The 55,842-nt window shown below is 67.4% G+C and carries 56 protein-coding genes and 1 pseudogene (2 of these 57 running past the window's edge); 35 read left to right on the top strand and 22 right to left on the bottom strand.

All coding sequences use genetic code 11. From position 1 onward, the window contains the following. On the top strand, positions 1-959 hold the 3' portion of the coding sequence (locus tag SLQ31_RS05285) for an MFS transporter (RefSeq protein WP_319430288.1). 382 nt of this gene lie to the left of the window's left edge; 959 of the gene's 1,341 nt are visible here — the last part of the coding sequence; the start codon falls outside the window, past its left edge; it ends in the stop codon at positions 957-959. A gap of 6 nt (positions 960-965) precedes the next feature. Here the strand turns inward: SLQ31_RS05285 and SLQ31_RS05290 are convergent, their stop codons facing one another. Then, complete coding sequence (locus SLQ31_RS05290; protein WP_319430290.1) at positions 966-2,090, bottom strand: citrate synthase 2; 1,125 nt, start codon at positions 2,088-2,090, stop codon at positions 966-968. 117 nt (positions 2,091-2,207) lie between these two features. On the opposite strand from SLQ31_RS05290, the gene pdxH reads away from it, so the two are divergent. The 7 genes from pdxH to SLQ31_RS05325 all read left to right on the top strand — a co-directional run bounded on the left by pdxH (position 2,208) and on the right by SLQ31_RS05325 (position 8,809). Then, entirely contained in the window at positions 2,208-2,834 is a 627-nt protein-coding gene (pdxH, locus tag SLQ31_RS05295) for a pyridoxamine 5'-phosphate oxidase (RefSeq protein WP_413641892.1), read from the top strand. After that, positions 2,835-4,109: an MFS transporter gene (locus SLQ31_RS05300; protein ID WP_319430294.1), complete on the top strand. Its 1,275-nt coding sequence runs from the start codon at positions 2,835-2,837 to the stop codon at positions 4,107-4,109. A gap of 29 nt (positions 4,110-4,138) precedes the next feature. Further along, positions 4,139-4,801: a TetR/AcrR family transcriptional regulator gene (locus SLQ31_RS05305; protein WP_319430296.1), complete on the top strand. Its 663-nt coding sequence runs from the start codon at positions 4,139-4,141 to the stop codon at positions 4,799-4,801. Positions 4,802-4,840: 39 nt separating this feature from the next. After that, entirely contained in the window at positions 4,841-5,482 is a 642-nt protein-coding gene (locus SLQ31_RS05310) for a TetR/AcrR family transcriptional regulator (RefSeq protein ID WP_319430298.1), read from the top strand. A gap of 103 nt (positions 5,483-5,585) precedes the next feature. Then, positions 5,586-6,884, top strand: a complete 1,299-nt coding sequence (locus SLQ31_RS05315) for a citrate synthase (RefSeq protein ID WP_319430300.1) — start codon at positions 5,586-5,588, stop codon at positions 6,882-6,884. Between the two features lie 67 nt (positions 6,885-6,951). Then, entirely contained in the window at positions 6,952-8,403 is a 1,452-nt protein-coding gene (locus tag SLQ31_RS05320) for an MFS transporter (protein ID WP_319430302.1), read from the top strand. Then, positions 8,393-8,809, top strand: coding sequence for a MarR family winged helix-turn-helix transcriptional regulator (locus SLQ31_RS05325; protein WP_319430304.1), 417 nt, complete (start codon positions 8,393-8,395; stop codon positions 8,807-8,809). Before SLQ31_RS05320 ends, SLQ31_RS05325 begins: the two co-directional genes overlap by 11 nt. Here the strand turns inward: SLQ31_RS05325 and SLQ31_RS05330 are convergent. The 3 genes from SLQ31_RS05330 to SLQ31_RS05340 are packed head-to-tail and all read right to left on the bottom strand — an operon-like array spanning position 8,802 to position 12,003. Beyond that, positions 8,802-9,050, bottom strand: a complete 249-nt coding sequence (locus tag SLQ31_RS05330) for a DUF2630 family protein (protein WP_319430306.1) — start codon at positions 9,048-9,050, stop codon at positions 8,802-8,804. The two genes, SLQ31_RS05325 and SLQ31_RS05330, sit on opposite strands and share 8 nt — an antisense overlap. A gap of 28 nt (positions 9,051-9,078) precedes the next feature. Next, the gene (locus tag SLQ31_RS05335) at positions 9,079-10,398 is read right to left on the bottom strand and encodes an aspartate aminotransferase family protein (protein ID WP_319430308.1); all 1,320 of its coding nucleotides are present in this window, start codon (positions 10,396-10,398) and stop codon (positions 9,079-9,081) included. Positions 10,399-10,443: 45 nt separating this feature from the next. Beyond that, entirely contained in the window at positions 10,444-12,003 is a 1,560-nt protein-coding gene (locus SLQ31_RS05340; protein ID WP_319430310.1) for an APC family permease, read from the bottom strand. A 295-nt stretch (positions 12,004-12,298) separates the two neighbouring features. On the opposite strand from SLQ31_RS05340, the gene SLQ31_RS05345 reads away from it, so the two are divergent. The 6 genes from SLQ31_RS05345 to SLQ31_RS05370 all read left to right on the top strand — a co-directional run bounded on the left by SLQ31_RS05345 (position 12,299) and on the right by SLQ31_RS05370 (position 16,996). Continuing rightward, a complete protein-coding gene (locus tag SLQ31_RS05345; protein WP_319430312.1) occupies positions 12,299-13,312 on the top strand; it encodes a phosphotransferase enzyme family protein in 1,014 nt (337 codons plus the stop codon). Positions 13,313-13,354: 42 nt separating this feature from the next. Further along, positions 13,355-14,131, top strand: a complete 777-nt coding sequence (gene fabG, locus SLQ31_RS05350) for a 3-oxoacyl-ACP reductase FabG (protein ID WP_319430314.1) — start codon at positions 13,355-13,357, stop codon at positions 14,129-14,131. 4 nt (positions 14,132-14,135) lie between these two features. Beyond that, positions 14,136-14,921, top strand: a complete 786-nt coding sequence (locus SLQ31_RS05355) for a GntR family transcriptional regulator (RefSeq protein ID WP_319430316.1) — start codon at positions 14,136-14,138, stop codon at positions 14,919-14,921. Between the two features lie 46 nt (positions 14,922-14,967). Further along, positions 14,968-15,327, top strand: a complete 360-nt coding sequence (locus tag SLQ31_RS05360) for an FKBP-type peptidyl-prolyl cis-trans isomerase (RefSeq protein ID WP_319430319.1) — start codon at positions 14,968-14,970, stop codon at positions 15,325-15,327. A 48-nt stretch (positions 15,328-15,375) separates the two neighbouring features. Continuing rightward, complete coding sequence (locus tag SLQ31_RS05365) at positions 15,376-16,122, top strand: SDR family oxidoreductase (RefSeq protein ID WP_319430321.1); 747 nt, start codon at positions 15,376-15,378, stop codon at positions 16,120-16,122. Between the two features lie 124 nt (positions 16,123-16,246). Beyond that, complete coding sequence (locus SLQ31_RS05370; protein ID WP_319430323.1) at positions 16,247-16,996, top strand: class II aldolase/adducin family protein; 750 nt, start codon at positions 16,247-16,249, stop codon at positions 16,994-16,996. A 235-nt stretch (positions 16,997-17,231) separates the two neighbouring features. Here SLQ31_RS05370 and speB (SLQ31_RS05375) read toward each other — a convergent pair whose 3' ends face one another. From speB (SLQ31_RS05375) to SLQ31_RS05390, 4 genes are read right to left on the bottom strand one after another with little or no spacing between them, the layout of a single operon-like run. Continuing rightward, positions 17,232-18,191, bottom strand: a complete 960-nt coding sequence (speB, locus tag SLQ31_RS05375) for an agmatinase (RefSeq protein ID WP_319430325.1) — start codon at positions 18,189-18,191, stop codon at positions 17,232-17,234. Next, a complete protein-coding gene (gene speB, locus SLQ31_RS05380; protein ID WP_319430327.1) occupies positions 18,191-19,285 on the bottom strand; it encodes an agmatinase in 1,095 nt (364 codons plus the stop codon). Before speB (SLQ31_RS05380) ends, speB (SLQ31_RS05375) begins: the two co-directional genes overlap by 1 nt. Before the next feature lie 28 nt (positions 19,286-19,313). Then, positions 19,314-19,955: a TetR/AcrR family transcriptional regulator gene (locus SLQ31_RS05385; protein WP_319430329.1), complete on the bottom strand. Its 642-nt coding sequence runs from the start codon at positions 19,953-19,955 to the stop codon at positions 19,314-19,316. Next, on the bottom strand, positions 19,955-21,514 hold the full coding sequence (locus SLQ31_RS05390) for an ABC transporter substrate-binding protein (RefSeq protein WP_319430331.1): 1,560 nt from the start codon (positions 21,512-21,514) through the stop codon (positions 19,955-19,957). Before SLQ31_RS05390 ends, SLQ31_RS05385 begins: the two co-directional genes overlap by 1 nt. A 151-nt stretch (positions 21,515-21,665) precedes the next feature. On the opposite strand from SLQ31_RS05390, the gene SLQ31_RS05395 reads away from it, so the two are divergent. Next, the gene (locus SLQ31_RS05395) at positions 21,666-22,463 is read left to right on the top strand and encodes an SDR family NAD(P)-dependent oxidoreductase (protein ID WP_319430333.1); all 798 of its coding nucleotides are present in this window, start codon (positions 21,666-21,668) and stop codon (positions 22,461-22,463) included. Here the strand turns inward: SLQ31_RS05395 and SLQ31_RS05400 are convergent. Further along, positions 22,460-23,797, bottom strand: a complete 1,338-nt coding sequence (locus tag SLQ31_RS05400; protein ID WP_413641514.1) for an ATP-binding protein — start codon at positions 23,795-23,797, stop codon at positions 22,460-22,462. The two genes, SLQ31_RS05395 and SLQ31_RS05400, sit on opposite strands and share 4 nt — an antisense overlap. A gap of 4 nt (positions 23,798-23,801) precedes the next feature. Then, positions 23,802-24,503 (bottom strand): two-component system response regulator PrrA, encoded by a 702-nt coding sequence (gene prrA, locus SLQ31_RS05405; RefSeq protein WP_094475739.1) that lies wholly within the window; start codon positions 24,501-24,503, stop codon positions 23,802-23,804. Between the two features lie 218 nt (positions 24,504-24,721). Here prrA and SLQ31_RS05410 point away from each other — a divergent pair, with 218 nt between their 5' ends. Next, complete coding sequence (locus SLQ31_RS05410; RefSeq protein WP_319432854.1) at positions 24,722-26,680, top strand: ABC transporter ATP-binding protein; 1,959 nt, start codon at positions 24,722-24,724, stop codon at positions 26,678-26,680. Further along, complete coding sequence (locus SLQ31_RS05415; protein ID WP_319430338.1) at positions 26,677-28,494, top strand: ABC transporter ATP-binding protein; 1,818 nt, start codon at positions 26,677-26,679, stop codon at positions 28,492-28,494. The genes SLQ31_RS05410 and SLQ31_RS05415 overlap by 4 nt, the downstream gene beginning before the upstream one ends. A gap of 9 nt (positions 28,495-28,503) precedes the next feature. Here the strand turns inward: SLQ31_RS05415 and SLQ31_RS05420 are convergent, their stop codons facing one another. Then, the gene (locus SLQ31_RS05420) at positions 28,504-28,764 is read right to left on the bottom strand and encodes a hypothetical protein (protein ID WP_319430340.1); all 261 of its coding nucleotides are present in this window, start codon (positions 28,762-28,764) and stop codon (positions 28,504-28,506) included. An 88-nt stretch (positions 28,765-28,852) separates the two neighbouring features. Here SLQ31_RS05420 and SLQ31_RS05425 point away from each other — a divergent pair, with 88 nt between their 5' ends. The 3 genes and pseudogenes from SLQ31_RS05425 (at position 28,853) to SLQ31_RS05435 (ending at position 30,681) form a co-directional block, all read left to right on the top strand. Continuing rightward, entirely contained in the window at positions 28,853-29,299 is a 447-nt protein-coding gene (locus tag SLQ31_RS05425) for a MarR family winged helix-turn-helix transcriptional regulator (RefSeq protein ID WP_319430342.1), read from the top strand. 82 nt (positions 29,300-29,381) lie between these two features. Next, positions 29,382-30,029, top strand: a pseudogene (locus SLQ31_RS05430) (phosphoribosyltransferase); the annotation flags it as partial. A gap of 58 nt (positions 30,030-30,087) precedes the next feature. Continuing rightward, the gene (locus SLQ31_RS05435; RefSeq protein ID WP_319430344.1) at positions 30,088-30,681 is read left to right on the top strand and encodes an NUDIX hydrolase; all 594 of its coding nucleotides are present in this window, start codon (positions 30,088-30,090) and stop codon (positions 30,679-30,681) included. Here SLQ31_RS05435 and SLQ31_RS05440 read toward each other — a convergent pair. Beyond that, the gene (locus tag SLQ31_RS05440) at positions 30,678-32,150 is read right to left on the bottom strand and encodes a carboxyl transferase domain-containing protein (protein WP_319430346.1); all 1,473 of its coding nucleotides are present in this window, start codon (positions 32,148-32,150) and stop codon (positions 30,678-30,680) included. The genes SLQ31_RS05435 and SLQ31_RS05440 overlap by 4 nt on opposite strands. Positions 32,151-32,182: 32 nt before the next feature. Between SLQ31_RS05440 and SLQ31_RS05445 the strand changes: the two genes are divergently transcribed. The 6 genes from SLQ31_RS05445 to SLQ31_RS05470 are packed head-to-tail and all read left to right on the top strand — an operon-like array spanning position 32,183 to position 38,729. After that, positions 32,183-32,914 carry an enoyl-CoA hydratase gene (locus tag SLQ31_RS05445; protein ID WP_319430347.1) on the top strand — a complete coding sequence of 244 codons (732 nt, stop codon included), beginning with the start codon at positions 32,183-32,185 and terminating at the stop codon, positions 32,912-32,914. 5 nt (positions 32,915-32,919) lie between these two features. Beyond that, entirely contained in the window at positions 32,920-34,029 is a 1,110-nt protein-coding gene (locus SLQ31_RS05450) for an MBL fold metallo-hydrolase (RefSeq protein WP_319430350.1), read from the top strand. An 18-nt stretch (positions 34,030-34,047) separates the two neighbouring features. Beyond that, positions 34,048-35,664 carry a serine hydrolase gene (locus SLQ31_RS05455; protein WP_319430352.1) on the top strand — a complete coding sequence of 539 codons (1,617 nt, stop codon included), beginning with the start codon at positions 34,048-34,050 and terminating at the stop codon, positions 35,662-35,664. After that, a complete protein-coding gene (locus SLQ31_RS05460) occupies positions 35,661-38,069 on the top strand; it encodes an HAD-IC family P-type ATPase (protein WP_319430354.1) in 2,409 nt (802 codons plus the stop codon). The genes SLQ31_RS05455 and SLQ31_RS05460 overlap by 4 nt, the downstream gene beginning before the upstream one ends. Before the next feature lie 3 nt (positions 38,070-38,072). Further along, positions 38,073-38,279: an antitoxin gene (locus tag SLQ31_RS05465; protein WP_319430355.1), complete on the top strand. Its 207-nt coding sequence runs from the start codon at positions 38,073-38,075 to the stop codon at positions 38,277-38,279. Positions 38,280-38,282: 3 nt separating this feature from the next. After that, positions 38,283-38,729, top strand: a complete 447-nt coding sequence (locus tag SLQ31_RS05470) for an SRPBCC family protein (protein ID WP_319430357.1) — start codon at positions 38,283-38,285, stop codon at positions 38,727-38,729. A gap of 4 nt (positions 38,730-38,733) precedes the next feature. On the opposite strand, the gene SLQ31_RS05475 is transcribed toward SLQ31_RS05470, so the two are convergent. Continuing rightward, a complete protein-coding gene (locus SLQ31_RS05475) occupies positions 38,734-39,117 on the bottom strand; it encodes a hypothetical protein (protein WP_319430359.1) in 384 nt (127 codons plus the stop codon). 143 nt (positions 39,118-39,260) lie between these two features. Between SLQ31_RS05475 and SLQ31_RS05480 the strand changes: the two genes are divergently transcribed. Further along, complete coding sequence (locus SLQ31_RS05480; protein WP_319430361.1) at positions 39,261-39,485, top strand: three-helix bundle dimerization domain-containing protein; 225 nt, start codon at positions 39,261-39,263, stop codon at positions 39,483-39,485. On the opposite strand, the gene SLQ31_RS05485 is transcribed toward SLQ31_RS05480, so the two are convergent. Both SLQ31_RS05485 and SLQ31_RS05490 read right to left on the bottom strand, forming a co-directional pair. Further along, a complete protein-coding gene (locus SLQ31_RS05485; RefSeq protein ID WP_319430363.1) occupies positions 39,482-41,041 on the bottom strand; it encodes a GAF domain-containing sensor histidine kinase in 1,560 nt (519 codons plus the stop codon). The genes SLQ31_RS05480 and SLQ31_RS05485 overlap by 4 nt on opposite strands. Further along, entirely contained in the window at positions 41,034-41,675 is a 642-nt protein-coding gene (locus tag SLQ31_RS05490) for a response regulator transcription factor (RefSeq protein WP_319430365.1), read from the bottom strand. Before SLQ31_RS05490 ends, SLQ31_RS05485 begins: the two co-directional genes overlap by 8 nt. Before the next feature lie 85 nt (positions 41,676-41,760). Here SLQ31_RS05490 and SLQ31_RS05495 point away from each other — a divergent pair, with 85 nt between their 5' ends. Further along, positions 41,761-42,657: an amidohydrolase family protein gene (locus SLQ31_RS05495; RefSeq protein WP_319430367.1), complete on the top strand. Its 897-nt coding sequence runs from the start codon at positions 41,761-41,763 to the stop codon at positions 42,655-42,657. A 1-nt stretch (position 42,658) separates the two neighbouring features. Here the strand turns inward: SLQ31_RS05495 and SLQ31_RS05500 are convergent, their stop codons facing one another. Beyond that, positions 42,659-43,546: a hypothetical protein gene (locus SLQ31_RS05500; RefSeq protein WP_319430368.1), complete on the bottom strand. Its 888-nt coding sequence runs from the start codon at positions 43,544-43,546 to the stop codon at positions 42,659-42,661. Positions 43,547-43,565: 19 nt separating this feature from the next. After that, positions 43,566-45,284, bottom strand: a complete 1,719-nt coding sequence (locus SLQ31_RS05505; RefSeq protein WP_319430369.1) for an NAD-binding protein — start codon at positions 45,282-45,284, stop codon at positions 43,566-43,568. Positions 45,285-45,334: 50 nt separating this feature from the next. Between SLQ31_RS05505 and SLQ31_RS05510 the strand changes: the two genes are divergently transcribed. After that, positions 45,335-46,066, top strand: a complete 732-nt coding sequence (locus SLQ31_RS05510; RefSeq protein ID WP_319430370.1) for a 3-keto-5-aminohexanoate cleavage protein — start codon at positions 45,335-45,337, stop codon at positions 46,064-46,066. On the opposite strand, the gene SLQ31_RS05515 is transcribed toward SLQ31_RS05510, so the two are convergent. Next, complete coding sequence (locus tag SLQ31_RS05515; protein ID WP_319430371.1) at positions 46,063-46,506, bottom strand: cupin domain-containing protein; 444 nt, start codon at positions 46,504-46,506, stop codon at positions 46,063-46,065. The genes SLQ31_RS05510 and SLQ31_RS05515 overlap by 4 nt on opposite strands. 149 nt (positions 46,507-46,655) lie before the next feature. Here SLQ31_RS05515 and SLQ31_RS05520 point away from each other — a divergent pair, with 149 nt between their 5' ends. From SLQ31_RS05520 to SLQ31_RS05535, 4 genes are read left to right on the top strand one after another with little or no spacing between them, the layout of a single operon-like run. Then, positions 46,656-48,224 carry an ABC-F family ATP-binding cassette domain-containing protein gene (locus SLQ31_RS05520; RefSeq protein WP_319430372.1) on the top strand — a complete coding sequence of 523 codons (1,569 nt, stop codon included), beginning with the start codon at positions 46,656-46,658 and terminating at the stop codon, positions 48,222-48,224. Positions 48,225-48,233: 9 nt separating this feature from the next. Beyond that, on the top strand, positions 48,234-48,656 hold the full coding sequence (locus SLQ31_RS05525; protein WP_319430373.1) for a hypothetical protein: 423 nt from the start codon (positions 48,234-48,236) through the stop codon (positions 48,654-48,656). After that, a complete protein-coding gene (locus SLQ31_RS05530; protein WP_319430374.1) occupies positions 48,653-49,246 on the top strand; it encodes a GNAT family protein in 594 nt (197 codons plus the stop codon). The genes SLQ31_RS05525 and SLQ31_RS05530 overlap by 4 nt, the downstream gene beginning before the upstream one ends. A gap of 53 nt (positions 49,247-49,299) precedes the next feature. Next, entirely contained in the window at positions 49,300-49,887 is a 588-nt protein-coding gene (locus SLQ31_RS05535) for an LpqN/LpqT family lipoprotein (protein ID WP_319430375.1), read from the top strand. A 7-nt stretch (positions 49,888-49,894) separates the two neighbouring features. Here SLQ31_RS05535 and SLQ31_RS05540 read toward each other — a convergent pair whose 3' ends face one another. The 3 genes from SLQ31_RS05540 to SLQ31_RS05550 all read right to left on the bottom strand — a co-directional run bounded on the left by SLQ31_RS05540 (position 49,895) and on the right by SLQ31_RS05550 (position 53,584). Then, positions 49,895-50,782 (bottom strand): helix-turn-helix domain-containing protein, encoded by an 888-nt coding sequence (locus SLQ31_RS05540; RefSeq protein ID WP_319430376.1) that lies wholly within the window; start codon positions 50,780-50,782, stop codon positions 49,895-49,897. Positions 50,783-50,850: 68 nt separating this feature from the next. Further along, positions 50,851-52,365 (bottom strand): carotenoid oxygenase family protein, encoded by a 1,515-nt coding sequence (locus SLQ31_RS05545; protein WP_319430377.1) that lies wholly within the window; start codon positions 52,363-52,365, stop codon positions 50,851-50,853. After that, positions 52,355-53,584, bottom strand: a complete 1,230-nt coding sequence (locus tag SLQ31_RS05550) for an acetyl-CoA acetyltransferase (protein ID WP_319430378.1) — start codon at positions 53,582-53,584, stop codon at positions 52,355-52,357. Before SLQ31_RS05550 ends, SLQ31_RS05545 begins: the two co-directional genes overlap by 11 nt. Before the next feature lie 208 nt (positions 53,585-53,792). Between SLQ31_RS05550 and SLQ31_RS05555 the strand changes: the two genes are divergently transcribed. Both SLQ31_RS05555 and SLQ31_RS05560 read left to right on the top strand, forming a co-directional pair. After that, a complete protein-coding gene (locus SLQ31_RS05555) occupies positions 53,793-54,476 on the top strand; it encodes a GAF and ANTAR domain-containing protein (protein WP_319430379.1) in 684 nt (227 codons plus the stop codon). A gap of 64 nt (positions 54,477-54,540) precedes the next feature. Continuing rightward, complete coding sequence (locus tag SLQ31_RS05560) at positions 54,541-55,668, top strand: GGDEF domain-containing protein (protein WP_319430380.1); 1,128 nt, start codon at positions 54,541-54,543, stop codon at positions 55,666-55,668. On the opposite strand, the gene SLQ31_RS05565 is transcribed toward SLQ31_RS05560, so the two are convergent. Next, positions 55,665-55,842: the 3' portion of a phosphoribosylanthranilate isomerase gene (locus SLQ31_RS05565; protein ID WP_319430381.1), read on the bottom strand. It continues 470 nt past the right edge of the window; the window shows 178 of its 648 coding nt (coding positions 471-648); the start codon falls outside the window, past its right edge; the stop codon is at positions 55,665-55,667. The genes SLQ31_RS05560 and SLQ31_RS05565 overlap by 4 nt on opposite strands.

Genomic DNA, 55,842 nt, shown 5'->3' on the forward strand with positions numbered 1-55,842 from the left:
TGGTGCAGGGCTTCGCGACCGGCGGTGAGTACGGCACGTCGGCGACGTACATGTCGGAGGCTGCGACACGGGAGCGGCGCGGGTTCTTCTCGTCGTTCCAGTACGTGACGCTGATCGGTGGGCACGTGCTGGCGCAGTTCACGCTGCTGATCCTGCAGTCGACGCTCAGCGATGGCCAGATGCGCGAGTTCGGTTGGCGCATCGCGTTCGCCGTGGGTGGCGTCGCGGCGGTGGTGGTGTTCTGGTTGCGTCGCACCATGGACGAGTCGCTGTCCGAGGACGTCATCGAGGCGGCCAAGGCGGGGCAGGACTCCGGCGCCGGTTCCATGCGGGCACTGTTGACGCAGTACTGGCGGCCGTTGCTGCTGTGCTTCCTCATCACACTTGGCGGCACGGTGGCGTTCTACACCTACAGCGTCAACGCGCCGGCGATCGTCAAGACCGCGTTCAAGGGCGAGGGGCTGACGGGGACATGGGTGAACCTGTCCGGGCTGATCTTCTTGATGTTGCTCCAGCCGGTGGGCGGGATCATCAGCGACCGGATCGGGCGCAAGCCGATGTTGGTGTTCTTCGGGGTCGGCGGGGTGTTCTACACCTATGTCCTCATCACGTACCTGCCCCAGACACGCTCGCCGCTGGCGTCTTTCGCGCTGGTCGCGGTGGGTTATGTGATCCTCACGGGGTACACCTCGATCAACGCGCTGGTGAAGTCGGAGCTGTTTCCGGCGCAGGTGCGGGCCCTCGGGGTGGGGGTCGGCTATGCGCTCGCGAACTCCATCTTCGGCGGGACGGCGCCGCTGATCTACCAGGCAGCCAAGGAGCACGGTCAGGTACCGCTGTTCATCGGCTACGTCACGGTCTGCATCGCCGTGTCGCTGGTGGTGTACGTGTTCTTCCTGCGCAATAAGGCCGAGACGTATCTGGATCGGGAACGGGGTTCCGCGTTTGCGGCTCGCTAGACGCGATCAAACGGTCGCGTGACTGATCTCGTTCCAGCCGTCGACCGCCTCGACCGAGCGCGGCGCCGGGCCGATGTAAATGGCTGACGGGCGCACCAGCTTGCCGAGCCGCTTCTGCTCGAGGATGTGGGCGCACCAGCCCGCGGTGCGGCCACAGGTGAACATCGCGGGCATCATCTTCGCCGGGACCTGGGCGAAGTCGAGGATGACCGCCGCCCAGAACTCGACGTTGGTCTCGATGGCCCGATCCGGGCGTCGCTCGTGCAGTTCCGCCAGCGCCGCCTGCTCGAGCGCGACGGCTACCTCGTACCGCGGCGCCGCCAACCGCTTGGCCGTTGCGCGCAGCACCCGCGCGCGGGGATCCTCGGCCCGGTAGACCCGGTGGCCGAAGCCCATGAGCTTTTCATTGCGGTCGAGAACACCCTTGACCACCGCGCGGGCATCCCCGGCGCGCTCGACTTCTTCGAGCATCGGCAGCACCCGGGCGGGCGCACCGCCGTGCAGGGGGCCGCTCATCGCGCCGATCGCACCCGAGAGGGCGGCCGCGACGTCGGCCCCGGTGGAGGCGATCACCCGCGCGGTGAACGTCGAGGCGTTCATCCCGTGTTCGGCCGCCGAGACCCAGTAGGCGTCGATCGCTTCGACGTGCCGCGGATCCGGGTCGCCCTGCCATCGCGTCATGAAACGCTCTGTGACAGTGGAGCATTCGTCGATGATGCGCTGCGGCACCGCCGGCTGATAGATCCCGCGAGCGGACTGGGCGACATAGGACAACGCCATCACCGACGCGCGGGCGAGGTGATCACGGGCGGTCTCGCCGTCGATGTCCAGCAGCGGCTTGTAGCCCCAGATCGGCGCCAGCATCGCCAGGCCGGCCTGGACGTCGACCCGCACATCGCCGGTGTGGATGGGTAGCGGGAACGGCTCGGCAGGCGGCAGGCCGTCGCCGAATCGGCCGTCGACCAACAACGCCCAGGCGTCACCGAACGTGACCCGATTGCCGACCAGATCCTCGATATCGACACCGCGATACCGCAGCGCACCACCGTCTTTATCAGGCTCGGCGATCTCGGTGGTGAAGGCCACCACACCTTCCAGGCCGGGCACGAAATCGTCGGGTACCACAGTCATGATTTGGATTCTCCCACTCGCCGATCGGCCGCCCGATACCGGTCGGTAACAGCCGGCCGCAGGCTTCCGGCGTACCGTGACCCCGTGGAAAATCCCGATGTCGATCATCTGGCGGCGATGCGCGTGGAGTATGGCTCGGTCGAAAAGGACGGCAGCACCGACCTCGACGTCGACTGGCTGGCGCAGGGCTGGCTTGCCTTGTTGCACAGGTGGATCGCCGACGCGGAGGCGGCCGGGATCGCCGAACCCAACGCCATGGTGCTGGCCACCGTCGATTCGGGAAGACCGGTCAGCCGCACGGTGTTGTGCAAAAGCGTGGACGAGACCGGCATCACCTTCTACACCAATTACGACTCCGCCAAGGGCACCGAACTCGCGGCGACGCCGTACGCCGCGGTGACCTTCCCCTGGTACGGACTGGGCCGGCAGGTACACCTCCGCGGCGCGGTGTCGAAGGTGACCGCCGAGGAGACCGCCCAGTACTGGTCATGGCGCCCGCGCGGTTCGCAGCTGGGCGCGTGGGCATCGGCGCAGTCGCGCCCGATCGGCTCCCGTGCCGAACTGCTGGGTCAGCTCGCCGAGGTGACCGAACGCTTCGCCGGTGACGAGCAGGTTCCGGTGCCCCCGCACTGGGGCGGCTACCGGATCGCACCCGAGGTCGTCGAGTTCTGGCAGGGCCGAGAAAACCGGGTCCACAACAGGATTCGGGTGAGCGGAAGCCGCATCGAGCGGCTGCAGCCCTAGGTGGCGCGGCTCTTCGCCGACACCACCCCACTGAGAACGCCGGACTTCCGCCGGCTGTGGGTGGCCGGCATCGTCACGGTCATCGGGGCCAACCTCACCATCTTCGCTGTCCCCGTGCAGTTGTACGCACTCACCCAGAATTCGGCCTACGTGGGCCTGTCCGGAGTGTTCGCCCTGGTTCCGCTGATCGTGTTCGGGCTGCTGGGCGGGGCGTGGGCCGACGCCATGGACCGGCGCCTGCTGCTGATCATCACCTCCTGCGGGCTGGGGGTGTCCTCGGTCCTGTTGTGGCTGCAGGCCGCGCTCGGGATGAACAACGTGTGGTTGGTGCTGTGTCTGTTGTCGGTTCAGCAGGCCTTCTATGCCGTGGACAGCCCGACCCGTTCGGCAGCCATACCGCGGATGATCCCCGGTGACCAGCTCCCGGCGGCCAACTCGCTGAACTTCACGGTGTTCCAGTTCGGTGCCATCGTCGGCCCGCTGATGGCCGGTGTGATGCTGCGTTGGGTCGACCTGTCCACGCTCTATCTGATCGACGCGCTCACCTGTGTGGTGCCCATCTGGGTGGCCTGCCGACTCGCACCGATACCCCCCACAGTCCGCGGGCGGGGTATGGGATTCGACGCCATTCGCTCGGTGCTTGACGGTTTCCGCTTCCTGTCCGGCAACAAGGTCGTGCTGATGTCGTTCGTGGTGGACCTGATCGCGATGATCGCGGGAATGCCGCGGGCCCTGTTCCCCGAGATGGCGCACCAGAGTTTCGGCGGGCCGATCGTGGGCGGCACAACCATGGCGCTCCTGGCGGCCGCAATGTCGATCGGAGCTGTCGCGGGTGGCGTGTTCTCCGGCTGGTTTCCTCGCATCCAGCGCCAGGGCTTGGCCGTGGTGATCTCGATCGTGGTGTGGGGTGCGGCCATGATCGGTTTCGGTGTGGCGGGCGGGCTTGCGCATGGCCGCGCCGGCACGATGCTGTGGATTGCGGTGGTGTTCTTGGCGATTGGCGGTGCCGCGGACATGGTGTCGGCGGCGTTCCGGTCGACGATCCTGCAGCAGGTGGCTTCCGACGACGTGCGTGGACGGCTGCAGGGAGTGTTCACGGTCGTCGTCGCGGGCGGTCCCCGGCTCGCCGACGCGGCGCACGGCGCGGCCGCCGCGGTGATCGGCACCACCCTGGCCGCCGCCGGTGGGGGAGGGCTCGTCGTGGTCGGTGTGATCATCGCTGCGGCGGCGGTCCCGGTCTTTGTTCGCTACCGGGTGGAGCCGGCGAAACCGTAATCGGGCGCGTTCCGACTACGATTGCTCAGGTGGCCGACGTCATCGCGCAGGCACTTCCTGGTCTGCGTGAACGCAAAAAGCAACGTACCCGCGCCATGCTGGTCGATGCCGCTGTGAAGTTGTGCATGGAGCGCGGCTATGACAACACGACCGTCGAGCAGATCGCGGCGGCTGCCGATGTGTCGCCGCGCACCTTCAGTCGGTATTTCCCGACCAAGGACTCGGTGATGATGACCGTGCTCGACGACTTGGTGAATGCCGCGGTAACCGAGCTGGCCACGATCGACGTGGGAGTTCCGCCGCTGACCGCGCTGGCCCGCGCGCACACCCAGGCGCTGCGCCGGGTGCCGTCCGGCGAGGTGACGGAGCTGACCACCCACCGCCTGGTCCTGATGGTCAACGTCATCTCCTCGTCGAGCGCATTGCGGTTGGCGGCTGCGGCGACCCGGTTGATCCCACTGGTTATCGGGGTGGCCGCCCGCCTGGGCGTCGACCCGAGGGATCGGCAGGTGGCGCTGATCGTGTCGGTATGGGGCGCGATCACCGCCGGAGCGTGGGGCCAGCTGGTGATCGGGCCCGACGACTACGAGGAATGCGCGGCCATCATGGCTGACAGGTTGGACCTGACCTTCCGTGAATTCGTCGATATCGCCGCCCTGGAAGCCAAATCGGGGCTACCCTCTACCCCTTGACGTCCGGGGGCTCGCGAGAGGCGAGGGGGGTGGCGCGACGTGGCTGTTGTCGTGAACCCTGCCGCCACCGGCCTCCGTGAACTGAAGAAACAACGAACCCGAGCGACGTTGATCGACGTGGCCATTCACCTGTGTGTCGAGCAGGGCTACGACAACACGACCGTCGAGCAGATCGCGGCCGGCGCGGAGATCGCGCCGCGCACCTTCAGCCGCTACTTCCCGAGCAAGGAGGCGGTGATCGTCGCCATCCTCGGCGAGGTCGCCGACGATGTGGCCGCCTGCTACGCCCGTCAGCCGACCGACATCACCCAATACGAGGCACTGGCCCGTGCCCATCTGGAGACCTTCCGCAGCGCGCAGTACGACGACCCGGGTTCGGCGGCGTTCGAACGGATGCGACTGTTGCTGACGATCGTGAACTCCGCCCCGGCGATCGGACTGGGGCCGTTCATGTTCCGCGGGGACAGTTTTCACCACGGGGCGGTCGACGTGGCGGCGCGGCGGATGGGGGTCCCCACGGGCCATCCGGCCATCCGAATCCTCTTCGACACCTGGGCGGTGGTGATGGGGGTGGCCTGTCACGGCCTTGGCGCCCCGGGTGGACCGCCGGTCGAGCCAGACGTCCTGTGCAGGCGAATCGAGTCGGTGTACCGCGTATTCACCCGGCTGTGGAGGCCATGACCTACCCCGCGCCAACCCCCCGCGGGCGTCGCGGCAGAATAACGACTACCTTCACCTAGTACGGACGCCTCAGCCGGCGTCGAAGAGCTCAGAAGGGGTTCCTGTGGCCGCAACCGACGAGACCGCCACCCTGAAGTACCCGGGCGGCGAGTTGGATCTAGACGTCGTTCATGCGACTGAGGGTTCTGACGGGATCGCCTTGGGTTCGTTGCTGGCCAAGACCGGCTACACCACGTTCGACCAGGGTTTTGTGAACACCGCGTCGACCAAGAGCGCGATCACCTACATCGACGGCGACGCCGGGATCCTGCGTTATCGCGGGTACCCGATCGAGCAGCTTGCCGAGAAGTCGACCTTCATCGAGGTGAGCTATCTCCTGATCTACGGCGAGCTGCCGACGACCGAGCAGCTCGAGAAGTTCACCACCCAGATCCAGCGCCACACCCTGCTGCACGAGGACCTCAAGCGGTTCTTCGACGGCTTCCCGCGCAACGCCCATCCGATGCCGGTGCTGTCCAGCGCGGTCAACGCGCTGTCGGCCTATTACCAGGACTCGCTGGACCCGCTGGACAACGAGCAGGTCGAACTGTCGACGATCCGGCTGCTCGCGAAGATGCCGACGATTGCCGCCTACGCCTTCAAGAAATCGGTCGGCCAGCCCTTCCTCTACCCGGACAACTCGCTGACGCTGGTGGAGAACTTCCTGCGGATGACGTTCGGTTTCCCCGCCGAGCCCTACGAGGTCGATCCCGAGATCGTTCGCGCGCTGGACATGCTGCTGATCCTGCACGCCGACCACGAGCAGAACTGCTCGACCTCGACGGTGCGGCTGGTGGGCTCCTCGCAGGCCAACCTGTTCACCTCGATCTCGGGCGGCATCAACGCGCTGTGGGGCCCGCTGCACGGCGGCGCCAACCAGGCGGTGCTGGAGATGCTGGAGAAGATCCGCGCCGGCGACGACGACGTGCAGACCTTCGTCAAGAAGGTCAAGAACCGCGAAGACGGCGTGAAGCTGATGGGCTTCGGGCACCGGGTCTACAAGAATTACGACCCGCGGGCGCGCATCGTCAAGGAGCAGGCCGACAAGATCCTTGGCAAGCTCGGCGGCGACGACGAGCTGCTCAATATCGCCAAAGAGCTCGAAGAGATCGCGCTCACCGATGACTTCTTCATCGAGCGCAAGCTCTACCCGAACGTCGATTACTACACCGGACTCATCTACCGGGCGATGGGCTTCCCGACCAGGATGTTCACCGTGCTGTTCGCCCTGGGCCGGCTGCCGGGCTGGATCGCGCACTGGCGGGAGATGCACGACGAGGGCAGCAGCAAGATCGGCCGCCCGCGCCAGATCTACACCGGGTACACCGAGCGCGACTACGCCTCCATCGACGGCCGCAGCTGATCTTCGTTTGTGTCTGCTGGCCCACACCCGCTTGACCGCTGAACGGTTGTAGTTTCACAATGGTTGTGTGATTACAACTGTCGGTGAGCTCAGCGCGCGGCGCAAGAACATCATCTTGGCGACCTGCTGCCTGAGCCTGCTGATCGTGTCGATGGACGCGACGATCGTCAACGTGGCGATCCCCGCGATCCGCGCCGACCTGCATGCCACACCGTCGCAGCTGCAGTGGGTCATCGACATCTACACCCTGGTCCTCGCGTCGCTGCTGATGCTGTCCGGTGCGACCGGCGACCGGTTCGGCCGCCGCCGGATATTCCAGATCGGCCTGGCCGCCTTCGCGCTGGGTTCGCTGTTGTGCAGCCTGGCGCCGGACATCGACACGCTGATCGGCGCTCGGCTGATCCAGGGGCTCGGCGGTTCGATGATGAATCCCGTTGCACTGTCCATCATTTCGCAGATCTTCGTGGGGCGGGTGGAGCGCGCCCGCGCGCTGGGACTGTGGGGTGCGGTGGTCGGCATCTCGATGGCACTCGGCCCGATCGTCGGCGGTTTCCTGATCCACGCGATCAGCTGGCGCGCGGTGTTCTGGATCAACCTGCCGATCTGTGCCGCGGCGATCATCCTCACCGCGATCTTCGTTCCCGAGAGCAAGTCGGCCACTATGCGCGACATCGATCCGGTCGGCCAGTTGCTGGCCGTGCTGGCACTGTTCGGTGTGGTGTTCGTGCTCATCGAGGCGCCCGGGGTCGGCTGGGCCAACCCGCGCATTCTGGCGATCGCCGTCGGCGCGGCGCTGGCCCTGGTGGCCTTCCTGCGCTACGAGTCCCGCCGCCACGATCCCTTCATCGATCTGCGGTTTTTCCGCAGCGTTCCGTTCTCGTCGGCTACGGTCATCGCCGTGTGCGCCTTCGCCGCCTGGGGGGCCTTCCTGTTCATGATGTCGCTCTACCTGCAGGGCGAGCGCGGCTACTCGGCCGCGCACACCGGCCTGATCTACCTGCCGATCGCGATCGGCGCCCTGTTCTTCTCGCCACTGTCCGGTCGGTTGGTCGGCCGCTACGGTGCCCGCCCATCGCTTCTGGTGTCGGGCGTGCTGATCACCGCTGCGTCAGTGATGCTGACGTTCCTCAACGCCACCACTCCGGTTTGGGCAATCCTGGCGATCTTCGCCGTGTTCGGTATCGGCTTCGGCATGGTCAACGCGCCCATCACCAACGCCGCGGTGAGCGGTATGCCGCGCGATCGGGCCGGGGCCGCCTCGGCGATAACCTCGACCAGTCGCCAGGTCGGGGTGAGCATCGGTGTGGCGCTGTGTGGTTCGGTCGCCGGCTCGGCCCTGGCGGTCGCGGGAGTGGACTTCACGGCAGCGGCGCGGCCACTGTGGTGGGTCAGCATCGGACTGGGCCTGGTCATCACGGTGCTCGCCGTTGTGTCGACGTCGGGACGCGCCACGCTGTCCGCCGAGCGGCTGGCCCCGCTGATCGGCGACCACCGAATCGAGCCGGCCCATGTCGCGTAATCCGGTGGCCGATCAGGTGTGGCGGTCGATGTCGAGCCTGGTACTGGACAACAAGGACCGCTGGCGCCGCGCGGTGGTGGATCGAACCGGATTGCCGTTCAGCAGGATTCGGATCCTGCGCAGGCTCGCGTCACAACCGATGACGGTCAAGGAGGTCGCCGAGGCTGCCACCATCGACGCGCCGGCCGCAACCGTGGCAGTCAACGATCTGGAAGCGCGCGGCCTGGTGATCCGCCAACCCCATCCGGACAACCGGCGGTGCAAGCTGGTGTCGCTGACCGAGGCGGGTCGCGACGTCATCGCCGTGCTCGACGACACCGACGACCCGGCCCCCGAGGCGCTGGCCGCGCTGGACGAGCAGGATCTTCACGCGCTACGGACGATCCTGGCGCGCCTGCTCAGTTGAGATAGCCCTCGACTTCGTCGCCGGGACGCACGCTGGCGTCGCGAGGATCTCCGCCGGTCTCGCGCAGTGCCCGGCGCTGGCGAAGCAGGTCCCAGCACTGGTCGAGCTCGATCTCGATCGCCCGCAGGCGCGTGTTCTCCTCCGACTCGTCGATCTGCCGGTGTACCAACTGTTCACGTAGTTCGCGCTCTTGGGCGACGAGCTCGTGGATGCGTGCAAGGGTCTCGTTGTCTTCAGCCACGGCTCCAGTGTGCCCGAGGATGCTCGCCTCAGAACGGTGAAGCGAGAACCGCGCCGAACTCGGTGCAGAACCAGTCGACGTCCGAACTCGAGAAGACCAGCGGCGGGCGGATCTTCAACACATTGCCGTCCCGCCCGCAGACCGAGATCAGCACGCGGCGTTCCCGCATGGCATTGACCAGCTCCCGGGCCCCCGCCCGATCGGGTGCGCCAGCCTCGTCGATGACCTCGACGCCGACGTACAGGCCGGTGCCGCGCACGTCGCCGATGCGCGGATGTTCGGCGCCGAGGGCGGCCAGTTCCGTGCGCAGCTGGGTGCCGACATCGCCCGCGTTCCGCATCAGCTTCTCGTCCTCGATGACGTCGAGAACGGCTGCGGCGGCGGCCACCGTCACCGGGTTGCCGCCGAAGGTGTTGAAGTACGGGACCCCGCGGGCGAACGCGTCGAGAATGTCGGAACGGGCGGCCATCGCCGCGATCGGCAGGCCGTTGCCCATCGGCTTGCCCATCGTCACCAGGTCCGGGACGACGCCGTGGCGCAGGAAGCCCCACATCGCCTCACCGGTGCGGGCGAACCCGGGCTGGACCTCGTCGGCGATGAACACGCCGCCCGCGCGGTGCACCGCAGCCACCGCGGGAGCCAGGACCGAGGGGTCGGGGTAGATGCCGTCGGAGGAGAAGATGGTGTCCACGATCAGGGCGGAAAACCCGGCACCGGAGGCCTTCAGGTCGGTGATGGCGGCGACGACGTCGTCGGTGAACCGGGCCGCCAGCTCGCCCGCCGGGATCCGGTAGCTGTCCGGCGGGGGGATCGCGCGGACGTGTGCACCGAGCACCGTCGCGCCGCCGATGGACGGCGAGATCGCGGTGACCGCGGCGGTATTGCCGTGGTAGGCGTCACTGGTGACGATGACACCTGTTGCACCCGTGTGCATTTCGGCGACCCGAAGGGCCAGGTCGTTAACCTCTGAGCCGGTGCAGGCGTACATCACCTGATCGATCTGCTCGGGCATCGTGGCGAGCAGTCGCTGGCTGTAGTCGACGATGCCGCCGTGCAGATAGCGGGTGTGCGTGTTCAGCGTGGACAGCTGCCTGCTGACGGCCTCAACCACGTGCGGGTGGCAGTGACCGACGCTGGCGACGTTGTTGTAGGCGTCGAGATAGCAAGAGCCGTCGGCGTCGTAGAGCCGGGTGCCCTCGCCGCGGACCAGGTGTACCGGCCGCTGATAGAACAGCCGGTACGCCGGGCCCAGCATGCGGTCACGGGCCGCGATCAACGATTCGGTGGCGGGATCGACCGGGTGATCCGCTGAGTAGCTGTTGGAATCCATGATGTTCGAGAAACTCATCGCGCTACCCCTTCGCCTCGTTGACGCGGCCCGTGACTGCCTGAGCTAGCGTTCGTGTGCCTCATCGAGCACTGTGCGGCCCAGTTCCGAATAACGCTGCGGCGACGTGTATTTCAGCACCACCGCCAGCACGATACCGCCGATTCCGACGACGGCCACCACATACGGGATCGCGGCGAAGACCCAGTCGGAGGCGGCGGTGCCCGCCGCGAACGACGCGTTCTTGCCCAGCAGGTAGATCACGTAGAGCATGCCGAGCCCACCCAGCAGTGGGGCCAGGAACGTGCGGAACCAGTTGGCCGTCTCGGGATGGTTCTTGCCGACGTGGAAATAGGCGATCACCGCGAACGCGGCCAGCGCCTGCACGAGCAGGATCGCGGTGGTGCCGAGCAGTGCCATCAGCCCGTACAGACCGGTGTAGGGGTCGCGGCCGGTCAGTGCGAAGAACAGCACCACGACGGTGGCGAATCCGGTCTGCACGAAACCGGCGATGTGCGGGGATCCGTGCGAGGGGTGGGTGGCACCGAGCGTCTTGCGCATGCCGGGGATGACGTTCTCCCGGCCGATCGCGTAGATGTAGCGGGCGGCGCAGTTGTGGAACGCCATACCGCAGGCGAACGAACCGGTCATCAGCAGAATCTTGAAGAGGTCGACGGCCCACGTGCCCAGGTGTGCACCGACCGGACCGAAGAAGATGTCCCCGGCCGTCGACGAATCCTGCGCCAGTGCAATGGCATTCTGCGGTCCGGTGCCCACGATCGCCAGCCACGAGATGAGGACGTAGAACACCCCGATGCCGATCACCGAGCTGATCACCGCGATCGGGATGATCTTCTTCGGGTTCTTGGACTCCTCGCCGTACATCGCGCTGGACTCGAAGCCGACCCACGACCAGAACGCGAAGAACAGGCCGATACCGGCCGACCCGGCCACCGTGATCGCGCTGCCGCCTGCGCCGGCCACCGTGCCGGACAGGTTCTGAAAAGCGTTGAGCGGGTTCAGTGAACCCCAGGACCAGCCCTGCGGACCACCGCCGGTGAACAGCACCGACAGCGCCATCAGCGACAGCATGAAGATCTCGGTGATCAGGAACACCCCCAGCACCCGCGCCGCGACGTTGATGTCGAAGAACGTCAGCAGGGCGTTGATCGCCAGCATCGCGATCGCGAACACGATCCACGGGATGTTCACGTGGAAAAGAGAATTGAACGTGTCGTTGCCGAAGAAGGCGAAGATGCCGATCAGCGAGGCCTCAAAGACCATGTACGACATGGTGGTCAGAAAGCCGGCGCCGAGCCCGACGATGCGGCCCAGTCCGTGCGAGATGTACCCGTAGAACGCGCCGGTCGCAGTGATGTGCTTGCTCATCGCGGCGTAGCCGATGGCGAACAGTGTCAGCACGATGGTGGCCACGAAGTACCCGGCGGGGGCATAGACGCCATTGCCGAACCCGACTGCGATCGGCACGTTGCCGACCATCGCGGTGATCGGGGCGGCGGTGGCGACGGCCATGAACAGGACGCCCATCAGCCCGATGGCATTGGGTTTGAGCCGCTGGACGGTTTCGGGTTTCGCCGCGACGGGCGGATCGATGATGTCGCTCATAGTGTGAATATCCCATCTGATGCGTGACTGGGGTCGCGCCGGTTTTTGGTTTGGTTCAGCTGGTCTGGTTTGGCCCGGTGCTGGTGTGCCCGGGGAGCGAGGGCAATGTCGACAACGGCTCTGTGGTGCGACGACGACATTGTTACTCTCGTCAGATCGCCTGGTCAACAGGAACAATCGGGCCAATACCGGCCGCGTGTTTCGGCTGTGTTTCCCCGAGTCCGCGTATGAAACCAGGACGTTAAAAGTGCCGATTTGGTCTGCTCGTCCCGCGGTTATGGTCCACACTGGTCGCATGCCGGGACTGCCGCCGACTCATGAGTTGTTCGCGCGCGCCGCCCTTCCCGCCTATGGCCGCGACGGCGAGACGCCGCTGCGGTTGCTCAGCCTTTCCGAGAACGCCACCTATCTTGTCGACGACGACCAGCCGATCGTGCTGCGGGTGCACCGGCCCGGTTATCACTCGTTGGAGGCGATCCGCTCGGAGCTGGCGTGGATGCGGGCCCTGCGTACCGAGACCTCGGTTGCCACGCCGGAACTGATCGCGGCCAGTGACGGTACCGACGTCGTGGTTGCCGAAGTCGACGGCGGCGCGTTGCATGTCGACGCGGTGACGTTCGTCGCGGGCTGCACGGCGGAGGAGGATCCCGAGGCCGTCGGATTCGACGAACTCGGCCGGCTCACCGCCGTCATGCACGAGCATGCCCGCAACTGGAGCTTCCCCGGTGACTTCACCCGGTTTCGCTGGGACCTGGAGACCATACTTGGCCCGCAGGCCCGGTGGGGCAACTGGCGCCTGGCGCCGGGCCTGACCGATGCGGACCGGGCCCTGATCCAGCGCGCCGCCGATGACATCACCGCGAAGCTGACCGATTTCGGCTGCGCGCCAGATCGGTTCGGCCTGGTGCACGCCGATCTCCGGCTGGCCAATCTGATGGTCGACCCTGCCGACGCGGCGGCCGGTATCACCGTGATCGACTTCGACGACTGCGGCTGGTCATGGTATTTGGCCGATCTCGGGGCTGCGGTGTCGTTCATCGAGGACACCCCGGCCGGTGAACGCATCATCGCCGAGTGGCTCGCCGGCTATTTCGAGGCCGGATCGTTCCCCGCCGAACACCTCGCGCTGATTCCGTCGTTCGTGATGATGCGCCGGATCATGCTCACCGCCTGGATCGCGTCCCACTACGACGCCGACGCGGCGATCGGCGTGGGCGAGCAATTTGCACCTGATACCGCTTCGCTGGCGCAGCGGTATCTGGACGACCCGACCTGGCTGCAGGATGCGATCTTCGGATCGCGGGTGTGACTCGCATATTTATGAATTGCGCTGTAGCGGAAAGGATTGCACGTGTTTGATCTGCAATCGACGTCGGTCCTGGTGACCGGTGGCAGCAAGGGCATCGGACGGGGTATCGCCGCGGTGTTCGCCACCGCAGGAGCCAACGTGGCGATCGCCGCGCGGTCGGCGGCCGAACTCGAGACGGCGGTGGCCGATCTGGACACGCTGGGCGCCGGCACGGTGCTGGGCGTGCAGACCGACGTCACCGACCCGGCGGCATGCGCGAGCTTGGCCGCCCGCGTCGTGGACGCGTTCGGCGGCATCGACATCGTCTGCGCCAACGCCGGCATCTTCCCCGAGGCGCCGCTGGCCACCATGACCCCGGCCCAGCTGTCCGAAGTCTTGGACGTCAACGTCAAGGGCAACGTGTTCACCGTGCAGGCCTGCCTGGATGCGCTGATCGCCTCCGGGCGGGGCCGGGTGATCCTGACGTCGTCGATCACCGGTCCGATCACCGGGTTTCCCCGCTGGTCGCACTACGGTGCCTCGAAGGCCGCCCAGTTGGGTTTCATGCGCACGGCCGCAATCGAATTGGCTCCGCACGGGATCACCGTGAATGCGGTGCTGCCGGGCAACATCTTCACTGAAGGACTTGCCGACATGGGCGAGGAGTACATCGCGGGCATGACCCGGGCGATCCCGGCGGGCGCGCTGGGCAAGCCCGAGGACATCGGTCACCTCGCCGCGTTCCTGGCCACGGTCGAAGCCGGCTACATCACCGGCCAGGCCATCGCCGTCGACGGCGGCCAGGTGCTGCCGGAGTCGCCGGATGCGGTGCGCCCCTAGTCCAATGGAGGAGTCGGAGGGGGGACCGATTGCCGAGGATGTGCGACGGCGCATCCTCTCTATGCTGGCGCAGGGCGCCCTGCGGCCCGGTTCGCGGTTGGGCACCGAACGCGAAATGGCCGACCGCTTCGAGGTTTCCCGGTCCACCCTGCGCAGCGCGCTGCTGCCGTTGAGCCGCGCTGGTGTGCTGGAGCGGCGGACCGGACGCAACGGGGGCACCTTCGTCCGCGCCGATGTCGTGGAACGCAATGCCGCCGAGCTGACCGGGTTGCCTGCCCGGCTGCGCAGCGGCGGGCACACCAGCGCCACCCGTGTGCTGGCCACCGATCGCCGGCCACCAACGCCGGCTGAGGCCGCGGCGCTGGAAATCGACGATCGCCGAGAGGTTTTCGCGATCCGCAGGCTGCGCTACGCCGACGGGGTGCCGCTGTCGGTGGACTTCTCGTGCTTCGTCGCCGACCATGTCATGGATCTGCTGGAGCAACCACTGGGTGGCTCGCTCTACGAGTTGTTCGCCGTCCGTTACGGACTGGTGCCCGCCACGTCCAGCGAGACCATCGAGGTCGTCAGCGCCAGCCCTCGGGAGGCGCAGTGGCTCGGCGTCGCGCACCGGCGTCCGCTGGTGGCGATAACCCGAGTTACCCGTGATGCCGCCGACCGGCCCTTCGAGTACGCCTATGACCTGTTCCGCGCCGACCGGGTCCGATTGACGGCAACGACGTCGACGGTGACCGCGCGGGAGCGCCTCGGGACGGACGGCCGGGTGGAACGGTCGGTCAGCAGCGCCTAGGCGGATCTCTCTTGTCGTCGATCTCGGGGCGGCTAAAGTGTGTGCTGTGACGAAACCCGTGATCGAATTTCCCGACGGACCGGCGCCCACCGAATTGGTCATCAAGGACCTGGTGGTCGGCGACGGCGACGAGGCCACTCCCGGTGCCGTCGTGGATGTCCACTACGTGGGTGTCGAGTACGACACCGGTGAAGAGTTCGACAGCTCGTGGAATCGCGGGGAGTCCATCTCCTTCCCGTTGCGTGGGCTGATCCAGGGCTGGCAGGACGGCATTCCGGGCATGAAGGTGGGCGGTCGGCGGCAACTGACGATTCCGCCCGAGCAGGCCTACGGCCCGGCCGGCGGCGGGCACCAGCTGTCCGGTAAGACACTCATCTTCATCATCGACCTGCTGGCCACCCGCTAATCGCGCGGTCGCCGAGCGCGACGTGCTTTCGGCGTGTGTAATGCCGGTGTGAGTAGCCAACCGCGCACGGCGATCGTCACCGGGGCATCCGGCGGCATCGGTTCGGCCATCGCCGCGATGCTGCACGAGGAGGGCTTCGCGGTCACCCTCATCGGGCGCGATCCGGCCAAGCTGACGGCGGTGGCGTCGGCGGTTGCCGACCCCGGCGGTCCGCCGGTGCACACGATGTCCGGGTCATTGGCCGAGGAGACGTTCCTCGACCAGATCGTCAGCGAACACACCGCGCGGTACGGCTCGCTGGACCTGCTGGTGAACAACGCGGGGGTCGCGGGCAACCGCGAGGTCGGCGAGATCACCGCGGACTTTCTCGACGAGCAGTTCGCGGTGAACATCCGTGCAGTGATCCTGCTGACCAGCAAATCCTTGCCGCTACTCAAAGCGGCTGTGCAGCAGCGCAAATCGGCACAGATTGTCAACATCGCGTCGAACGCGGGGAAACGCGGCGAGGCGACGTTGGCCTCGTACTCGGCGACCAAGTTCGGCGTCGTCGGGTTCACCGAATCGCTGCATGACGAGTTGTCGATCGCCGGTATCAAGGCAACCGCGATCTGTCCGGGGTTGGTGAACACCACGATGGCCGACGACTACCGCGACAGCGTCGGTGCCGACGAGATGATCGCCCCGAGTGACATCGCCGAAGCCATCCGAATGACGATCAGGGTGTCCCGCAGTTGTGTGGTGCCCGAGATCGTGCTGCTGCGACCGATCGAATGGCGGCAACCGCCCGGGGCTTAGTTCGGGGTCGCGCTCGGTGACGACCACGACCTTGGGGCGCTCAATCGCATCAATTTCGGTAGTCTAGCGAAGACGAAATGTGATCGCCTGATGGACTATTCGATGCCGGTGAGCGAGGTGCACGATGGACGCTGACAGCGCGTTCCTCGACCCGGCTGCCGACGAGCCGGTCATCACCGATCCCGCCGAACTGCGGGCGCACCGCAAGCGGCGTCTGGCGCTGGCTTACCGGGTGTTCGGCGCGATGGGGTGGGGCTCGCTGGGAGACGGGCACATCTCGGCCCGCGACCCCGAGCGGCTCGACAGCTTCTGGCTAGGTCGCTACGGGGTGCCGTTTCGCTTCATGACCCCCGATGATCTGGTCCTGGTCCACGCCGACGGCTCGGTCGACGACGGCGGCCACATCAACATGGCCGCCTATTACATTCACGCCCCGGTGCACGAGGCGCGCCCCGACGTGGTTGCCGCCGCGCACTGCCACACGCCTTACGGGACACCGTTTTCCGCGTCGGTCACCAAGCTGACACCGATCTCGCAGGAGGCGTGCGCGTTCTTCGACGATCACGAGATCTTCGACGACGAGGAAGTCAACATCGGCTCGACCGACGGCGGTAAGCGCATCGCGGCGGCTATCGGGGAGGCCAGGGCCGCGATTCTGCGCAACCACGGGCTGCTGACGGTGGGCACCAGCGTGGACTCGGCGGTCGGATACTTCCTGATGATGGAGCGCAGCGCCGAGGTCCAGCTCAAGGCGCGCGATGCCACACCGGTCGGAGCAGACGCGGCTCGGCGGGTGCACGACATGTTCGACGAGCGCGAGGCCTGGCAGATATTCCAGTGGGCGCAACGGACTTACGTACCCGACGCACCGTGACGTCAGAGATCCTTGTCCAGCTCGTAGGCCCAGCGTTCGCAGCGCAGCTGCGCCCGTCGGACGATCCACCCAAAGCAGCTTGACGCCGGGAGTATCACCAGCAGTTCTGCCATCGTCATGATCCCGCCTCTCGTCTCTGAGAAGCAGCTTGGCAGCTCCGGGGTACCGGTGTCTTCGGTGCTGGCAGGCGTTTCGACCCCCCTGCCAACCGGTATCGACGGCGGCTAGCAGAACCTCAGCCGTTGGCCACCATCAGGCTGAGCAGGTCGAACACCACGGTCGCGGCGGCGATCGAGGTGATTTCGGCGTGGTCGTAGGCGGGTGCAACTTCCACCACGTCGGCGCCGACGACGTTCAGCCCATCGAGCTTGCGAAGCATTCGCAGCAGTTCCCGTGAGGTCAGCCCGCCCGACTCGGGTGTTCCGGTCCCCGGCGCGAAGGCGGGGTCGAGGACGTCGATGTCGATCGAGAGATACACCGGCAGATCGGCGACGCGGCGGACGACGATGTCGACGGCCGCCTCGACGCCCATGACGTCGAGGTCCCCGGCCCGGATGATCCGAAATCCCATCCGGGCGTCGTCCTCGAGGTCCATCCGGTCGTAGATCGGGCCGCGGATGCCGACGTGGATGGAGTGGTCCTCGATGAGCAGACCCTCCTCGAACGCCCGGCGAAACGGCGTGCCGTGCGTGACCGGGGCGTTGAAATAGGTGTCCCAGGTGTCCAGGTGAGCATCGAAGTGCACCAGCGCAAGTGGGCCGTGGAACGCATGCAGCGCACGAAGATTCGGTAGCGCGACAGTGTGGTCACCACCGATTGCCACGAACTTTCGCCCCCGGTCGCCGATGATCTCGCGCATCCCGTTCTCGATCTGCGTGCATGCCTCGCCGATATCGAACGGGGTGATGGTCACGTCGCCGGCGTCGACGATCTGCACCTGTTCCAGCGGGGCGACACCGAATTCGACGTGATATCCGGGGCGCAATGTGCGGGCCGCCTGGCGGACGGCCATCGGGCCGAATCTCGCGCCCGGCCGGTACGACGTGCCGCCGTCGAAAGGTAAACCGACAACGGCGATGTCGTAGTCGGATACCTCGTGGATATCCGCGATCCGTGCGAAGGTGCCCTTGCCTGCGTAACGGGGCACCTGGGTCGCGGGGAGGGCGCCGATCGGTGGGCGGGGTGTGTCGGACATCAGTGATGGTGGTGGGGTCGGGAGCCGCCCTCACCACGGCGGCGGGCCTCTTCGCCCTCGGTGATCCGCCTCAGCTGCTCATCGACGTCACGTCCCGCCAGCAGGGGCGTCATCGGATCCCATGTGGTGCCCTCGGCGTTGTCCTTGCGGCGGCGGGCGATCGCGGAGACCACCTCAAGGACAACGCGATTGCCCAGCAGGGCGGTGATGTCGGCATGGTCGTAGGGCGGTGCGACCTCGACGATGTCCACCCCGAGGACCGGAAGTTCGTAGCAGATTCGCCGGACGGCATCGAGCAGTTCGCGGGCCGAGAAGCCGCCCGGCTCAGGTGTTCCGGTGCCGGGCGCGTGGCCGGGGTCGCACACGTCGATGTCGACCGACAAGAACACACCTTCGCAGTCCGAGGTGGCGATTTCGAACGCCTCGGTCAGGCACGACTCCAGGCCCCGCGCGACGATCTCGGTCATCTCGTAGGACCGCAGGCCGTGCGCCGCCATCCACTGCAGCACCGGCTCGTCCGGCCAGTATCCGCGCAAGCCCAACTGCAGGAACCGGTCTCCGCGCAGCGCACCGGATTCGATGAGTCTGCGCATCGGCGTGCCATGCCCGACGAGTGAACCGTTGAGAATGTCCCCGGTATCGGCATGGGCGTCGAAGTGAATCATCGAGACCTTGCCGAACCCGTGGTGGCGGGCCACCCCGGTGTGATCGGGCCAGGCGATGGTGTGGTCACCACCGAGGATGATCGGGATCGCGCCCGCGGCGCTGATCTTGTACACGTCCGCTTCGATCATCGCCACGGCCTGCTCGATGTTGCCGCTGTAGAGCATCACGTCGCCGGCGTCGTAGACGCGCAGATCCTTGAGGCCGTCGACCCGTAGGGCGAGGCTGGGCCGCGAGCCGTCCTGTGGTAGGTAGCACGCTTGGCGCAGTGCCGACGGGCCGAACCGTGCGCCGGAGCGGTAGCTCGTTCCGCCGTCGAGCGGGGCGCCGAGGATGACGATATCGGCGTCGGCATAACTGGATTCGTCGGTGAGGTCGCAGCGAGGGACACCGAGAAAGGTGATGTCGGGACCGAACAGGCTGCCTGCCATCTGTCGTTCGCCTTCCTGTCGGGTGGGGTTATTCGGTGTCGTGCAGGGCGATGACGGCGGTGAAAGCGTGCCGCAGGGTCGCCCGGATCCGTCGTTTGTCCACCGGCCCAAGTGGGCGGTAGAGGTTGTCGATCTCCAGGCCCGCCATCACCGCCATGACGGTCCGGGCGTCGAGTTCGGGCTGGTGCGAGCCGAGCTCGCGGAAGAGCCGACTCAGTGCGGGAACCATTGCCGCATACCACGCTTCGAACATCGGCCGCAGCCGCGCGTCACGGCTGGCCTCGGTGACCAGTTCGTAGCGGGTGACGATCGCGCCGCGCGGCGAGCTGAACCCGTCGATGATCATGTCGGCGACCAGATCGGCGAGCTGTTCGGGCGACATCGACGGCTCGAGGCGCTCCGCGGTGTAGACGACCCGGTCGATCTCACGATCCGACAGCTGGGCAAACGCCTGAGCAATCAGGTCGGACTTGTCGTCGAAGTAGTAGCTCAGCGCACCCAGCGGCAGTTGGGCCTGGTTGGCCACCAGACGCATCGACAGTCCGGCGAGGCCGACCTGGGCCATCACTTCGATCGCGGCGTCGATGATCTCGGTGCGGCGCGCCGCACCGCGTCGGGTATTACCGGTACTGCGAAGTGGCTCAACGGAAGTCGTTGCGGCCTTTGCCATCATCCCTGGCGCTTGAGGGTGGAGAAGTCGGTGTCCCACATCCAGGCCGGCTGGCTCTGCCAACCCGAGTAGCCCTTGCGGGCGGCGACCGTGTTGTACAGGTCCGACAGGTTGATCCAACACAGTGAGTCGCGGTAGGCCTTGGCGGCTTCGACATACAGCGCCTGCGATTTCGCCGGGTCGGGTTCGGCGCTGCCGGCGTCCAGGAGCTTGTCAGCTTCCGGCACCGAGCAGCCCTCGACGTTGACCGGCGCGTTCGTGTATTGGTAGATCCTCGAGAAGGTATCGGGGTGAGCGGCATCAGGATTCCACGACTCCGCGAACAGATCGGGCCGCTGGTCCGGGTTTTGGGGCAGTGCGAACAGCTGCGCCGACGGGAAGTCTCGGACCGTCGCCTTGAAGCCCGCGGCCTGCAGGATCACCTGGGTCTGGTTGGCCAGGTCTTGCAGGCTGCTGTCGCCCGACGGATAGCCGATAGAGACCTCACCGCCGTTCTTGCCGACCGCGGCCAGTTTCGACGGATCATAGGCGTGCGTGTCGGGTACCGCCCCGTCCGGCAGCATCCCGACTGGGTAGAACTGGGTCGATGGAGCACCCTGTTCACCGAAAACCTGTGTGGTCAGCGCTTTCTGATCGAGAGCGGCGGACAATGCCGCTCGCGCGTCTTTCGAGGAGAAGACCGCCGACGCCGGATTCACCATGATCATCGCCTTGATCAGCGCCTTCTGCTGCAGGACCTCGGTATTGGCGCCGGTGGCCAGGGCCTCGTAATCACCCTTGGACAGCCCGTGCAGAACCATGTCGAGTTCACCGTTGCCGAGCTGGAGTCGCTGCACCGCTGAGGAAGTCACTACCGGCATCTGCACCGAGGTGATCTGTGGAGCCGAGCCCCAGTAGTTCTTGTTTGCGGTCATCGTGTAGTGGCTGGCCTGGACCGCCTCGGTCAGCTCGTAGGGCCCCGTTCCCGCGGTGTGCGACGCCAGCCACGCCGAGGCGTGGTCGTTGCCGCTGGTGTGCTGGGCGACCACGGTCGGGCTGGTCATCAGTGGGCCGTAGGGGGAAGCGAGGTAATCCAGAAAGGGCGCAACGGGTTTGGTGAGGGTGACGATGAAGGTGTGCGGGTCAGGGGTCTGCATATCTTTGAGGTCGGCCAGCATGTAGGCGGGGCCACCCGCCATGTCGATGCGCCGTTGGAAGCTGGCCTTGGCGGCGGCGGAATCGAACGGTGTGCCGTCGGCGAACTTGACGCCGTCGCGCAGGGTGAAGGTGTAGGTGAGCCCGTCGGGCGTGACGTCCCACTTGGTCGCCAGCAGGGGGGCGATCTTCGTCGACCCCGGCGCGTACTGCAGCAGTCCCTGGTAGGTCGAGGTCATGATCAGCAGACCCTCGGGCTGGTAGAACGTGTCGGGGTCCAACGGCGGTGGGTCGGACATCAGCGGAGTGCGTACCGTCGATGCGGTCGCCGCACTGTCGTTGGGGCTGTTGGTCTTTGCCGAACAGGCCGTGCCGACGAGCAGTAAGGCGATCGCCAGGGGTGCGATTCCCGACGTGAGTTTCATCGGGCCAGTCTCGGGGCGGCTGATTTCGACTGTGTGACACGGCGGTTACTACCTTGTACGAACGTCCAAGATTTGGACGATCGACCTAGAAATGCCCGTCGTGGCGCCTTACTGTCGCCAGGACAGCTGAAATTCGAAGGGAGCAAGCACAATGCCCGCTACGCCAAGTGCGTTCGATCTCACCGGCCAGGTGGCTCTGGTCACCGGATCGAGCAGCGAGATCGGTATCGGTTTCGCTTCGGCGCGGCTGCTGGGTCAGCTCGGGGCCGCGGTGATGGTGACCGGAACCACCGACCGGGTTCGCCAACGCGCCGACGAGCTCGCAAGTGAAGGCATCCAGGCCGACGCGTACATCGCCGACCTGTTCGACCGCGACGCGGCCAGTGGACTTGTCGCGGCCACGGTTGCGGCGTTCGGCAAGCTGGACATCCTGGTGAACAATGCCGGCTTGGCGTCGGTGCACAGCCCCGAAGAGCCCAACTCGCTGATGGTGATGACCGACGAGGAGTGGTCACTTGCCTTGCGCCGCAACCTGGACACCGCGTTCTACGTCACCCGGGCGGCACTGCCCGGGATGGTCGAACGTGGGTACGGCCGCATCGTCAACGTGGGCTCGACGGCCGGTGTGCTGACCGCGTATGCCGGCGACGTCGGCTATCACACCGCCAAGGCCGCGATGCTGGGGATGACCCGGTCGGCGGCCGTCGACTACGCCAAGACCGGCATCACCGCCAACCTGGTACTGCCTGGATGGATCGCGACGGCGGCCCAGTTGCCGTCCGAGGTCGCGGCGGGCAACGCCACCCCGATCGGGCGGTCGGCCACCGCGGACGAGGTCGCATCCGGCGTCGCGTACCTGGCCACTCCCGGCGCCTCGTATGTCACGGGCACCACCTTGATCATCGACGGCGCCAACGCGATCTGCGGAGCGACGCCGGCTGAGTCCTAGTGCGGCGCGGGCAACCTCAGCACCAACCGTGCGCCACCGAGCGGACTGTCCTCCAACGAGGCTGCACCACCGTGTAATTCGGCCTGCTGGGCCACCAGCGCAAGGCCGAGTCCTGAGCCCGAATGGGATGCTGTCGACCCGCGGGCGAAGCGTTCGAAGACCGCCGAGCGTTCGGCTTCCGGCAGGCCGGAGCCGTTGTCGTCGATCGCGATCTCCACGCCCTCCCGGGAGCTGACCGCCGAAAGCTGCACCCGGGTCGCGCCACCGTGCTTGACCGCGTTGGCGATCGCGTTGTCCACCGCCAGCCGCAGCCCGGCGGGCAGGCCGATGATGATGCACGTGGGCGAGGGCGTCAGCGATACGTCGAGATCGGGGTAGACAAATATCGCGTCGTGCGCGGCACGGTCGAGCAGTTCGGTGATGTCGACCGGAACATGGTCGGCTTCGGTCGAAAGTTCGCCCTGGGCAAGGCGTTCCAGCGCACCCAGGGTGGCCTCGATACGGGTCTGGGTGCGCACAACATCGCCGAGCAATTCCTTGCGCTGCTCCTCGGTGACGTCCAGGGTGGTCAGCACCTCGAGGTTGGTGCGCATCGCGGTCAGCGGCGTGCGCAGCTCGTGGGCCGACACCGCGGCGAAGTCGCGCGCGGAAGCCAGCGCCGCCTGGGTCCGGTCCTGTTCGGTCCAGATCCGCTCCAGCAGCCCCTTGATTGCCTCGCCGATCTCCACCGCCTCGGTGGCGCCGCCGATTTCGACGTCGGGCGCCTTGTCGCCTGCCTCGATCTGCCGGGTCTGGGCGGCCAGCCGCCGCAACGGCCGGACCGCGAACGTGGCCAGCGCCCAGCCCAGCAGCGCGGCGGCGCCGACGGCGAGTGCGCAGATGACCAGCACCCGGCGATGCAGGTTGTTGGTGTCGGCGATGGTGTCGTCGTAGGTGGCGCCGACCTCGAGTGTGGTGGCCTCCGGATAGGAGAGCTCCACCGTGCGCACCCGGTAGCGGACGCCGTTGACCTCGGTGGTGGCGTAGTCGGAGTTGAGCCGCGGCAGCAGGACGTCGGAATTGGACCGGACCTTGTCGCCGCGGCGGACGGTGATCACCACGTCCTGGTCGTTGGGTGACGGCGGGATCTGGTCAAGCCCGCGGGGAACGAATGGAACCGCGAAGCCTGCGGCCTCGTCCAACCGGCGGTCCAGGCGTTCCAGGCGGTCGTTGGTGATGCCGATCCAGACGATGGTGCCGACGATGGTCACCACGATCGCCGCGCCGATCGCCGTCGCGAATGCCACCCGGGTGCGCAGCGAAGGAGTGCGGCGAAAGATACGCGCGAGCTTCACGACGTCACTGGGTGCGTAACACGAAGCCCACGCCGCGCACGGTATGCAGCAGTCGGGGCGCGCCGCCGGCCTCGAGCTTGCGGCGCAGGTAACCGATGAAGACGTCGACGACGTTGGTGTCGGCGGCGAAGTCGTAGCCCCACACCAGCTCGAGCAGCTGGGCACGGCTCAGCACGGCCGTCTTGTGTTCGGCGAGCACCGCCAGCAGATCGAACTCACGCTTGGTGAGGTCGACGTCGACGCCGTTGACCCTGGCTCGCCGGCCCGGGATGTCGACCTCGAGCGGGCCGACCTGAATGGTCTCCGAGGAGAACGTCGCCGTCGCGCCCCGCCGGCGCAGCAGCGCCTTGACCCGGGCCACCAGCTCGGCCAACACGAACGGTTTGACCAGGTAGTCGTCCGCCCCGGCCTCCAGGCCGGCAACCCGGTCGTCGACCGAGCTGCGGGCGGAGAGCACGCAGACCGGGACGTCGTTGTCCATCGCGCGCAGCGCGGTCACCACGCTGACGCCGTCCAGCACCGGCATGTTGATGTCGAGCACGATCGCGTCGGGTCTGGTTTCGGTGGCCGACCGCAGGGCTTCGGCGCCGTCGACGGCGGTGGCCACCTCGAATCCGGAGAGCCGCAGCCCGCGCTCCAGCGATGCGAGCACGTCGGGATCGTCATCGACCACCAGTACTCGGGGTGCGGCCGAACTACTGTCCATGGCCCATATCTTGCCTGATCGAAGCTCGTACCCGTGGGAGGCCGCCGCGACACGGCACATCCGGGGGAAGGGTTTGACCTCAAGCATTGTTCAGGTTTTAGCGTGGGGATGTTGTGACCGATAACCGATTGCCGTGCGTGCGATCATCAAACGCGGGGGGTGCTGAAGGTATTGGCCGGACCTCAATTCTCTTTCAGCGGTAGTCGATGACTAAGGAAATGGTTGACGCGGTGGATGTGGTGACTCCTGAATCGGGCGCGAGGCGCCCGAATCCGGCCATCGCCGCGCCGCGACCGGCGCCGCGGGGCGCTTCTGATCTGTTCCGGTTGCTGCCCTATCTGATGCCGTACCGCGCGCGCTGGATCGCGATGGTCACCGTCGCCGTCACCAGCCTGGTGGCCACCGTCGCCATCCCGCTGATGACCAAGGCCGTGATCGACGGGCCGGTACGCCACCACGACCAGCACGGTCTGTGGGTGGTCGGCTCGGCTGCCATGGCGATCGGCGTCTCCGAGGCCGTGCTGTGGTTCATTCGCCGCTGGCTGGTCGCCCGGGCCACCATGGGGGTGGAGGTCGATATCCGCAAGGATCTCTACGCCCGGTTGCAGATCCTGCCGATGTCGTTTCACGGCCGTTGGCAGTCTGGTCAGCTGTTGTCGCGAATCATGAACGACCTCAGCGTTATTCGGCGGCTGCTCTCGTTCGGGTTGGTCTTCCTCATCCTCAACGTCCTGCAGATCACCGTCGTCACGATCATCCTGCTGGCCATGTACTGGCCGCTCGGCGTGGTGGTGCTGGTCTCGATCGTGCCGATCACCCTCACCGTGCTGCACTTCGAGCGCGCCTTCACCCGGCTGTCTCGCCAAGCTCAGGACCAGGCCGGCCACGTCGCCACCCAGGTCGAGGAATCGGCGCTGGGATTGCGGGCGGTGAAGTCCTTCGGCCGCGAAGACTACGTCTACGACCGTTTCGACGAGCAGGCCAGCACGCTCTATGGCACCCAGATCCAGAAGGTCGCGGTGTCGGCGAAATTCTGGACCCTGCTCGAGGTGATTCCCAACCTCACGCTGATCGTGGTGCTGGGCTTCGGGGCCTACGCCGCCGGGCATGGCCTGGTCACCCTTGGCACCCTCGTCGCGTTCATCACGATGATGCTGTCGCTGGTGTGGCCGATCGCCTCGCTCGGCTTCCTGCTGTCGATGACCCAGGAGGCGATGACGGCGGCCAACCGGATCGCCGAGATCTTCGACGCGCCCCGCGAGATCACCGACGGGCCCAGCGCGGTGGCACCGCGCGGCGGACGGCTGGAGCTCGCCGACGTCGGTTTTCGCTTCCCGGACAGTGAGACCTTCGCGCTGCGCCATGTCAGCGTCACCGTCGAACCGGGGGAGACCCTGGCCTTGGTCGGCGCCACCGGTTCGGGCAAGTCGGTGCTGGCCTCGCTGCTGCCCCGGCTTTACGACGTCACCGAGGGCACGATCCGCATCGACGGCACCGATATTCGCGAGCTGACCCTGGAGGCGCTGCGCGAGACCGTCGCCACCGCCTTCGAGGACCCGACGCTGTTCTCGATGTCGGTGGCCGAGAATCTCAGGCTGGGACGCCCAGAGGCCACCGACGACGATCTCGCCAGGGCCATCGAGATCTCCGCCGCGCAGTTCGTGTACGACCTGCCGTTCGGCCTCCAAACGCGGATCGGCGAACAGGGCATGAGCCTGTCAGGCGGTCAGCGGCAACGGCTTTCGTTGGCCCGCGCGATCCTGGCCGAACCGCGGATTCTGGTCCTCGACGACACGCTGTCGGCCCTCGACGTCCACACCGAGGCCGAGGTCACTGAGGCGTTGGGGCGGGTGCTTGCCGGTGTGACGGCGGTGGTGGTCGCCCACCGCGCTTCGACGGTCTTGCTGGCCGACAAGGTCGCACTGATCGACACGGTCGACGGGGCGGGCACCATCACCCACGTTGGCACCCACGCCGAACTGCTGGCCACCGTGCCGCGCTACCGCTTCCTGCTGGCCGCCGACGACGAGCTCGACGACGGCTGTGAGCCCCGGCCCGGGTGGGAAGACGACGACCAGCGCCGACGACTCGATCGCACCTACGACGAGTCCCGTGAGGAGCGCGGCGCTGCCCGCCGCACCGCCGATTACGCGTCGCTGGAAGGCAGGCGACGATGACCGCCACCGAATGGCGTGGCCGGCTCGACGAGCAGCCCGACGACCTGCCCATCGATGAGGTCACGCCGCGCCGCCGTGAGGCACGCGCGCTGCTGGGCTCGCTGCTGGCGCCCTTCAAGAGGACCGTCGGGCTGCTCGCGCTGGTGGTCATCGTGGAAAACGTTGCGCGGCTGTCGGTTCCGCTGCTCGTTCAGCGCGGCATCGACCACGCGATCCCACCCCTGGTAGCCGGTGGCTCGGCGCGTGAACTGATCATCGTCGTTGCGGTGCTCTGCGGTGTGGTGTGCGTGCAGGCGATCAGCCGGCTGGTGTTCCTGAACCGCTCCGGGCGGATCGGCCAGCGGGTGCTGCTGGAGGTGCGCCGACGGGTGTTCCGGCACTTCCAGCGCCTCGACGTCGCCTTCCACGACCGCTACACCTCCGGGCGGGTGGTCAGCCGGCTGACCAACGACGTCGACGCGATCCAGGACATGCTGGAGACCGGGTTCGACAGCCTGATCACCGCCGTGCTGACCCTGTTCGGCACGGCCATCCTGCTGGTCGTCCTCGACGTCCGGCTCGGCCTGTTGTGTCTGGCCGCCTTCCCGATCCTGGTCGCGCTGGTCTGGTGGTTTTCCTCGGAGTCGGCCAAGACCTACCGCCGGGTGCGGGAAAGCGCCGCGCTGGTGATCGTGCAGTTCGTCGAGACGATGACCGGTATCAAGGCGGTGCAGGCCTACCGCCGCGAGCCGCGCAATCAGGAGATCTTCGACGAGGTCGCCGACCGGTACCGCGCCGACAACGAAGAGACGTTCCGGCAGCTGGCGATCTTCATGCCTGCGGTCAAGCTCGTCGGGAACCTCACCACCGGCCTGGTGTTGCTCTACGGCGGGTACCGGGCGCTGCACGGCGAGATGACGATCGGCACCCTGGCGGCGTTCCTGCTGTACCTGCGGATGTTCTTCGAACCGATGCAGGAGATCTCGCAGTTCTTCAACACCTTCCAGTCGGCGTCGTCGGCGTTGGAGAAGCTGGCCGGGGTGCTGGCCCAGAAGCCGGCGATCGCCGACCCGGCGGTTCCGGTACGCCCGGAGCGGATTCGCGGTGAGATCGCTTTCCGCGACGTGGACTTCAACTATGTGCCGGATCGCCCGGTGCTGCCCGGGCTGTCGCTGCTCGTGCCGGCCGGGCAGACCGTCGCGCTCGTCGGCACCACCGGTGCGGGCAAGACCACCATCGCCAAGCTGATCGCGCGGTTCTACGACCCGACGTCGGGGGCGGTCACCCTCGACGGTGTCGATCTGCGGGACTTCGCGCAAAGCGACCTGCGCCGCCATGTCGTGATGGTCACCCAGGAGAACTTCCTGTTCTCCGGAACCGTCGCCGACAACATCCGGTTCGGCCGGCCCTCGGCCACGGACGCCGAAGTGCACGCCGCCGCGACCGCAGTCGGGGCCGACGAATTCATCGCGGCGCTGCCCGAGGGCTACGACACCGACGTCGCGACCCGCGGGGGACGGTTGTCCGCCGGGCAGCGACAGCTGATCGCGTTCGCCCGGGCGTTCCTCGCCGACCCGGCGGTGCTGATTCTCGACGAGGCGACGTCCTCGCTGGACATCCCGAGTGAGCGGCTGGTGCAGCGCGCGCTGCGGACGGTGCTGGCCGACCGGACGGCGCTGATCATCGCCCACCGGTTGTCGACGGTCGAGATCGCCGACCGGGTGCTCGTGCTCGAGCACGGCCGCATCGTGGAGGACGGTCCGCCCGCTGACCTCATCGACTCGCAGGGCCGCTATGCCGCGTTGCACCGGGCCTGGCTGGAATCGCTGGCCTGATCGCCGCGGTCACAGTCCGTCGATGATCTCGGCGACGCGGGGCGATCGGGGTACCAGCACGTCGAACACCCCGACCGCCTTCACCTTTGCCGCGTCCCGACGTAGCAGGGCGACCAATTCGGGGTAGTCGGGGTCGTCGGGTTGCAACGCTTCGAGCCTCTTGACGTTGGCGACCCATGCGGCGACTGTGCCCTTGCGTACCTCGACCCCGTTGAGCACAGCCGAGTCGGCGCCGTCGGCCAGCATGTCGCTGGCACTGGTGATCTCCATGCTTCGACCCTCCTTCGATATGTGCAACTTGCACGCATATTGAAAGGCTAGCGCCGGATGCGTGCAATTGTCACGTATTATTTCGAGCATGGTCGGATCGTCCGCGGCAGCGCGGGTGCAATCGGCGCTGGGCAGGCTGCTCCAGCGTGGTAATCGCGTGCATCTGTACGGCCGACTGGTCGACGGTGTCGCCGGAGTGGACGCGACGTTGTATCCGGTGCTGTCCGGTTTGGCGCGGACCGGCCCGGCCAGTGCGACGGAACTGGCCGCGGTTATCGGCCTGGATCGGACGGCGACGACGCGGTACGCAACCCGGCTGCAGTCCGCGGGTCTGATCGCGCGCGCCCCCGACCCCGCCGACGCGCGCGCGACCCTGCTGGAACTCACGCCGGCCGGCCGCAAGGCGGTAGCCAGGGCGCGCAGCAATCTCACCCACGTCATCAACGAGGTGCTCGACGACTGGCCCCTCGCGCAGGCCGAGCAGTTCGCTGCTGCGCTCGAGGATTTCGTCACCAGGCTGGAGAGCTCTACGTAAGGCGGCGCCGAGATCGACGTTTTGGCGTCAACGTCTCGCACTTTTCCGCCCAAACGTCGGTTTGGGCGGAAGATGGGACAGTATGCGGCGCTACGCCGATCGGGCCGACGCCGGCCGAGGGCTGGCCGGCTGGCTGCTGGGTTACCGGGACCGTGACGCCTTGGTCCTCGGCTTGCCGCGCGGTGGCGTTCCGGTGGCTTTCGAGGTCGCGAAGGCGCTTTCGGCCCCGCTGGACGTGCTCGTCGTGCGCAAGCTCGGCGTGCCGAGCCAGCCCGAACTGGCGTTCGGCGCCATCGGTGAGGGCGGCGTGCGGGTGCTCAACGATTCGGTGTTGCGGCATGTGGTGCTCAGCGATGCCGAGATCGCCGAGGTGGAGGCGGGGCAGCGCACCGAACTGCGGCGTCGCGTCGAGATGTACCGCGGCGACCGGGCCCCGATTCCGTTGACCGGCCGGGTCGTGGTGATCGTCGATGACGGATTCGCGACCGGCTCCACCGCCCGCGCGGCCTGCCTGGTGGCCCGCGCGCACGGCGCCGCCACCGTGGTGCTGGCCGCCCCGATCGGCGCGCCCGACACGATCGCCGAATTGCGCGACTACGCCGACGATGTCGTATGTCCTGGTGCCCCAAAGTGGTTCAGCGCGGTGGGCCAGGGCTACGACAACTTCGAGCAGACTGCCGATGAGGAAGTCTGCACTCTTCTGCGGTGCGTCGAACGCGGCTTTACGCAATAATGAGTTAATCAGCGATACAACAGAACAAGAACTCGATCACTATCCGCGCCCGAATGTGGCCGTGGACACCGCACTCCTCACCCTCGACCCGGCCGACCCGGAGCTGATGGTGCTGCAGGTGCGGCACGCCGATGCCCCCGGCTGGGGGCTGCCGGGGACCTTCCTGCACCCTGGCGAGCGGCTTGCCGATGCGGTCGCGCGGTCACTACAGGCCAAGGCCGACGTGCGCGGGCTACGCCCACGCCAGTTGCACGTGTACGACGACCCTGCCCGCGACAGCCGCGGCTGGGCCCTGTCGGTGGCGCACGTCGAAGTCGTGCCGATTCGCCGACTGGACTCCCGCACGCCGGGCCAGACGCGTCTGGTCGCGGTGGCCCGCCCGGGCCGGCTGCGGTACGGCCACGCGGAGATCATCGCCCGCGCGGTCGAGCACGTCCGCGACCGCTATGCCGAGCAGCCCGACCCCGGCCACCTGCTCGGGCGACAGTTCACCCTGGGCGAGCTGCACCGGGTGCACCAGGCGGTGGCAGGCCGGCCAATTCAGCGCGACGGGTTTCGCCGGCTGATGAAACCCCTGCTGCGGCCCACCGGTCACCTGGTCGCCCGCACCGGCGGGCGGCCCGCGGAGCTGTTTCGGCGCAATCCCTAGCCGGGCAAGCCGATCCGTCGATACCGCTGCAGGCGCGCCGCATAGCGCAGCTCCGGGGGCTTGCCCCGCAGGTCGTGAATCTCCCTGGCGATCGCGTCGGACAGCCGGCGCGCGAACTCGACAGGCTCGTCGGCCGCGTCGGGATGTTCGGGCACGATCGCGTCGACGATGCCGTTGCGCAGCAGATCGGTAGACCGAATCCCTTGTGCTGCAGCCAGTTCCGGAGCATGAGCGGTGTCGCGGAAGACGATGGCGCTGGCGCCCTCCGGCGGCAGCGGGGCGAGCCAGCCGTGTTGGGCGGCCAGCACCCGGTCCGCCGGGACCATCGCCAGTGCGGGGCCGCCGCTGCCCTGGCCGAGCAATACCGACACTGTCGGGGTGTCCAGCGTGACCAGATCGGACAGGCAGCGGGCGATCTCGCTGGCCAGCCCGTCCTGCTCGGCCTCGGCCGACAGCGCAGGCCCGGCGGTGTCGATGACCAGCACCAACGGCAGTTGCAGGCTGGCGGCCAGCGCCATGCCACGCCGGGCTTCGCGCAGCGCGACGGGGCCCACCACGCCGCCCACCACGCGTCGCTGGCCGACGACAACAGCGGGCTGACCGCCGAAGCGGGCCAGCGCCAGCACTGTGGTGGCCGCCTCGCCGTGGGTGCCGGACAGCAGTACCCGGTCGGTGGCTGCCTCCCGCAGCAGCCAGCTCACCCCGGGCCGGTCGGGGCGCCGCGACGCGATCACGGACTCCCACGCCGGTACGTCGGGAACCGGCTCGGCGGGGGCCGCCGCGGGCGGAGCCGTCGGCGCATCGGTGATGACGGTCAGCGCGCGATCCAGCATCCCGCGCAGCGCCTCGAGACCGACCACCGCGTCAATTACGCCGTGCCGCAGCAGGTTCTCCGCGGTCTGCACCCCGGGCGGGAACGGTTCGCCGTAGAGCTGCTCGTACACCCGCGGCCCGAGGAAACCGATCAGCGCGCCCGGCTGGGCCGCGGTGATGTGGCCCAGCGAACCCCACGACGCGAACACCCCGCCGGTTGTCGGGTGCCGCAGATACACCAGATAGGGCAGGTGCGCCCGCTTGTGCTGGGTGACCGCCGCGGCGATCTTCACCATCTGGAGGAACGCGACCGTGCCCTCCTGCATCCGGGTGCCACCCGAGCTCGGCGACGCCAGCAGCGGCAGCTTCTCGGCGGTCGCACGCTCGACAGCTGCGGTGATGCGTTCGGCGGCGGCCACCCCGATGGACCCGGCGAGGAAGTCGAACTCGCAGGCCACCACTGCAACGCGACGGCCGAACACGGTGCCTTCACCGGTCAGCACCGCCTCGTCGAAACCGGTGGCGGCGCGGGCCTGCTCGAGCTCACGGGTGTAGGCCTCGTCGGCGTCGATGAGCAAAGGTGCGTCATCCCAGCTTCGGAATGACCCCGGGTCCAGTGCGGCGTCGCGCAGTTCGGCAGCCCCGATGCGGCTCATCAGATGAGGCTATCCGCCAGTACCCTCGAACCATGATCGGTATCAACCGCGTGGGGGATGTGACCACGATCGAGCTGCAGCGTTCCGAACGACGCAACGCGCTCAACTCCGAACTCGTCGACTCGCTGCGCGAAGCGGTGGAGAAGGCGGCCTCCGACGACGTCCATGCGATCGTGCTGACCGGCCAGGGCACGGTGTTCTGCGCGGGGGCCGACCTGTCCGGTGATGTGTTCGCCGCCGACTTCCCCGACAAGGCCATCGCCTTGAACAAGGCGATCGACGCCGTCCCGATGCCGGTGATCGGTGCGATCAACGGCCCGGCGATCGGCGCTGGTGTGCAGCTGGCGATGGTGTGCGACCTGCGCGTGGTGGCTCCGAGTGCCTACTTCCAGTTCCCGATCGCCAAATACGGTCTGGCGCTGGATAACTGGAGTGTCCGCCGATTGAGCTCGCTGGCAGGCTACGGGCGCGCCCGCGGCATGCTGCTGGGCGCCGAGAAGCTGGACGCGGAGACGGCGCTGATGACCGGGATGGCCAACCGGCTCGGCGATCTGGCCGACGCCCAGGCCTGGGCGGCCGAGATCGCCGGTCTTGCGCCGCTGTCGTTGCAGGCCTCCAAGCGAGTGCTCAACGACGACGGCGCCTTTGAGGAGCAGTGGCCCGTCCACAAGGAACTGTTCGACAAGGCGTGGGGCAGCCAAGACGTCATCGAAGCCCAGGTGGCCCGCATCGAGAAGCGCGCCGCCAAGTTCACGGGGGCCTGAGCACCGTGTTGAAGGAGGCCCTCCGACTGGTTGCCGGGACCGCATCGCTGGCCACCGGCGGCTGGGTCCTGCGTGCCCTGAACGACGCCCCCGCGGCGCTGGGGGCCGGGCCCGGCGAGATCAGCCCGGTCGCCGACGGCTCGCCCAACTACCGCGACGGCGTGTTCCACAACCTGGAGCCCGCCTCGCCGATGCGGCTGGACACCGAGGAAAACCGCCTCGTCCTGTTCGACATGCTCGGCCGACGCGCGGCCAGCCGCCCGCCCGGAACGATCCCGCTGTCCCACTCGGCCGCCCCGATCGGCTCCGAGCCGCTCGCGGTCAGCTGGCTGGGCCACGCGACGGCACTGATCGAGATCGACGGCTACCGGGTGCTCACCGACCCGGTGTGGAGTGATCGCTGCTCGCCATCGCGCACCGTGGGTCCCCAGCGGCTGCACCCGGTACCCGCGCCACTGGAAGCGCTGCCTGCTCTGGACGCGGTGGTGATCAGCCACGACCACTACGACCACCTGGACATGGACACCGTGCTCGCACTGGCCCGCACCCAGCGGGCACCGTTCGTGGTCCCGCTCGGCATCGGCGCGCATCTGCGGCAGTGGCGCATCCCGCCGGAGCGGATCATCGAGCTGGACTGGAACGAAGAGGCCCGGATCGGCGACCTCACCCTGGTGTGCACGCCGGCGCGGCACTTCTCCGGCCGGTTCCTGTCCCGCAACACCACGCTGTGGTCGTCCTGGGCGATCATCGGCCCGCAACACCGCGCCTACTTCGGCGGCGACACCGGCTACACCGGCAGCTTCGAGCAGATCGGCACCGATTACGGCCCGTTCGACCTGACGCTGATGCCGATCGGCGCCTACAACACCGCCTGGCCGGACATCCACATGAATCCCGAGGAGGCCGTGCGCGCCCATCGCGATGTCAGCGACGCCGGGCTGCTGGTCCCGATCCATTGGTGCACGTTCCGGCTGGCCCCTCATCCGTGGGCCGAGCCGGTCGAGCGGTTGCTGGTGGCCGCCGACGACGCGGGCGTCCGGACGGCGGTACCGCGTCCCGGCGGCCGGGTCGTCCCCGCCACGGCGGGGGCAATAGACCGGTGGTGGGAGCTGTGAGCCACTACCGTGCAAGCCATGACCGCCCTGGCAACGCGTGCCGCGATCGTTGCTCTCGTCGCCGCGCTCACCGCGTGTAGCGGCACCGCCGCCAACCCCGAGACCGCCAAGCCCCAGACCGCCAGGCCCCAGACCTCCAAGTCGCTGTCGGATCAGCCACCCCCGCTGGTGCCCGCGCTTGCGCTGCCGGACAACGCCGTCGACAACGCCATCGGCAAGCTCGACGGCATCGCCGCGGACCTGATGAAGGCCTCCGGCATTCCCGGGATGGCGGTGGCCGTGGTCCACGAAGGAAAGACGGTGTACGCCAAGGGGTTCGGCGTCAAGGACGTCAACCGCCCGGCCGATGACCCCGGCAACCGCGTCGATCCGGACACGGTGTTCCAGCTGGCTTCGGTGTCCAAGCCGATCGGCGCCACCGTCGTGGCCCACCAGGTCAGCCAGAACGCGATCAGCTGGAACACCCCGGTGACCGACAAGCTGCCGTGGTTTGCGCTCTCGGACCCGGTGGCCACCAAAATGGTCACCGTCGGCGACCTGTACTCCCACCGCTCCGGGTTGCCGGACCATGCCGGCGACAAGCTCGAGGACCTCGGCTATGACCGGCGCTACGTCCTGGATCGACTGCGCCAGCTTCCGCTGGCTCCGTTCCGGATCTCCTACGCCTACACCAACTTCGGGCTGACCGCCGCCGCGGAGGCAGTGGCCGTCTCGGCGGGCAAGTCCTGGGAGGACCTCAGCGATGAGGTGCTGTACCGGCCGCTGGGCATGACGTCGACCAGCTCGCGGTTCGCCGATTTCGAAGCCAGGGGAGACAAGGCGCTCGGGCACATCCACATCGACGGGAAGTACCAGCCGCTCTACCAGCGCGACGCCGACCCCGAAGCGCCTGCGGGCGGAGTCAGTTCGTCGGTCAACGACCTCACTCACTGGCTGACCATGATGTTGGCCGACGGAAAGTACAACGGGCAGCAGATCGTCGACCCGGCCGCGCTGCTGCCGGCGGTGTCCCCGCAGATTGTGTCCAGCCCGCCCACTGAACCGGCGATGCGCTCGGGGTTCTACGGGTACGGATTCAACGTCGGCACCACGTCGGCAGCCCGCGTGCAACTGAGCCACTCGGGGGCCTTCGATCTCGGTGCCGCCACCAACTTCGTCATCATCCCGTCGGCCGACGTGGCGATCGTCGCGCTGACCAACTCCACCCCGGCCGGTATCCCGGAGACACTGACTGCGGAATTCGCCGACCTGGTCCAGTTCGGTGAGGTTCGCGAGGACTGGCGCACGCTCTACGCGCACGCCTTCGCCGACATGGACAAACCCTTCGGCACGCTGGCGGGCAAGACGCCGCCGGCCAACCCCGCCCCGGCCAAACCGCCTGCCAGCTACGCAGGCAGCTACCGCAACGACTACTGGGGCCCGGCCGTCGTCGCCGAGAAGGACGGCAAGCTCACGCTGTCGATGGGGCCGCGGCCGGACACCGTCGAGCTCACCCACTGGGACGGTGACGTGTTCACCTTCCGCTTCCCCAGCGAAAACTTCCCGCCAGGAAGCATTTCCATGGCGACGTTCGATGGCGACAAGCTGACACTCGAGTACTACGACGAGGACAAGATGGGGACATTCGCCCGATGACAACCGGTGTCGCGGCAGGACTGTCCGCCGACGAAGTGGCCGCCAGGATCGCCGAGGGCAAGACCAACGACGTCCCGAACCGCGCGTCGCGCAGCGTGTCGGAGGTGGTGCGGGCCAACGTCTTCACCCGCATCAATGCCATCCTCGGCGTGCTGCTTCTCATTGTGCTGTCCACCGGATCACTGATCAACGGGATGTTCGGGCTGCTGATCGTCGCCAACAGCGGCATCGGCATCATCCAGGAACTGCGGGCCAAGAAGACGCTCGACAACCTGGCCATCGTCGGGCAGGCCAAGCCCACCGTGCGCCGCCAATCGGGCACAAACCCGTTGCCGCCCAACGAGGTAGTGCTCGACGACGTCATCGAGCTCGGGCCGGGCGACCAGATCGTCGTCGACGGGGAGTTGCTCGAGGCCGCCAACCTGGAGGTCGACGAATCACTGTTGACCGGTGAGGCGGACGCGATCGCCAAACATGCCGGCGACACGGTGATGTCGGGCAGCTTCGTCGTCGCCGGAACCGGCGCCTACCGCGCCACGAAAGTGGGCCGGGAAGCGTACGCCGCCAAGCTCGCCGAGGAAGCCAGCAAGTTCACCCTGGTGAAATCCGAACTGCGCAGCGGGATCAACAAGATCCTGCAGTTCATCACCTACCTGCTGTGGCCCACCGGCCTACTGGTCATCTACACGCAGTTGTTCACCACCAACGCCGGCTGGCGGGACTCCGTGCTGCGGATGGTCGGTGCACTGGTCCCGATGGTTCCCGAAGGCCTGGTCCTGATGACGTCAATCGCGTTCGCGGTCGGCGTGATTCGGCTGGGGCGCAGGCAATGTCTGGTGCAGGAGCTGCCCGCCATCGAGGGACTCGCCCGCGTCGACGTGGTCTGCGCGGACAAGACCGGCACGCTCACCGAAAACGGGATGCGGCTCGCCGACGTCACGCCGGTGGGTCAGGACGACACCGAACACCGGGTCGCCGACGTGCTGGCGTCGCTGGCCGCCGACGACCCCAAACCGAACGCCAGCATCCAGGCCATCGCCGAGGCCTACCCGGACGCGCCGGGTTGGACCGCCACGGGCAGCGCACCGTTCAAGTCGGCCACCAAGTGGAGCGGGATCTCCTACGGCGAGCACGGCAACTGGCTCATCGGGGCCCCCGACGTGCTGCTCGATCCGGAATCGGCCGCGGCCGCCGAGGCGGAGGACATCGGCGCCCGCGGTATGCGGGTGCTGTTGCTCTGCGCCAGCGATGTACCCGTCGACAGTCCCGATGCACCCGGTCACGTCTCACCGGTCGCGCTGGTGGTCCTCGAACAGCGGGTTCGCCCCGACGCCCGAGAAACCCTGGAGTACTTCGCTTCCCAGAATGTCACGGTCAAGGTGATCTCCGGCGACAACGCGGTGTCGGTTGGTGCGGTAGCCGGGACGTTGGGTCTGCACGGCGAGACGATGGATGCCCGGCAGCTGCCGGCCGAGCCCGACGCGCTGGCCGACACCATGGCCACCTACACCACGTTCGGCCGGGTGCGCCCCGACCAGAAACGTGCCATGGTGCACGCGCTGCAGTCGCGCGACCACACCGTGGCGATGACCGGCGACGGTGTCAACGACGTACTCGCGCTCAAGGATGCCGACATCGGGGTGGCGATGGGATCGGGCAGTCCGGCCTCGCGCGCGGTGGCCCAGATCGTGTTGCTGGACAACAAGTTCGCCACCCTGCCCTACGTCGTCGCCGAGGGCAGACGAGTCATCGGCAACATCGAACGGGTATCCACCCTGTTCCTCACCAAGACGGTCTATTCGGTGCTGCTCGCCCTGCTGGTCGGGCTCGCGGGCCTGTCCCACAAGCTGTTCGGCACACCCGCGCTGTTGTTTCCGTTCCAGCCCATCCACGTGACGATCGCGGCGTGGTTCACCATCGGCATCCCGGCGTTCGTCTTGTCGCTGGCACCCAACAACGAGCGCGCCCACACCGGGTTCGTGCGACGGGTGATGACCGCCGCGCTGCCGTCCGGGGTGGTGGTCGGCGTCACGACGTATGGGTCGTATTTCATCGCCTATCACGGCAACAGTTCGACCGCGGCCGAGCAGACGCAGGCATCCACCGCGGCGCTGATCACCCTGCTGATGGGGGCGGTCTGGGTGCTGGCGGTGGTCGCCCGCCCGTACCAGTGGTGGCGCGTGGCGCTGGTGGCCGCCTCGGGTCTGGCTTATGTGGTGATCTTCGCCATACCGCTGGCCTGGGAGACGTTCATGCTGGACCCCACCAATCTGGCGGTCACCTCCACCGGCGTGGCGCTGGGGTTGCTCGCCGCCGGACTGATCGAGGCGCTGTGGTGGGTGCAGGGCCGGGTGCTGGGCGAACGGCGGACATTGTGGCGAACCGAGCCAACGGTGCAAGATTGACCGATGGGATTCCTCGATAAAGCTCTCGGCAAGACCAAAGAAGTCTTGAGCGAGAATGCCGACAAGGTGGGGCAGGCCATCGACAAGGCCGGCGACATCATCGACGAGAAGACGAAGGGCAAGTACTCCAGCACCGTCGACAAAGTGCAGGACGCCGCCAAGAACGCCGTCGAGAAGAACCGCACCGACCCCGGTGACCAACCCACCTGACCGATGGCGAAACTTTCAGTATCGGTAGACGTTCCACTCCCACCAGGGCAGGCCTGGGAGCACGCCTCGGACCTGTCGCGCTACAAGGACTGGCTGACCATCCACCGGGTCTGGCGATCCACGCTGCCCGACACTCTCGAGAAGGGCACCGTCGTGGAGTCCATCGTCGAGGTCAAGGGCATGCCCAACCGGGTGAAGTGGACGATCGTCAACTTCAAGGCGCCGGAGGCGATGACGCTCAATGGCACCGGCGTCGGCGGGGTCAAGGTCAAGCTGATCGGCAAGGTCCGGGCGAGCGCCTTGGACGCAGGTGCCTCCGTGGTGACCATGGATGTCCATCTGGGCGGTGCGGCGCTGTTCGGCCCGATCGGCATGGTCGTGGCCGCCGCACTGCGTGGCGACATCAAGGAGTCGCTGAACCGGTTCGTAACGGTATTCGCCCCGTCTTAGTCCGCTAGTTCCGGATGACCCGATGCGGGGTCGGATACGGGTGCACGCGGGCTGCGGCGTGTCGCGTCGGCCCCAGCCCGGGCATCGGGTGCCGGCCCTGCTCGCTGCGCGAGTGCTCGCCGGCGAGGAAGCGTCGCTCCAGCCCGGCGATCAGGTCGTGCACCGAACGGCGCTCGCGTTCGGCGGCGCGAATCATTCCGCGAATCCGTCGGGCCTGAGTTTGCTCACCACGCCGCTGATATCGATCAAGGGCGCTGCCATAAGTAGCCAGGTCAGCGTCGAGCTGCTCACACTGGGTCAACAGCATCGCCCGGAGGTGTTCGGCCTGAAGGCGATTCGCGGACTCGGGCAGCTGATTGCCCGTGTCCACAATGCTCGGTGATGTCACGGGCGAACTGTATCCGACCCCGTCGACCGGCGCGCATCGGGTGGAACATGTTTTGCCCCACCGCTTTTTGTTCACTGAGCCGACACCTCACCGACACCCGCCGTCGTGGCGGTAGTTGCGCGAAAGGCGTATTTCGTCCGATGATGTCGGGCGTGGAACGTGCTGAGGAGCAGCGCCAGATCGATCAGGTGGTCGACCGTCTGACCGAGCTGTTCCCCTATGTTCCGGATCACGTCATCAGCGAGACCGTGGACAGCGCACACCACCGGTTCGACGGCGCGTGCATCCGTGAGTTCGTCCCGCTGTTCGTCGAGCGGTACTGCCGAGCCCTGTTCATCCTGCAGCCCGCGGTGGAGATCTCCGTTTAAAGCGGCAGCGGTGCCGACCAGACCACCCTGGTGCCGCCGCCGGGGCGCGGCGCAATGGTGAACCGACCTCCGCACTGATGGGCGCGCGCGGCCAGATTCGCCAGGCCGCTGCGGGTGACGTCCTCGCTGATCCCCACCCCGTCGTCGCTCACCGCGATCGTCAGATCGTCGTCGACAGTCACCGCAACGGTCACCGAGCGGGCCGCGGCGTGGCGCACCACATTGCTGACCGCCTCTCGGACCACCGCCTCCGCGTGATCGGCGAGTGCGGCGTCGACCACCGACAACGGCCCGCTGATGTGGACCGCAGGGCGCACCGCGGAGTCGACGGTCATCTGGGTCACCGCCTGCTCGATGCGCTGGCGCAGTCGGGTGACCGACCCGCCGTGCAGATCGAAGATCGTCGTGCGAATCTCCGCCACGACGTCCTGCAGGTCATCCAGCGCTCCGGTGACCCGGCGGGTGCCCTCGGCCTGGTCGGCCTTCAGCGCGCCCTGTAGCGACAAGCCCACCGCGAACAGCCGCTGGATCACATGGTCGTGCAGATCTCTGGCGATCCGGTCGCGGTCGGTGAGCACGTCGAGTTCGCTCATCCGCCGGTGCGCGGTCGCCAGATGCAGTGCCAGTCCGGTCTGGGCGGTGAAGGCCGCGGCCATGTCCAGATCGGCTTCGGTGAACTGCCTGCCCGCGGCCGCCACGCACACCAGCACGCCGGTGGCGGTGTCGGGTTCGCAGACCGGGAGCACCAGCGCAGACTGTCCATCCCCACCAAGATCGCGGAAATCGCTGATACGCAACGGAAGACCATCAGCGAAGGCTGAAGCCGCCCCGGCCGCCGGCAACCTCCGGCCCAGTAGCTCGCCGCGGGTGGCGGCGGTGATCACCAGGTCGCCCGCATCGTCCGGGGTCGCGTAGAAGCTGAAATCGCAGGAGGTCAACGCCATTGCCTTGGCGGTGATTTCGCGGTGCACTGAGGCCGGGTCGGCACCGGCCAGCAGGTCGGTGCTGATATCGCGGGTGGCCTCGATCCACAGCTGGCGGCTGTGCGCCGCCTGATAGAGCCGGGCGTTCTCGATGGCAATGCCCGCGGCGCCGGCCAGCGCGAGCACCAGCACCTCGTCGGCTTCGGTGAAGGCCGCGCCGTCTGCCTTCTCGGTCAGGTACAGGTTGCCGTAGACCTGATCGCGGATCCTGATAGGCACACCGAGGAAGCTGCGCATCGGTGGATGGTTCGAAGGAAAACCGATCGAGGACGGATGTTGGGAAAGGTCCTCGACGCGAATCACGTTGGGTGAGTGCATCAGCAGGCCCAGCATTCCGTGCCCGGCCGGCAGTGGGCCGATCAGTTCGGCGGTTTCGGCGTCGATCCCCTCGTAGACGAACCGCTCCAGCACCGGTGGGGCTTCCGACGCGATCACTCCGACGGCGCCGTAGCGGGCGTCGACCAAACCCATTGCGGTGTGCACGATGGTGTGCAGCTTCTCCTCGAGTTCCAGCCCGGATGAGACGGCCAGCATCGCGTCGATCAGACCATCGCGGACGTCGAGGTCAAACATTGGTGCGGCGCATGGTGTCCGCGGCGAACAGCGCGGCCTGGGTGCGCCCGGTGAGCCCCAGTTTGGTCAGCAATCGTGACACGTAGTTCTTGATCGTCTTCTCGGCGAGGAACATCCGCTGGCCGATCTCGCGGTTGGTCAGGCCCTCGCCCAGCAGTTGCAGCAGCGTGCGCTCGGTGGACGACAAGTCACGCAGTCGCTCGTCGGATTCGGTGTCTTTGCGCAGCCGGGACATCAACGCGGCCGCGGCGCGGTTGTCCAGCAACGACTTTCCCGCGCCGACGGTCTTGATCGCCTCGGCCAGCTCCATGCCACGGATGTCCTTGACCACGTATCCGCTGGCGCCCGCCAGAATCGCATCAAGCATGGATTGTTCATCGGTGAAGGAAGTCAGGATGAGACAACGCAATTCGGCGTGCGAGGCGAGCAGATCGCGGCACAGGTCTACGCCGCTGCCGTCGGGCAGTCGGATGTCGAGCACCGCGACGTCGGGCCGTGCCGCGGGGATGCGGACCAGGGCTTCAGCCATCGTGGCCGCTTCACCCACCACGGTCAGTTCGGGGTCGCTGCTCAGCAGCTCAGCCAGACCACGCCGCACGACCTCGTGGTCGTCGACCAGGAACACCTTGATCACACCGCAGTACAGCCTGGAAGCGTCCTGAGCCGGTAGGGGCTTTGGTCCCGAGATCGATGACCAACGCCGTGTCTAGACTGCGTCGATGACCGCTAGGTACGAGCCCGCCATTGACTTCGCGGCGGTCGATGCCATCGATTTCCACACGCACGTCGAGATCGACGGCGCCGGCCACTGCGCCTACGACGACGAGCTGGCCGAAGCCACCGGCCGCTACTTCAAGCTCGGCCCCGACTACTTCGCGCGCGTCGACGACCTCGCCGAGCACTATCGGCAGCACAACACCGCGGCGGTGGTGTTCACCATCGACGCGCACACGGTCTCGGGCCATCAGCCCAATTCGGTGGAGGAACTCATCGAGGGGACGGTCCGCAACAACGACGTCCTGATCCCATTCGGCTCGGTCGATCCGTGGGACGCCGACGCGGTCCGACGGGTGGAGGAGCTGACCGGCGACTACGGCGTCCGGGGATTCAAGTTCCACCCCAGCCTGCAGGGCTTCGAACCCAACGACCGCCGGTTCTATCCGATTTACGAGGCGATCACCGCCGCCGGAGTGCCGGCACTGTTCCACACCGGCCAGACCGGACTGGGCTCTGCGCTGCCCGGCGGGCACGGGATCAAGCTGCGCTACTCCGACCCGATGCTGCTCGACGACGTCGCCGCCGACTTCCCCGACCTGACCGTGGTGATGGCGCATCCGGCGGTGCCGTGGGTCGACGCCCAGATCGCCATCGCCTCGCATAAGGCCAACGTGTACGTCGACCTGTCCGGCTGGTCGCCGAAATACTTCCCGCCCCAGCTTGTTTCGGCGATCGGACGGCAGCTGCGCACCAAGGCGCTGTTCGGGACCGACCACCCCTACATCGCGCTGGACCGCTGGCGGCGCGATTTCGACACCCTTGACATCGATCCCGCGGTGGTGCGGGAGATCCTCAAGGAAAACGCACTGCGGGTGCTCGGCCTGGCCCCCCTGTCCTGACCTAGGCGGTCTGGGATTCGACGACCATCTCCGACGGTGCGTTGCGTTCCCACAACACCGCGCCGACACACGCGGTCAACACCCAGCCGGCACCGACCGCGCCGCACCAGATCAGCAGCGCCATCGCCACGCCGATCGGGCCGAAACCATCCCAGTCGTGCAGCAGCGACGGCATGAGCACCCGGGCGCCAATCGGGATGACGAGGCCGTCGATCACCACACCGGCCAGCCCGGCCAGCGCAAGTGAGCGCAGGCCTCGGCCTCCGTCGCGCACCAGCAGCGCCGGGGTCAGCGACCAGAAAAGCCATACCGGGAGCAGGCCGATGGCCAACAGCAGTCCTCGGCTGACGCCGTGGTGGTGATGGCCGAACATGATCCGCTCCCGCAGTGCCATGGTGACCAGGTACAACGCGAACCAGACCGTGCCCCGCAGCAGCCGGGTCAGCAGACCGTACTGCTCGCGACGCCAGGCCTTCGCGAAGATCGACGCGACCGAGGCTGCCATCGGGATGCCCCAGACCAGGAAACTCGCCACCCCGATCAGCGTCCAGTCCGCCCGCAGGCCCGCCGAATTGCCGAAGGCTTCCCGCAGCCGGTCGCTGAGCGGATGTTCCAGGGCGAACTGGCGGGTGAAGATGGTGCCGGGGCTGGCGTTGTCGGCGAAGCCCTGCATATAGCTGAAGCCGATGATCATCAGCGGGATGACCGTGGTGAACAGCTGGGTGGAGACCACCGCGCTCTGCGTGCCGCCATCGATCTCGTTGTAGCGGGCGACCAGTGCCGTCAGTGGCTTGAGCCGGCGCGACTCCTGCAGGCGCCGTGCGCGCTCCTCGAGGCGCCTGCGGATGTCGTCCCGTTTGGTGGTTGCCGGTTCGCCCGACTCCGTCATGAGCAACGAGGGTAGGCGATCAACCTGTCTTCGTCGGCGAGCTCACCCCACCCGAGTGGGGTGTCGACTGACCTTTGCGCAGGGTCGCGATCAGCTCGCGGTAGGGGCCGACGAGGTAGGCGGTATCGCCGGCGATCAGCTGGGTATCGCGGCGCGGGTGTAACCGCAGCGGGACGTCGTCCCTCGCGATCGCGATGACCCGGGCCTGAGTGGACAGTTCGAACATCTTGATCCCGTCGAGCTCGCTGCCGGGCTGCACCTGCACCGCGCCGACCATGAACGAGCGGTGGCCGACCGAGAAGGTGCCATGGACGTCGAGGCCCATCGCCGCGCCGATGAACCAGGGGGTGGCCAGGTCGACGGTGGAGCGGACGTATTCGAACTTGAAGCGCTTGCCCACGGCCGAGCCAAGCGCCCGGTCATAGATCCGCAAGACGACCGGCACGTCGGGACGCTGTATCTCGGGAAGTGTTCGCGGACCGAATATCTCGCGTACCACAATGCCGGTTTCGATGTTGACCATGTCGTCCGCGGTGAGCACGGCGACTGCGCGAGCTTCGTCGATGCGCGCGGCTTGCAGGGTCTGGCGCAGGGTGGCGTCGCCGAAGATGACCGGTACACCCAGTTCGGCCGCCGCGGACAGGTAGCGGTTGTCCTCGTTGCGCTCGATGACCGCGACGTCGTGCCCGGCCGCCTTGAGCACGGCGGCCACGCCGATCCCGAAAGACCCCAGGCCGACCACCACGACGTGGCGCTGCAGGTGGCGCACCTTCTGCCGGCTGGCGCTCTGCGAGATCCGCTGCGACAGCAGCACGTCGGCGACGAACGCGACGACGATGGCGGTGGTGGCGACCCCGGCGAACATCATCACCACGCCCCAGAGCCGCAGCCAGGTGGGCTGCGCCAGGAAGTTGAAGTCGCCGTAGCCGACGGTCGCGATGGTCTCGGCGGAGAAATACAACGCGTCCACCCAGCTCATCCCTGGTTGGTTGTAGGCGAACCGCAGCATGATCGTCGACCCGACCAGCAGGGTGCCCGCCACCGCCAGCGCACGGTAGAACATCGGGTTGAGGTCGGCCGCGAACGCGCGCGCGCCGTCAGAAATGCGGACGAACAGCGGCCGCGCCCGGGGAGTGGCGCGGATCGGCTTGGCGATTTTGATGCCCTGCTCGGCGAGCTCGTCGGCGGTGCCGATCATCGCCGTCCAGTCGCCGGCGTGCACCCGCTCGTCGCGGCCGGGACAGGCGATCACCTCGCCAGGGGTATCGGAATTGTCGCCGCGGATGACGGCGACCGGGGCGAGATCGCCGTAGATCTCCCGCAGGGTGCCGTCCCTGGTCGCGGTGGTGCCGGTGACAACGAAGTCCATCCCGGCCGCCGAGATGGTGTGGGTGGTGCGGTTCAGCAGCGCCTCGACCACCGACGGTGCGGCAATATCGGCGACGTCGAGGATGGCGCCCGGACCATTGCCGTCGGCCATGGCCTCGCGAAGCACCGGGTTGGACAGCCGGGCCACCACCCGGGCTTGCGGGTTGGCTTGCCTGGCCAGCAGCGCGATTTGCAGGTTCAGATCGTCGTCGTCGTCGGCGCAGATCACCGCGTCGGCGGTGGCGATGCCCGCCCCCTCGAGATCCTCGGGTGCCTGCGAGAGCGCCACCGCGATCCCGGCGTTGTGCAGCTCGTCGACGATCCGAAGACCGAGCGCGTCGTCGCCGCAGACGATGGTGTGGCCGGGCATGGGAGCACGCTACTTCGGAAACACCTGCCGTGACGGGTGAGAATGGCCCTATGTCCACAGCTCCCTACGTCAAGGCCTGCATCAACGGCGCCCGGACCCCCGACGCACACGCGGACCTGCCGGTCTCCCCGCAACAGCTGGCCGATGCCGCCGTCGCGGCCCACGGTGCCGGCGCCAAGGCCGTTCACCTGCACCCCAAGACCGCCGACGGGGTCGATTCCCTGGCCCCCGACACCGTCGCCGCGGCGGTCAGTGCCGTCCGGCACGCGGTGCCCGGGCTGCCGCTGGGCGTGACGACGGGGTTCTGGGCACTTCCTGATCCGCAGAAACGGTTGGACGCCGTCGAGTCGTGGACCGTGCTGCCCGACTTCGCCTCGGTCAACTGGCACGAGCCCGGCTCGGTGGAACTGGCGCAGCTGCTGCTGGGCCGGGGCATCGGGGTGGAGATCGGCATTTTCCATGCCGAGGCCGCCGACTCGTGGGCGCGCTCGGAGCTGGCGCCGCACTGCTTGCGGGTGATGATCGAGCTGGGGCCCGACGGGACCACCGAGACTGCCGACGACCTGCTCGCGCGGATTCGCAGCGCCGGGTCGCCCGCGCCGATCCTGCTGCACGGCCTCGACGACAGTTGTTGGCCGCTGCTGGCGCATGCCGGCGTGCGGGGGCTGCAAACCCGGATCGGGCTGGAGGACACCCTTCTGCTGCCGGATGGGTCGACGGCGCCGGGCAACGCTGAACTGGTCGCCGCCGCGGCCGAGGTCCTCCGGACCGTCAGCCCCTAATCGTCGGCGGCCAGCGCGAAGTCCGCGAAGTCGAATCCCGGCACCACCACACAACTGACCAGGGTCGGCTCGTCGTCGCGCGGACGGGCCCGCTGCCAATAACCCGGTGGTACCAGCACCTGCGGCTGTTCACCGGCGGTGATGTCGGGACCTAGCAGAACCGTTGTGGCGCTGTCCCTTTCGCGGCCGATCTCGAGAAGTAGCGGACCGCCGCGGTGATAAAGCCAGATTTCGGCGCTGCGCACGGTGTGCCAGGCCGACTGCTGGCCCGGCAGCAGGACGAAGTAGATGGCGGTCCCGGCATTGCGCGGCCCGTTGTAGTCCGGCGGGAGTGCCGACTCGCCCACGACGAGCTCGCTGCGCCAGGTCTCGCGGAAATAGCCGCCTTCGGGGTGGGGGCTCATCTCGAGCTGCTGTACCCAGTCGGGGAGGTCCGTCATGGGCATCAGCGTAGAGAAAAATCGCTTGCAGGCGTTCGCAATGCCGGACTAGCGTGGCGGTCGTTCATGTCTGGCATATCGGAAAGGAAGGTCCCTGTCGTGGATCACAGCGTCACTCATCTGACCGCTGACAACCACTTCGGAGACCCATGCCTACCGACTCTGCAATCACCCTGATCGATCTCGACTTCGTCTGGCCGGACGGCACCGTCGCGCTGGACAATCTCAACGCCACGCTGTCGACCGGACGGACCGGACTGGTCGGCGCCAACGGCAGCGGAAAGTCGACCCTGCTGCGCCTGATCGCCGGCCGCCTGACCCCGACGGGTGGGCGGATCGTCGCCGGCGGCGACGTCGCCTATCTGCCACAGACACTGACCCTGGATGTCGCGCTGTCGATCGCCGACGTACTCGGCGTGGCTGCCAAACTGGCTGCGCTGAGCGCGATCGAGTCCGGCACTGCGGCTGAGCGCGACTTCGAGGTCATCGGCGAAGACTGGGACGTTGCCGAGCGCGCCGCCGAGGCGTTGCGCGTGATCGGGCTTGGCGCCGCGGACCTGGATCGCACGGTCGGGCAGCTGTCCGGCGGCGAGGCGATGCTGCTGGCCGTCACCGCTCTTCGGCTCGAGCCTGCCGAGATCACCCTGCTCGACGAGCCGACCAACAACCTCGACCGGGACGCCCGCGCCCGGCTGTTCGGCCTGATCGACGACTGGCCGGGCACGCTTGTGGTGGTCAGCCACGACGTCGCCCTGCTGAACCGGATGGACAACACCGCCGAGCTGCACAATCACACGCTCACCTCGTTCGGCGGTCCGTACCGCGACTGGCGCGCGCACCTGGACACCGAGCAGGCCGCCGCGGCGCAGGCGGTGTCGGCGGCCGAGCAGACGGTGCGGCTGCAGAAGCGCCAGCGTGCGGCCACCGAAACCAAGCTGGCGCGGCGAAACCGCAAGGCGCAGAAGGACTATGCCAACAAGCGGGCGCCGAAGATCGTGATGAACAACTGGGCGGCGTCGGCCGAGGTGTCGGCGGGCAAGCTGCGTACCGGACTCGACGAGAAGGCGGCAGCGGCCGCAGGCGCATTACAGGCCGCCGAGGCCAGGGTCCGCAGCGATGAGCACATCCGCGTCGACCTTCCCGATCCCGACGTGCCGGCCAGTCGCAGGCTCGCCGAATTGCCCGGCAGCCGTGGACCATTCGTGGTGATGGGGCCGGAGCGGATCGCTGTGGTCGGACCGAACGGCATCGGGAAGACCCGGCTGCTGGACGATCTACTCGCCGGGACCACCGGCCGATTGCTGACCGATCGGGTCGGCTACCTGCCTCAGCGCATCGACGGGCTGGACGAGCAGGCCAGCGTGCTCGACAACGTGGCGGCGCCGGACAGTGATGCCGCCCTGGTGCGCACCCGGCTGGCGCGGTTCCTGCTGCGCGGCGACTCGGTGTACCGGCCGGTGGCCACGCTTTCCGGCGGCGAACGGTTCCGCGTCGCGCTGGCCCGGCTGCTGCTGGCCGAGCCACCGCCGCAGCTGATCGTGCTCGACGAACCGACCAACAATCTCGACCTGGCCAGTGTGGACCAGCTGGTCGATGCGCTGCGCGCCTACCGTGGCGCCCTGCTCGTGGTCAGTCACGACGACGAGTTCCTGGCTCGGCTGGGCCTGGACCGGACCTTGTCGATGCGGCGCCCCGGCGTACTGGACGAGGCGAGTTAGGGTCGGACCATGGCACATCTGCGTGTGGGCTGGTTCGTCGTGCTGTGCGCGGTGGTGCTGGCCGTCAGTGCCTGGCTGCCGTGGTTGACGACCCCGGTCAAAGGCGGTGGACGGGCCAGCGCGATCGGCGGCACGGTCGGCAGCATCGTGCTGCCGCCCCGCTTCGGCGCCGGGCAGTTGATCGTGCTGCTGGCCTCGGTGCTGATCGTCACCGGCGCGATGGTGGCGCGCAACCTGTCCCCGCGACTGGCCGCCGCAGCGGCACTGGTGATCTCGGTGCTGCTCGGGATACTGACCTACTGGTACTACCACCTCAACGTCAGCCCGCCGGTGTCGGCGGGGTACGGCTTCTACATCGGGGCGGTGTGTGCCGCCGGTGCGCTGCTGTCGTCGGTGTGGGCGTTGGTCTCCGCCCTGGTGCGCAGAAGGTGAGCCGTTTCGTCGAGCCGGTCATTTTGGCTGGCGCGCACTGGGTTTCACTGGAGCCGCTGCTCGACTCCCATGTTCCGGAAATCACCGCCGCCGCGGCCGACGTCGGCGAGCTGTGGTTCACCAGCGCACCGTCGCCGGACGACGCCGCGGCCTGGGTGAGCAGGATGGCCGCGATGCAGGCCGCCGACGACGGCGTGACCTATGTGATCCGGCGACGCAGCGACGGCGCGGTGGTCGGCTCGTCGAGCCTGTTCCATGTCGACGCCGCCAACCGGCGACTCGAGATCGGTCACACCTGGTATTCGGCGTCGGCGCGGCGCACCGGAGTCAACACCGAGACCAAACTGGTAATGCTCTCCCACGCGTTCGACCAACTCGGTTGCGTCGCTGTGGAGTTCCGCACGCACTTCTTCAATCAGGTCAGCAGGACGGCGATCGAACGGCTCGGCGCCAAGCTGGACGGCGTGCTGCGCAGCCACCAAGTGCTGGCCGACGGCTCCCGGCGCGACACCGTGGTCTACTCCATCCTCGACATCGAGTGGCCCGCGGTTCGCAACAACCTCAACTACCGCCTGCACCGCCCCCGGTAGGCTGGGCCGTCGGTTCGTTCGGAGGGATGAGATTGCACAGGGTTACGGGACAGGTGTCGGCCGTACTGGCTGCTGCACTGGTGGTGGCGATCGCAGGCTGTTCGGACGACGCGAAGCCGGCCGCCGCCAAATGCGCCGAGGTGGCGGGGCCGATGATCGACATCCCCACCCGAACCGATCAGGAGCCGCGGCTTCGGCTACCCCAGCCGAAGGGCTGGGAGCGCACCACCAAGCTGGACTCCGAGACCATCCGATTCGCGCTGCGCAACGAGAGCCTCTCCGATCAGGGGTTCACCCCCAATGCCGTCGTCACCCTGCAGAAGATGGGCTCCGACATCGGCAAGCCGCAACAGATACTCGACGCTCAGGACAAGCAGTTGGAGGCGAGGCTGAAGGTCAAGGACCTGAAATCCTCTCCGACGCAGGTGTGTGGGTCTGCCGCGCAAACGACCACCTACACCGCACCCGCGATGGGCAAGATCCCCGCCCGCAGCGCGACCTCCCTGGCCGTGGTCTACGAGGCGGGCGACGTCAACTACGTGACCACCGTGACCGTGCAGACGATCAAGCCCGACAACCCCACCTACGTCACGGATTCCGCGGCGATCCTCAAGGGATTCCAGATACTTCCGCCTAAATAGATGGCGCCTAAAGGGCGACGGTGTGGACTTCTCCGCCGCTCAGTCGCTCGGCGCACCGGTCGCAGGCCAATTCACCGGTGAAGCCGGCACCGCAGCCGTGGTGGGTCATCACCACCGCCGGCCCTTCGGGCGCCTGGTACCACCACTGCGCCCACTGCAGCGCGGCGGTCAGCACCGGGAAGAACGCCCGGCCCTTGTCGGTCAACAGGTAGGCGGCCCGTTCCGGGCCCGAGCGCTCTGTCGGTGAGGTGGTGAACACACCGATGTGGCAGAACGTCTGCAGCCGCTCGGCCAGCAGACTGGGTGGGGCGCCGAGCTGGTTTTGAAAATCGGTGAACCGGGTGGTGCCCAGGAACGCGGCTACCAGAAGTGCTGCAGCCCAACGATTTCCGAGAATACTCATGGTCTCGGGGAACAACCCTGCGCGGCGGGTGGTCGTGTCGGGCTCCGAACGGCGCCGCGTCGACGCGGCCGGCGCCGACCGCGTCCATGTTCCGCTGGGGCCAAGGCTCATTGCCACTTCCGAACCGGTGACCACGTCACGGCAGGTGTTGCACCGCAATTGGGGTGCAAAGTGGGATCCGCAGGCGCCGTGGCGCATGGCGGGCAGCTTTTCGTGATGCCCGGTCACCCAATTGCGTTCCCACTCCCAGATCGACAACAACGCCGGCCAGAGCGAGCGGCCGCGACCGGTGACCAGGTACTCGGTGCGCGCCCGGGTGGACGCGTGCACCTTGCGGGTCAGCAGGCCATCGCTGACCAGGGTCCGCAGTCGGCTGGTCAACACCGAATTCGAGATCGGCAACCGTGACATGAACTGGCTGTAGCGGCTGGCGCCCATCAACGCCTGCTGAACGATCAGCAGGTTCCACTCGTCACCGAGGAGACCCAGCATCCTTCCGATGGCATTGGGACTGTCGGGCGCCAAGACAGTGGGTGTCTCGGCAGCTGCGGTATCGGCCACTACAGTCCGATCGACTCGGCGGCCGAATCGCTGGTATGCCAGCGGCGCAGCGAGTCGCCGGCCACCCAGGTGGAGTGCGTTCCGCTGGAGATCCGTTCCGGCAGTTGAAGTTTGCACACCGGGCCGTCCGGTATCCGGGCTGCGTCGAACACCAGGCAATACGAGGCGTCGGCGGTCATATCGGTGGTCAGGGTGACCAGGTAGCCGTCGTCCTCGGCCCGGGAGCCGACTCGCGGTGCCATCGCGGTCTCGCTGCCGTAGACGCCGTCGCCGAATGCATAGCGCTGTTCGCTGCCGGTGTGCAGATCGTGCCGGACCAGTCCGTCGAACAGGAACCAGCCAGGTTTCCCGCTGGCCGCGTAGGTGTAGCGATAGGGCTCGCCGGCGTGGCTGGAGTTGATCATGCCGAACTCGGTGATGCTGTCGGACAACGATTCTTCGGTGAGCCCGCCGGTGCGCATGTTGAGCCGCCAGCGGTGCAGCCTGGCCTGCATCCGGTCCAGCGCGAGGAACCGGAACGCCCGCTGCCACTTGGTGCCGGTGCCGTTGTCGCTGGGTTCGGGGTCGCCCTGGAAGAAACCGTCCAGCACGATCTCGTCGCCGTCCTCGTAGGCATTGGTGAAGTGCAGGACGTAGGTGGGGTCGGCTTCGAACCACTGGATTTTGCCGCCGCCGCGGCGGGGGACGACCGCGAACCGCGATGGCATGTCGCGGTGGAAACGGGCGACGTGGAGGTCGCGCTCCAACAGCTCGGGATCCCAGAACAGCGGAAAGTCGTTGAGGATCACATAGTTTCGGGTGAACGCCATGTCGTGGGGGAGTCGCGGTCCTGGCAGCGGCACGTCGGTGTAGTGCACCAGGTCGTTGTTCGCGTCGACCACCCCGTAGTGCATGTAGGGCGCGGCCTTGGAGTAGTTGAAGAACAGCATCTCGCCGGTGCGGTCGTCGACCTTCGGATGCGCCGAGACACCCCAGTCGCCGGGGAAGCAACCGTTGAAGGTTTCCTTGCCCAGCGTCTCGGCGGAGTACGGGTCGACGCGGTAGAGATCGCCACATTGGTAGAAGCTCGTCAGCGCGGTGCCGCGGTGCACAACGACATCCGTGCTCGAGGCGTCCTTCATCAGTGTGCGCGCACCCCAGCCGTAGTCCACCTTCGCCAGCGGCAGCGGTTCGGCCAGCCCCGGCCAGAGCGGGCCAGCGGCGGCGTTCTCGGCTTCGAAGCCCTCGGTCCGGACAAAGCGGTTGCGGTAGAACGCGGTTCCGTCGCGGAAGCCGACGATGTGGAGCATGCCGTCACCGTCGAAGGGGTGATAGGCCTTCAGCGCCGGATGCAACGGGTTCTCGGTGTTGCGCAGATAGACACCGTCGAGATCGGTGGGGATCTCGCCGTCGACGACAGTGAGATCGTCGGCGCGCCACTCGGTGTTCTGCGGTCGCCATGCCCCGGTTCGATACGGGTGGTCGTCGTCCTCAGAAAGGGTGGACAGGAATTTGCCGACGATCTCAGTGTGCATCGTCTGCCGATCTGATCACGAAACTCACTGTGGTGGCGGTACTACCGCCGAAATTCAACGTGCCGAAGCGGCGCGCCCCGTCGACTTGGTAGTCACCGGCGATGTCGCTGACCTGCTTGGCGGCGTCGAGCATCATCCGGATCCCCGATGCACCCACCGGGTGGCCGCCGCCGATCAGGCCGCCGCTCGGGTTGATCGGCAGCCGGCCGCCGATCTCGATCTCACCGTTCTCGATCGCCTTCCAGGATTCGCCGGGCCCGGTGAGGCCGATGTGATCGATGGCGAGGTACTCGCTCGGGGTGAAACAGTCGTGCACCTCGATGCCGTCCAGATCGTCGAGGCCGATGCCGGCGCGGCCGAACGCATCGTGCACGGCGGCACGGACGTGCGGCACCACATAGGGGTTCGCCGCGTCGCGGTCGAGTTTCTGCCGCAGGCCCAGCCCCACCGTGCGGTGGCCCCAGCCCTCGATCAGCCCGATCGGGCGCACCCCCGGGTGATCGCGCAGGAAGTCGTCGTTGACCAGAACGACGCCGGCACCGCCGTCGGTCATCTGGCTGCAGTCGTAGCGGCGGATCCGCCCCTCGGTCGGCGGATTGACGGCGTCGTCGCTGCCATGCGACACCAGATCGGGGACGTCCCAATCCCTGGTCTGCGCGTTGGGGTTGCGCCGGGCGTTGGCGAAGTTCAGTGCGGCGATCGCGTGCAGGTGAGCGTCGTCGAGGCCGAAGCGGCGGTCGTACTCGTCAGCGACTTCGGCGAACATCGACGGCCACACGAACTTCGCGTCCGCGCCCTCATGGCCCGTCCAGGCCGCGGCACCGAGGTGGGCTGCCGCGATGTCGCCGGGCACCGTCTTCTCCAGCTCCACACCGACCACCAGTGCCGTGCGGTAATTGCCGGCCCGCAGATCCGCCATTGCCGCCAGCGCTGCCACGCTGCCCGAGGCGCACGCCGCCTCGTGGCGGGTTGCCGGGGTGTCCCACAATCCGTCGTGCACCGTGGCCGGCATGGCGCCGAGGTGGCCCTGCTGGGCGAACATCTCGCCGAACGCGTTGGCGACGTGCACGACGTCGATGTCGGTGGCGTCGATCATCGACGCGGCCAAGGTGAGGTCGACGACCTCACTGGTCAGCGCCGCGTAATCGCGGCCCTCCCGGGTGAGATTGCGAGCGAAGTCGCTCTGATAGCCACCGAGGATCCAGACGTTGCCTGCCACAGCGGCGAAGTTACTACAGCTAAGAGAGTGGCGGGTCGGATTGCGTTGAGTCGCCCAATGTTGGGGTCGGCCCCGCCGGCTCGCGGTCTGAACCGACAGGACCTCACGAGTTTGGGTGTCGACCACCGAACTCGCTTGAGCGCAGCATTACCGAACCCGGTCATCCACAAACGTGCCCGCTGTCAGCGCGGTGGTGAACACTGGGTGGATGTCCCCGACCAACCACGATCTGGCGCTGCGGATGGCCGAACTCGCTCGGACCACCGCGGCACCCCGCGACGTCAAGGAGGTCCTCGCCGGCGTGACCGCCGCAGCGACCGAGATGATTCCCGGCACCGACACCTGCGGGGTGCTGTTGATCGGCAAGGGCGGGAAGTTCGAATCGCTGTTCGGTACATCCGATTTGGTCTACAAGGTGGACGCGCTGCAAGAAGCGTGCGGGGAGGGGCCATGCATCGAGGCGGCTCTCGGCGAGCTGATCGTGCGCACCGACGACTTCGCCACCGAACGGCGCTGGCCCAAGTACAGTCGCGCGGTCACCGAGCTCGGGGTGCGCAGCGGGTTGTCGTTCAAGCTCTACACCAGTGCGACGACCGCGGGTGCGCTGAACCTGTTCGGCCACAAACCCGGGGCGTTCGATGCGCAGTCCGAAGTGATCGGATCGGTGCTGGCCGCTCACGCTGCGTCGGCCATCATCGCCAGCCGCCACAGTGAGCAGCTGGAGTCGGCCTTGACTAACCGGGACACCATTGGCCAGGCCAAAGGAGTGATCATGGAGCGGTTCAAGGTCGACGCGATGCGCGCCTTCGAGATGCTGCGCGAGCTGTCCCAGTCCACCAACACCCGCCTGGTCGATATCGCCGCCCGGGTGATCGAGACCCGGCAGGATTAGGCGCGACGGCCGTGGCGGCGCCGGTATCGTGGGATTAGTTTCTGGCGCTGGTGGGGGATGCTCGATGGTGGGGGACGCACTCAAGCGGTGGTGGCAGCAGTTCGCTCATTACGAATGGCTGAGCGGCTACCTCGCCGACCGAGGTATGCGTGGGGCCACGCGAGCCCTCATGGCATTCATCGCTGCCTCGTTGGTGGTGTGTCTGCTGGCGTTGCTCGCCTCGTCGGACGGGCCGACCGGGACCGGGCAGATCGTGATGACCTGGCTGGCGGTCTCGGGTGGCATCGCCGGGGCCGCGTTGTGGATCGCGCGGTGGCCGACACGTCGCGAGTCAGTGGCCTTCGCCGTGATCACCAACGCCTCGATCGCCCTGGCATGCCTGGCCTATCCGCTGCCGATGGCCGCGGTGATCGGCTGCATCGCCTTTGCCACCATCGGCGCCTACATCGCGTTCTTTCACACCACGGGATTCGTCCTGTACAACTTCGCCGTCGCGGCCGTCGTCGCAACGATCGGTGCGAGCAGGATGGCGGCCGCCGGACATCCCGTGCTTGCCGCGGTGGACTGGTGGCTGATCATTCAGGTCAACATCGCGCTGCCCCTGGCCATCCAAATCTTGGTCCGCGCTCTCGGGGCGGATTTGATTCGCGCCGAACGGGACCCGCTGACCGGACTGCTCAACCGGCGGACCTTCCACCGCTCTGCGTCCAATCTGATCGGTTCGGGGCGAACCGCCGACGCGCACCTCGTGGTGGCGTTGATCGACTTGGACAAGTTCAAGGCGGTCAACGACCGCTACGGGCATGCGGCCGGCGACGAGGCGTTGGTCCATGCCGCGCGGGCCATCGGGGTGGCCGCCGGCAACCACGCGGTCGTCGCGCGCAGCGGCGGCGAGGAATTCTTGGTGGCCACCGTGTCGTCGACCCCGGACTGCCGCGAGCTGGCCCAGCGGATCTGTACCGCCGTCGCCGAGTCACCGGCGAGGGTCACCGCCAGTGTCGGAACGACCGCCGTCCGGCTGCGTGATACCGAAGGCGAGGACAAGCTGCTCGTCGATCGACTCGTCGGCACCGCCGACTGGGCGATGTATCGCGCCAAACGAGCTGGCGGCAACTGCTTCCGGCATCAGGACACCGACCCCATCGGCCGACGCCGGCCGGATCACAACGGCGGCGTGGGTCAAACGGCCTAGCGTTTCGCGCTGTCGACGAACCGTTGCAACCTGCCGTGGTCCTTGAAGCCGTCGGCACCTTTGGTGCCGGAGTTCACGTCGACTCCGAAGGGCTTGACCTGTCGGATTGCCTCGCCGACGTTGTCCGGGTTCAGGCCACCGGCGAGGATCACCGGTGTCGGCAGCTGGTCGGCG

Origin of the sequence: Mycobacterium sp. RTGN5, assembly GCF_033804465.1 — a bacterium.
Classification (GTDB): domain Bacteria; phylum Actinomycetota; class Actinomycetes; order Mycobacteriales; family Mycobacteriaceae; genus Mycobacterium.

Excerpts from the sequence above, each read along its gene's own strand:
- SLQ31_RS05410 (WP_319432854.1), top strand. The coding sequence starts at position 24,722 with ATGGTTGACGCGGTGGATGTGGTGACTCCTGAATCGGGCGCGAGGCGC.
- SLQ31_RS05545 (WP_319430377.1), bottom strand. The coding sequence starts at position 52,365 with ATGCACACTGAGATCGTCGGCAAATTCCTGTCCACCCTTTCTGAGGAC.
- SLQ31_RS05420 (WP_319430340.1), bottom strand. The coding sequence starts at position 28,764 with ATGGAGATCACCAGTGCCAGCGACATGCTGGCCGACGGCGCCGACTCG.
- SLQ31_RS05460 (WP_319430354.1), top strand. The coding sequence starts at position 35,661 with ATGACAACCGGTGTCGCGGCAGGACTGTCCGCCGACGAAGTGGCCGCC.
- pdxH (WP_413641892.1), top strand. The coding sequence starts at position 2,208 with ATGCGCGTGGAGTATGGCTCGGTCGAAAAGGACGGCAGCACCGACCTC.
- SLQ31_RS05555 (WP_319430379.1), top strand. The coding sequence starts at position 53,793 with ATGTCCCCGACCAACCACGATCTGGCGCTGCGGATGGCCGAACTCGCT.
- SLQ31_RS05370 (WP_319430323.1), top strand. The coding sequence starts at position 16,247 with ATGGACGCTGACAGCGCGTTCCTCGACCCGGCTGCCGACGAGCCGGTC.
- SLQ31_RS05290 (WP_319430290.1), bottom strand. The coding sequence starts at position 2,090 with ATGACTGTGGTACCCGACGATTTCGTGCCCGGCCTGGAAGGTGTGGTG.
- SLQ31_RS05445 (WP_319430347.1), top strand. The coding sequence starts at position 32,183 with ATGATCGGTATCAACCGCGTGGGGGATGTGACCACGATCGAGCTGCAG.
- SLQ31_RS05385 (WP_319430329.1), bottom strand. The coding sequence starts at position 19,955 with ATGGCAAAGGCCGCAACGACTTCCGTTGAGCCACTTCGCAGTACCGGT.
- SLQ31_RS05345 (WP_319430312.1), top strand. The coding sequence starts at position 12,299 with ATGCCGGGACTGCCGCCGACTCATGAGTTGTTCGCGCGCGCCGCCCTT.
- SLQ31_RS05325 (WP_319430304.1), top strand. The coding sequence starts at position 8,393 with ATGTCGCGTAATCCGGTGGCCGATCAGGTGTGGCGGTCGATGTCGAGC.
- SLQ31_RS05520 (WP_319430372.1), top strand. The coding sequence starts at position 46,656 with ATGCCTACCGACTCTGCAATCACCCTGATCGATCTCGACTTCGTCTGG.
- speB (WP_319430327.1), bottom strand. The coding sequence starts at position 19,285 with ATGGCAGGCAGCCTGTTCGGTCCCGACATCACCTTTCTCGGTGTCCCT.
- SLQ31_RS05470 (WP_319430357.1), top strand. The coding sequence starts at position 38,283 with ATGGCGAAACTTTCAGTATCGGTAGACGTTCCACTCCCACCAGGGCAG.
- SLQ31_RS05505 (WP_319430369.1), bottom strand. The coding sequence starts at position 45,284 with ATGCCCGGCCACACCATCGTCTGCGGCGACGACGCGCTCGGTCTTCGG.
- SLQ31_RS05465 (WP_319430355.1), top strand. The coding sequence starts at position 38,073 with ATGGGATTCCTCGATAAAGCTCTCGGCAAGACCAAAGAAGTCTTGAGC.
- SLQ31_RS05335 (WP_319430308.1), bottom strand. The coding sequence starts at position 10,398 with ATGAGTTTCTCGAACATCATGGATTCCAACAGCTACTCAGCGGATCAC.
- SLQ31_RS05495 (WP_319430367.1), top strand. The coding sequence starts at position 41,761 with ATGACCGCTAGGTACGAGCCCGCCATTGACTTCGCGGCGGTCGATGCC.
- SLQ31_RS05480 (WP_319430361.1), top strand. The coding sequence starts at position 39,261 with ATGTCGGGCGTGGAACGTGCTGAGGAGCAGCGCCAGATCGATCAGGTG.
- SLQ31_RS05510 (WP_319430370.1), top strand. The coding sequence starts at position 45,335 with ATGTCCACAGCTCCCTACGTCAAGGCCTGCATCAACGGCGCCCGGACC.
- SLQ31_RS05560 (WP_319430380.1), top strand. The coding sequence starts at position 54,541 with ATGGTGGGGGACGCACTCAAGCGGTGGTGGCAGCAGTTCGCTCATTAC.
- SLQ31_RS05540 (WP_319430376.1), bottom strand. The coding sequence starts at position 50,782 with ATGCTGGGTCTCCTCGGTGACGAGTGGAACCTGCTGATCGTTCAGCAG.
- SLQ31_RS05355 (WP_319430316.1), top strand. The coding sequence starts at position 14,136 with ATGGAGGAGTCGGAGGGGGGACCGATTGCCGAGGATGTGCGACGGCGC.
- SLQ31_RS05440 (WP_319430346.1), bottom strand. The coding sequence starts at position 32,150 with ATGAGCCGCATCGGGGCTGCCGAACTGCGCGACGCCGCACTGGACCCG.
- SLQ31_RS05390 (WP_319430331.1), bottom strand. The coding sequence starts at position 21,514 with ATGAAACTCACGTCGGGAATCGCACCCCTGGCGATCGCCTTACTGCTC.
- SLQ31_RS05395 (WP_319430333.1), top strand. The coding sequence starts at position 21,666 with ATGCCCGCTACGCCAAGTGCGTTCGATCTCACCGGCCAGGTGGCTCTG.
- speB (WP_319430325.1), bottom strand. The coding sequence starts at position 18,191 with ATGTCCGACACACCCCGCCCACCGATCGGCGCCCTCCCCGCGACCCAG.
- SLQ31_RS05500 (WP_319430368.1), bottom strand. The coding sequence starts at position 43,546 with ATGACGGAGTCGGGCGAACCGGCAACCACCAAACGGGACGACATCCGC.
- prrA (WP_094475739.1), bottom strand. The coding sequence starts at position 24,503 with ATGGACAGTAGTTCGGCCGCACCCCGAGTACTGGTGGTCGATGACGAT.
- SLQ31_RS05425 (WP_319430342.1), top strand. The coding sequence starts at position 28,853 with ATGGTCGGATCGTCCGCGGCAGCGCGGGTGCAATCGGCGCTGGGCAGG.
- SLQ31_RS05515 (WP_319430371.1), bottom strand. The coding sequence starts at position 46,506 with ATGACGGACCTCCCCGACTGGGTACAGCAGCTCGAGATGAGCCCCCAC.
- SLQ31_RS05525 (WP_319430373.1), top strand. The coding sequence starts at position 48,234 with ATGGCACATCTGCGTGTGGGCTGGTTCGTCGTGCTGTGCGCGGTGGTG.
- SLQ31_RS05485 (WP_319430363.1), bottom strand. The coding sequence starts at position 41,041 with ATGTTTGACCTCGACGTCCGCGATGGTCTGATCGACGCGATGCTGGCC.
- SLQ31_RS05340 (WP_319430310.1), bottom strand. The coding sequence starts at position 12,003 with ATGAGCGACATCATCGATCCGCCCGTCGCGGCGAAACCCGAAACCGTC.
- SLQ31_RS05455 (WP_319430352.1), top strand. The coding sequence starts at position 34,048 with ATGACCGCCCTGGCAACGCGTGCCGCGATCGTTGCTCTCGTCGCCGCG.
- SLQ31_RS05415 (WP_319430338.1), top strand. The coding sequence starts at position 26,677 with ATGACCGCCACCGAATGGCGTGGCCGGCTCGACGAGCAGCCCGACGAC.